This window comes from Kitasatospora sp. NBC_01266 (assembly GCF_036242395.1).
Classification (GTDB): domain Bacteria; phylum Actinomycetota; class Actinomycetes; order Streptomycetales; family Streptomycetaceae; genus Kitasatospora.
Genome location: NZ_CP108458.1, coordinates 5,775,369 through 5,833,039 on the forward strand (window position 1 = coordinate 5,775,369; position 57,671 = coordinate 5,833,039).

The 57,671-nt window shown below is 71.1% G+C and carries 44 protein-coding genes and 3 rRNA genes (1 of these 47 only partly in view); 35 read left to right on the forward strand and 12 right to left on the reverse strand.

Annotated features, from left to right (window positions below; translation table 11 throughout):
• Positions 1–954, forward strand: partial view of an RNA polymerase sigma factor gene (locus tag OG403_RS25200; RefSeq protein ID WP_329568092.1) — the 3' portion only. It extends 666 nt beyond the left edge of the window; only the last 954 of its 1,620 coding nucleotides appear in the window; its start codon lies off the left edge, out of view; its stop codon occupies positions 952–954.
• Positions 955–1,208: 254 nt separating this feature from the next.
• Positions 1,209–2,117, forward strand: coding sequence for a S1 family peptidase (locus OG403_RS25205; protein ID WP_329568094.1), 909 nt, complete (start codon positions 1,209–1,211; stop codon positions 2,115–2,117).
• Between the two features lie 108 nt (positions 2,118–2,225).
• Here the strand turns inward: OG403_RS25205 and OG403_RS25210 are convergent, their stop codons facing one another.
• Positions 2,226–2,456 (reverse strand): DUF7455 domain-containing protein, encoded by a 231-nt coding sequence (locus tag OG403_RS25210; protein WP_329568096.1) that lies wholly within the window; start codon positions 2,454–2,456, stop codon positions 2,226–2,228.
• 502 nt (positions 2,457–2,958) lie between these two features.
• Between OG403_RS25210 and OG403_RS25215 the strand changes: the two genes are divergently transcribed.
• The 6 genes from OG403_RS25215 to OG403_RS25240 all read left to right on the forward strand — a co-directional run bounded on the left by OG403_RS25215 (position 2,959) and on the right by OG403_RS25240 (position 10,085).
• Entirely contained in the window at positions 2,959–5,070 is a 2,112-nt protein-coding gene (locus tag OG403_RS25215; protein ID WP_329568097.1) for a DNA gyrase/topoisomerase IV subunit B, read from the forward strand.
• Between the two features lie 158 nt (positions 5,071–5,228).
• A complete protein-coding gene (locus OG403_RS25220) occupies positions 5,229–5,714 on the forward strand; it encodes a DUF1453 domain-containing protein (protein WP_329568099.1) in 486 nt (161 codons plus the stop codon).
• A 30-nt stretch (positions 5,715–5,744) separates the two neighbouring features.
• A complete protein-coding gene (locus tag OG403_RS25225; protein ID WP_442910979.1) occupies positions 5,745–6,911 on the forward strand; it encodes a sensor histidine kinase in 1,167 nt (388 codons plus the stop codon).
• 179 nt (positions 6,912–7,090) lie between these two features.
• A complete protein-coding gene (locus OG403_RS25230; protein ID WP_442911088.1) occupies positions 7,091–7,750 on the forward strand; it encodes a response regulator in 660 nt (219 codons plus the stop codon).
• A 182-nt stretch (positions 7,751–7,932) separates the two neighbouring features.
• On the forward strand, positions 7,933–8,433 hold the full coding sequence (locus OG403_RS25235; RefSeq protein WP_329568103.1) for a DUF485 domain-containing protein: 501 nt from the start codon (positions 7,933–7,935) through the stop codon (positions 8,431–8,433).
• On the forward strand, positions 8,430–10,085 hold the full coding sequence (locus tag OG403_RS25240) for a solute symporter family protein (protein WP_329568105.1): 1,656 nt from the start codon (positions 8,430–8,432) through the stop codon (positions 10,083–10,085). Before OG403_RS25235 ends, OG403_RS25240 begins: the two co-directional genes overlap by 4 nt.
• A 74-nt stretch (positions 10,086–10,159) precedes the next feature.
• On the opposite strand, the gene OG403_RS25245 is transcribed toward OG403_RS25240, so the two are convergent.
• The 3 genes from OG403_RS25245 to OG403_RS25255 all read right to left on the reverse strand — a co-directional run bounded on the left by OG403_RS25245 (position 10,160) and on the right by OG403_RS25255 (position 14,974).
• Positions 10,160–11,305 (reverse strand): C40 family peptidase, encoded by a 1,146-nt coding sequence (locus OG403_RS25245; RefSeq protein WP_329568107.1) that lies wholly within the window; start codon positions 11,303–11,305, stop codon positions 10,160–10,162.
• A gap of 247 nt (positions 11,306–11,552) precedes the next feature.
• Positions 11,553–12,470 carry a sucrase ferredoxin gene (locus OG403_RS25250; protein WP_329568109.1) on the reverse strand — a complete coding sequence of 306 codons (918 nt, stop codon included), beginning with the start codon at positions 12,468–12,470 and terminating at the stop codon, positions 11,553–11,555.
• 53 nt (positions 12,471–12,523) lie between these two features.
• Complete coding sequence (locus OG403_RS25255) at positions 12,524–14,974, reverse strand: DNA gyrase/topoisomerase IV subunit A (protein WP_329568111.1); 2,451 nt, start codon at positions 14,972–14,974, stop codon at positions 12,524–12,526.
• A 294-nt stretch (positions 14,975–15,268) separates the two neighbouring features.
• On the opposite strand from OG403_RS25255, the gene OG403_RS25260 reads away from it, so the two are divergent.
• The 3 genes from OG403_RS25260 to OG403_RS25270 all read left to right on the forward strand — a co-directional run bounded on the left by OG403_RS25260 (position 15,269) and on the right by OG403_RS25270 (position 19,571).
• The gene (locus OG403_RS25260) at positions 15,269–16,618 is read left to right on the forward strand and encodes a M16 family metallopeptidase (protein ID WP_329568113.1); all 1,350 of its coding nucleotides are present in this window, start codon (positions 15,269–15,271) and stop codon (positions 16,616–16,618) included.
• The gene (locus OG403_RS25265) at positions 16,615–18,003 is read left to right on the forward strand and encodes a M16 family metallopeptidase (RefSeq protein ID WP_329568115.1); all 1,389 of its coding nucleotides are present in this window, start codon (positions 16,615–16,617) and stop codon (positions 18,001–18,003) included. The genes OG403_RS25260 and OG403_RS25265 overlap by 4 nt, the downstream gene beginning before the upstream one ends.
• A 374-nt stretch (positions 18,004–18,377) precedes the next feature.
• Positions 18,378–19,571, forward strand: a complete 1,194-nt coding sequence (locus OG403_RS25270; protein WP_329568117.1) for an RtcB family protein — start codon at positions 18,378–18,380, stop codon at positions 19,569–19,571.
• A 30-nt stretch (positions 19,572–19,601) separates the two neighbouring features.
• Here the strand turns inward: OG403_RS25270 and OG403_RS25275 are convergent, their stop codons facing one another.
• On the reverse strand, positions 19,602–20,339 hold the full coding sequence (locus OG403_RS25275; protein ID WP_329568119.1) for a GNAT family N-acetyltransferase: 738 nt from the start codon (positions 20,337–20,339) through the stop codon (positions 19,602–19,604).
• Positions 20,340–20,430: 91 nt separating this feature from the next.
• On the reverse strand, positions 20,431–20,712 hold the full coding sequence (locus tag OG403_RS25280) for an HPr family phosphocarrier protein (RefSeq protein WP_329568121.1): 282 nt from the start codon (positions 20,710–20,712) through the stop codon (positions 20,431–20,433).
• Between the two features lie 153 nt (positions 20,713–20,865).
• On the opposite strand from OG403_RS25280, the gene OG403_RS25285 reads away from it, so the two are divergent.
• From OG403_RS25285 to OG403_RS25300, 4 genes are all read left to right on the forward strand, one after another.
• On the forward strand, positions 20,866–23,709 hold the full coding sequence (locus OG403_RS25285) for a bifunctional acetate--CoA ligase family protein/GNAT family N-acetyltransferase (RefSeq protein ID WP_442910980.1): 2,844 nt from the start codon (positions 20,866–20,868) through the stop codon (positions 23,707–23,709).
• Between the two features lie 105 nt (positions 23,710–23,814).
• Positions 23,815–24,402 (forward strand): DUF5998 family protein, encoded by a 588-nt coding sequence (locus OG403_RS25290; RefSeq protein ID WP_329568123.1) that lies wholly within the window; start codon positions 23,815–23,817, stop codon positions 24,400–24,402.
• Positions 24,403–24,413: 11 nt separating this feature from the next.
• Complete coding sequence (locus tag OG403_RS25295; protein WP_329568125.1) at positions 24,414–25,601, forward strand: alkaline phosphatase family protein; 1,188 nt, start codon at positions 24,414–24,416, stop codon at positions 25,599–25,601.
• A gap of 149 nt (positions 25,602–25,750) precedes the next feature.
• Positions 25,751–26,401: a thymidine kinase gene (locus OG403_RS25300; RefSeq protein ID WP_329568127.1), complete on the forward strand. Its 651-nt coding sequence runs from the start codon at positions 25,751–25,753 to the stop codon at positions 26,399–26,401.
• 20 nt (positions 26,402–26,421) lie between these two features.
• Here OG403_RS25300 and OG403_RS25305 read toward each other — a convergent pair whose 3' ends face one another.
• The gene (locus OG403_RS25305) at positions 26,422–27,198 is read right to left on the reverse strand and encodes a VOC family protein (RefSeq protein ID WP_329568129.1); all 777 of its coding nucleotides are present in this window, start codon (positions 27,196–27,198) and stop codon (positions 26,422–26,424) included.
• Positions 27,199–27,376: 178 nt separating this feature from the next.
• Here OG403_RS25305 and OG403_RS25310 point away from each other — a divergent pair, with 178 nt between their 5' ends.
• Positions 27,377–28,288: a sulfurtransferase gene (locus OG403_RS25310; RefSeq protein WP_329568131.1), complete on the forward strand. Its 912-nt coding sequence runs from the start codon at positions 27,377–27,379 to the stop codon at positions 28,286–28,288.
• 63 nt (positions 28,289–28,351) lie between these two features.
• Here the strand turns inward: OG403_RS25310 and sepH are convergent, their stop codons facing one another.
• Complete coding sequence (gene sepH, locus OG403_RS25315; protein ID WP_329568133.1) at positions 28,352–29,437, reverse strand: septation protein SepH; 1,086 nt, start codon at positions 29,435–29,437, stop codon at positions 28,352–28,354.
• 558 nt (positions 29,438–29,995) lie between these two features.
• On the opposite strand from sepH, the gene OG403_RS25320 reads away from it, so the two are divergent.
• Complete coding sequence (locus OG403_RS25320) at positions 29,996–30,835, forward strand: hypothetical protein (RefSeq protein WP_329568135.1); 840 nt, start codon at positions 29,996–29,998, stop codon at positions 30,833–30,835.
• Positions 30,836–30,848: 13 nt separating this feature from the next.
• Here the strand turns inward: OG403_RS25320 and OG403_RS25325 are convergent, their stop codons facing one another.
• Both OG403_RS25325 and OG403_RS25330 read right to left on the reverse strand, forming a co-directional pair.
• On the reverse strand, positions 30,849–32,165 hold the full coding sequence (locus tag OG403_RS25325) for a D-arabinono-1,4-lactone oxidase (protein ID WP_329568137.1): 1,317 nt from the start codon (positions 32,163–32,165) through the stop codon (positions 30,849–30,851).
• Positions 32,166–32,274: 109 nt separating this feature from the next.
• Complete coding sequence (locus OG403_RS25330; protein ID WP_329568139.1) at positions 32,275–33,516, reverse strand: MFS transporter; 1,242 nt, start codon at positions 33,514–33,516, stop codon at positions 32,275–32,277.
• Between the two features lie 183 nt (positions 33,517–33,699).
• Here OG403_RS25330 and OG403_RS25335 point away from each other — a divergent pair, with 183 nt between their 5' ends.
• Complete coding sequence (locus tag OG403_RS25335) at positions 33,700–34,848, forward strand: ferrochelatase (protein ID WP_329568141.1); 1,149 nt, start codon at positions 33,700–33,702, stop codon at positions 34,846–34,848.
• 79 nt (positions 34,849–34,927) lie between these two features.
• Complete coding sequence (locus tag OG403_RS25340; RefSeq protein WP_329568142.1) at positions 34,928–35,761, forward strand: inositol monophosphatase family protein; 834 nt, start codon at positions 34,928–34,930, stop codon at positions 35,759–35,761.
• Positions 35,762–35,948: 187 nt separating this feature from the next.
• Here OG403_RS25340 and OG403_RS25345 read toward each other — a convergent pair whose 3' ends face one another.
• Positions 35,949–36,131, reverse strand: a complete 183-nt coding sequence (locus OG403_RS25345; RefSeq protein ID WP_329568144.1) for a hypothetical protein — start codon at positions 36,129–36,131, stop codon at positions 35,949–35,951.
• 463 nt (positions 36,132–36,594) lie between these two features.
• On the opposite strand from OG403_RS25345, the gene OG403_RS25350 reads away from it, so the two are divergent.
• The 4 genes from OG403_RS25350 to OG403_RS25365 all read left to right on the forward strand — a co-directional run bounded on the left by OG403_RS25350 (position 36,595) and on the right by OG403_RS25365 (position 40,685).
• The gene (locus OG403_RS25350) at positions 36,595–37,248 is read left to right on the forward strand and encodes a response regulator transcription factor (protein WP_266293287.1); all 654 of its coding nucleotides are present in this window, start codon (positions 36,595–36,597) and stop codon (positions 37,246–37,248) included.
• A 38-nt stretch (positions 37,249–37,286) separates the two neighbouring features.
• Complete coding sequence (locus OG403_RS25355; protein ID WP_329568146.1) at positions 37,287–38,591, forward strand: sensor histidine kinase; 1,305 nt, start codon at positions 37,287–37,289, stop codon at positions 38,589–38,591.
• Between the two features lie 190 nt (positions 38,592–38,781).
• Positions 38,782–39,762, forward strand: coding sequence for an acyl-ACP desaturase (locus OG403_RS25360; protein ID WP_329568148.1), 981 nt, complete (start codon positions 38,782–38,784; stop codon positions 39,760–39,762).
• Positions 39,763–40,388: 626 nt separating this feature from the next.
• Positions 40,389–40,685, forward strand: coding sequence for a DUF4193 domain-containing protein (locus OG403_RS25365; RefSeq protein ID WP_329568151.1), 297 nt, complete (start codon positions 40,389–40,391; stop codon positions 40,683–40,685).
• Between the two features lie 228 nt (positions 40,686–40,913).
• Here the strand turns inward: OG403_RS25365 and OG403_RS25370 are convergent, their stop codons facing one another.
• Positions 40,914–41,351 carry a DUF3093 domain-containing protein gene (locus OG403_RS25370; protein WP_442910981.1) on the reverse strand — a complete coding sequence of 146 codons (438 nt, stop codon included), beginning with the start codon at positions 41,349–41,351 and terminating at the stop codon, positions 40,914–40,916.
• Between the two features lie 177 nt (positions 41,352–41,528).
• Here OG403_RS25370 and OG403_RS25375 point away from each other — a divergent pair, with 177 nt between their 5' ends.
• From OG403_RS25375 to OG403_RS25430, 12 genes are all read left to right on the forward strand, one after another.
• A complete protein-coding gene (locus OG403_RS25375; protein WP_329572551.1) occupies positions 41,529–42,101 on the forward strand; it encodes a PaaI family thioesterase in 573 nt (190 codons plus the stop codon).
• Positions 42,098–42,565 (forward strand): dUTP diphosphatase, encoded by a 468-nt coding sequence (gene dut, locus OG403_RS25380; protein ID WP_329568155.1) that lies wholly within the window; start codon positions 42,098–42,100, stop codon positions 42,563–42,565. The genes OG403_RS25375 and dut overlap by 4 nt, the downstream gene beginning before the upstream one ends.
• A gap of 90 nt (positions 42,566–42,655) precedes the next feature.
• On the forward strand, positions 42,656–43,486 hold the full coding sequence (locus OG403_RS25385) for a DUF3710 domain-containing protein (RefSeq protein ID WP_329568157.1): 831 nt from the start codon (positions 42,656–42,658) through the stop codon (positions 43,484–43,486).
• A 580-nt stretch (positions 43,487–44,066) separates the two neighbouring features.
• Positions 44,067–45,588, forward strand: a 16S ribosomal RNA gene (locus tag OG403_RS25390).
• A gap of 272 nt (positions 45,589–45,860) precedes the next feature.
• A 23S ribosomal RNA gene (locus OG403_RS25395) occupies positions 45,861–48,980 on the forward strand.
• Positions 48,981–49,063: 83 nt separating this feature from the next.
• A 5S ribosomal RNA gene (gene rrf / locus OG403_RS25400) occupies positions 49,064–49,180 on the forward strand.
• The 16S, 23S and 5S rRNA genes sit together here, the layout of an rRNA operon.
• 169 nt (positions 49,181–49,349) lie before the next feature.
• The gene (locus OG403_RS25405; protein ID WP_329568159.1) at positions 49,350–50,954 is read left to right on the forward strand and encodes a DUF2637 domain-containing protein; all 1,605 of its coding nucleotides are present in this window, start codon (positions 49,350–49,352) and stop codon (positions 50,952–50,954) included.
• A 92-nt stretch (positions 50,955–51,046) separates the two neighbouring features.
• Positions 51,047–52,351 carry a DUF6986 family protein gene (locus tag OG403_RS25410; RefSeq protein ID WP_329568161.1) on the forward strand — a complete coding sequence of 435 codons (1,305 nt, stop codon included), beginning with the start codon at positions 51,047–51,049 and terminating at the stop codon, positions 52,349–52,351.
• A 105-nt stretch (positions 52,352–52,456) separates the two neighbouring features.
• Positions 52,457–53,116: a YigZ family protein gene (locus tag OG403_RS25415; protein WP_329568163.1), complete on the forward strand. Its 660-nt coding sequence runs from the start codon at positions 52,457–52,459 to the stop codon at positions 53,114–53,116.
• 147 nt (positions 53,117–53,263) lie between these two features.
• Positions 53,264–53,599, forward strand: a complete 336-nt coding sequence (locus OG403_RS25420; RefSeq protein ID WP_329568165.1) for a cupin domain-containing protein — start codon at positions 53,264–53,266, stop codon at positions 53,597–53,599.
• Positions 53,600–53,806: 207 nt separating this feature from the next.
• Entirely contained in the window at positions 53,807–55,630 is a 1,824-nt protein-coding gene (locus OG403_RS25425) for a hypothetical protein (RefSeq protein WP_329568167.1), read from the forward strand.
• Between the two features lie 222 nt (positions 55,631–55,852).
• A complete protein-coding gene (locus OG403_RS25430; protein WP_329568169.1) occupies positions 55,853–57,568 on the forward strand; it encodes a restriction endonuclease in 1,716 nt (571 codons plus the stop codon).
• Positions 57,569–57,671: the final 103 nt, after the last annotated feature.

Genomic DNA, 57,671 nt, shown 5'->3' on the forward strand with positions numbered 1-57,671 from the left:
GACGACGAGGACGACGCCCCGGCCCAGCAGGTCGCCGTCGCCGGTGCCACCGCCGACCCGGTCAAGGACTACCTGAAGCAGATCGGCAAGGTCCCGCTGCTCAACGCGGAGCAGGAGGTCGAGCTCGCCAAGCGGATCGAGGCCGGCCTGTTCGCCGAGGACAAGCTGAGCCAGGCCGACAAGCTGGCCCCCAAGCTCAAGCGCGAGCTGGAGATCATCGCCGAGGACGGCCGCCGGGCCAAGAACCACCTGCTGGAGGCCAACCTCCGCCTGGTGGTCTCGCTGGCGAAGCGTTACACCGGTCGCGGCATGCTCTTCCTGGACCTGATCCAGGAGGGCAACCTCGGTCTGATCCGTGCGGTCGAGAAGTTCGACTACACCAAGGGTTACAAGTTCTCGACCTACGCGACCTGGTGGATCCGCCAGGCGATCACCCGCGCGATGGCCGACCAGGCCCGCACCATCCGTATCCCGGTGCACATGGTCGAGGTCATCAACAAGCTGGCCCGCGTCCAGCGCCAGATGCTCCAGGACCTGGGCCGCGAGCCCACCCCGGAGGAGCTGGCCAAGGAACTCGACATGACCCCCGAGAAGGTCATCGAGGTCCAGAAGTACGGCCGTGAGCCGATCTCGCTGCACACCCCGCTGGGCGAGGACGGCGACAGCGAGTTCGGTGACCTGATCGAGGACTCCGAGGCGGTCGTCCCGGCCGACGCGGTCTCCTTCACCCTGCTCCAGGAGCAGCTGCACTCGGTGCTCGACACGCTGAGTGAGCGCGAGGCCGGCGTGGTCTCGATGCGCTTCGGCCTGACGGACGGCCAGCCGAAGACGCTGGACGAGATCGGCAAGGTTTACGGGGTCACCCGTGAGCGCATCCGCCAGATCGAGTCGAAGACCATGTCCAAGCTGCGCCACCCCTCGCGTTCGCAGGTGCTGCGCGACTACCTGGACTGACAGCTGGACCTGTCCGCCCGAACCTGATCGGGTGCGGCGGAGTGTCATCACCGGCGGGCCCGGGGCAGATCGACTGCCCCGGGCCCGTCGGCGTTCAGCGGCCGGGAACCCGGGGCGGGGCCAGCCGGACTGTCATCCGGCGGCCCGCCGGGTCCCCCGTCCGAGTGCTTCACCGGCCACCGATGGGCACGCAGGGTGAGATTCTGACTACGCTGTGGCGGTTGCCTGCTGTCGAGCGCCCGGAGTGCACTGTGATGTCCCTCTCGTCCCGTCCGCCCGGTCCTGATGCCCGTCGTCGTCCGGGTCCGGCGCGCGGCGCCCGTCGGCGCGCGGCGGCGCTGGTGCTGCTGGCCGCGCTGCCGAGTGCGCTGCTCTCGCTCACGGCCACGCCCGCCCAGGCCGACCGCCGGATCGTGGGCGGTTGGGCGGACAGCACGGTGCAGCGGCCCTGGATGGTCGCGGTGTCCAGTCGCGCCCAGTTCGGTGACGCGCGCTCCGGCCAGTTCTGCGGCGGCACGCTGGTCGCTCCGACCAAGGTGGTCACCGCCGCCCACTGCTTCTACGACGAGCAGCAGGGGCGGCCGACCGATCGGCCGGGCCTGACGGTGATCGTCGGGCGGACCGACCTGACCAGCTCGGACGGCGTCGAGGTGCCGGTCACCAACGTCTGGATCCACCCGCAGTACTCGTTCGACCAGAACATGCAGGATGTGGCGGTGCTCACGCTGGCCACCGCGCAGGACGGCCGGGCGGTGCTGCCGCTGGTCGGCCAGGGCGACACCGCGCCGTATGCGGCCGGCACTCGCGCCCAGGTCTACGGCTGGGGTGACACCACCGGGCACGCCACCTACGCGGACCGGCTGCACGGGGTCGATGTGCCCATGGTTGCCGACTCGGTGTGTGCGCGCGACTACCCGGGCGGTGCCGACGGGACCTTCGATGCCCGCGGCATGGTCTGCGCCGGCGAGTCGATGGGCGGCAAGGACGCATGCCAGGGCGACAGCGGTGGTCCGCTGGTGGTGAACGGCCAGCTGGTCGGGCTGGTCTCCTGGGGTGCCGGCTGCGCGGAAGCCAAGCACCCGGGCGTCTACACCCGCCTGTCGGCGGTTGCGGACGCCGTCAATGCCCAGCTGGCGGAGACCGACGCGGTGACCGCTCGGTAACCCGCCGTGGCCCCCTGAATGCGACGCTGGGCGGCAGGCTGCCAAGCCTGCCGCCCAGTGGCCGGCCCGCAAGGGCCGACCTCAGCACGTCAATGAGGTGCCGAACGCTCAGCGTTCCTCGCTGGTGGCCGAGGCCGCCGTGGTGGCGAGACGACCGCTCTCGTCCTGTATCTCCACGGCGATCTTCTTGAGCTCCGGCTCGAACTTCCGCCCGTGGTGGGCGCAGAACAGCAGCTCCCCGCCGCTTGCCAGTACGACGCGCAGGTATGCCTGGGCGCCGCATCGGTCGCAGCGGTCAGCCGCGGTGAGCGGGCTCGCAGGTGTCAGAACAGTAGTCACGTCGCCTCTTCTCTAGCTCGACGAGCTGTCGTACCAGGGTCAACATCCAACCAGGCCGAAAACGTTCCCGCTCGTGGCTTTTCTTCTCTGAGGATTCTGCTGTGTTGATGAGGACGTGCCCCGGGCGCCGGTGGTTCATGCCTGCCGGAATCCGCGACCTGTCTATCGCTCGAACGCATCTTCGAACTGTTGTCCGAGGGTGGGCGTAGCATAATCCCCTACTGGGTTGGAGCATAAGCCCCGCCCCGAGCACCGGTAGCCTGCATCGTGGCAGTTCCAGAGCCCGCGGTCGGCTCGACGGTCCGCCAGGATCCGTCGGGCGCGGGCGAGATGGCGCTCTCGCGCGGCGAACTGGGCTCGGCCCGTGTTCGCGCAGCGCGTACAAGCTGCGGAGCCGGGGCGATTCGTGCTGTGCCCGGGGTACGGGGGCGGGCGTCGCCGGGGGAGGTCCGGGGAACCGCCGTCGGATCGAGTCAGAAGTCTCTTTGGAGGAGTGCACCGCGTGAGTGCCGAAACGACCGTGCCGTCCGCCTTGCGCGCCGCGGAGGACGGATCCAACTACACCGCTCGGCATCTGCTCGTCCTGGAGGGCCTCGAAGCGGTCCGCAAGCGGCCCGGCATGTACATCGGCTCCACCGACAGCCGCGGCCTGATGCACTGCCTCTGGGAGATCATCGACAACTCGGTGGACGAGGCACTGGGCGGCTTCTGCGACCGGATCGAGGTCGTGCTGCACGAGGACGGCTCGGTCGAGGTCCGGGACGACGGCCGCGGCATCCCGGTGGACGTGGAGCCGAAGACCGGGCTGTCCGGTGTCGAGGTCGTGATGACCAAGCTGCACGCCGGCGGCAAGTTCGGCGGCGGCTCCTACGCGGCCTCCGGCGGTCTGCACGGCGTCGGCGCCTCGGTGGTCAACGCGCTCTCCGCTCGGCTGGACGTGGAGGTGGACCGCGGCGGCCACACCCACGCGATCAGCTTCCGCCGCGGGACCCCCGGGCTGTTCACCGAGCAGAGCCCGGACGCCCCGTTCGACCCGGCCAGTGGCCTGACCAGGACCCGCAAGGTGCCCAAGGCCCGAACCGGAACCCGGATCCGCTACTGGGCCGACCGGCAGATCTTCCTCAAGGAGGCCAAGCTCTCCCTGGAGCACCTGCACAACCGGGCCCGGCAGACCGCGTTCCTGGTCCCCGGGCTGACCATCATCGTGCGCGACGAACGCCTGACGGAGAGCGAGAAGGTCGAGGAGGCCACCTTCCGCTTCGACGGCGGGGTCGGCGAGTTCTGCGAGTTCCTGGCGCCCGACAAGCCGGTCTGCGACGTGCTGCGGCTGCGCGGCGAGGGCACCTTCAAGGAGACCGTCCCGGTCCTGGACGAGCTCGGCCACATGACCCCCACCGAGGTCACCCGCGAACTGGGCGTGGACATCGCGCTGCGCTGGGGTGCCGGCTACGACACCACGCTGCGCTCCTTCGTCAACATCATCGCGACCCCCAAGGGCGGCACCCACGTCACCGGCTTCGAGCGCTCGCTCGCCAAGACGGTCAACGAGGCGCTGCGCGCGGCCAAGCTGCTGCGGGTGGCCGAGGACGACATCACCAAGGACGACGCCACCGAGGGCCTGACCGCGGTGGTCACCGTCCGGCTGGCCGAGCCGCAGTTCGAGGGGCAGACCAAGGAGGTGCTCGGCACCTCGGCCGCCAACCGGATCGTCGCCGCCGTGGTGGCCCGCGAGCTCAAGGCCTTCCTGACCTCGGCCAAGAAGGACGAGAAGGTCCAGGCCCGGGCGGTGCTGGAGAAGGTGGTGGCCGCCGCCCGCACCCGGGTGGCGGCTCGCCAGCACAAGGAGGCGCAGCGCCGCAAGACCGCGCTGGAGACCTCCTCGCTGCCCGCCAAGCTGGCTGACTGCCGCAGCGACGACGTGGAGCGCAGCGAGCTCTTCATCGTCGAGGGCGACTCCGCGCTCGGCACCGCCAAGCTGGCCCGCAACTCCGAGTTCCAGGCGCTGCTGCCGATCCGCGGCAAGATTCTCAACGTCCAGAAGGCCTCGGTCTCGGACATGCTCAAGAACGCCGAGTGCGCGGCGATCATCCAGGTGATAGGGGCCGGCTCGGGCCGGACCTTCGACATCGACCAGGCCCGCTACGGCCGGGTCATCTTCATGGCCGACGCCGATGTCGACGGATCGCACATCCGCTGCCTGCTGCTGACCCTCTTCCAGCGGTACATGCGGCCGATGGTCGAGCAGGGCCGGGTCTTCGCGGCGGTCCCGCCGCTGCACCGCACCGAGCTCACCAACCCCAAGCGCGGCCAGGAGAAGTACCACTACACCTACTCGGACGCCGAACTGCGCCGGACCCTGCTGGAGTTCCAGGCCAAGGGCCTGCGCTGGAAGGAGCCGGTGCAGCGCTACAAGGGCCTCGGCGAGATGGACGCGGACCAACTGGCCGAGACCACCATGGACCCCCGGCACCGGATCCTGCGGCGGATCAACCTGGGCGACCTGGAGGCCGCCGAGCAGGTCTTCGACCTGCTGATGGGCAACGACGTGGCGCCGCGCAAGGAGTTCATCGTGGACTCGGCCGCCACCTTGGACCGCTCGCGGATCGACGCCTGAGCCAGGGCCCGTACCGGCCGTTGACGTGAGGGGCCCTCCACCCACGGGTGGAGGGCCCCTCAGTCGTGGGATCAACCCTGGAGCCGATCAGCCCGGCAGGCGGAATCCGTAGCGTCGTAGCTGTCAGAACCTCCCCAGCCGAGACGGAGCGAAGTCCGATGACCGGCATCGCCAACATCCTCGTCATCCTCGTCGTGCTCGTGTTCGTCGCCAGCCGTCAGCTCCGAACCCGCAAGATCGACACCGAGCGGCGCTTCTGGCTGCTGCCGCTGATCCTCTGCGCGCTCGGACTGGCCGACAAGCATCTGATCGACCCGGCGCACAGGGCCGAGGCGATCGGCCTGCTGGCCGCCTCGCTCGTGGTGGTCGCCGCCATGGGTTCGGTCTGGGGCTGGACCGTCCGGATGTGGCGGGCGGGCGACGGCACCGTCTGGACCAAGGGCACCGTCGCCACCCTGGCGGCCTGGGCGGGCATGATCGCGGTGCGGATCGGGCTGTACGGCCTCGGCGCGACGCTGCATGTCCACCAGGACGCGCAGGCGCTCTACCTCACCCTCGGGGTGCTGCTGCTGGTCCGCGGCGCCGTGGTGAACTGGAGGGCCCGGGGCCTGGACGCCCCGCACACGCTGAACGTGGTGGGCTGAACGATCGCCACCACCACCGGAGGAGCACCCGTGCAGCTGGAGACCTGGAGGCGCTGGCCGACGCGGGACGCGCGGGCCAGTGGCGAGCGCTCCGCGCCCGGCCGGATGCTCACCGTGGCCGGCCGGCTGGCCCTGGCCCTGACCGTGCTGCTCGGGACGGTCAGGGCCGACCGGTTCACCGGCACGGACGCGGTCGTCTCGCTGCTGGCAGTGCTGGCCGCCGGCGGGCTCTTCTACCTGTTCGTCCGCAGTACCCGGCTGCACCGGATCGGCTGGGCGCTGGCGGCGGCCGCCCAGCTGCTGATCGTCGCCGGGGTGGCGGACCAGGTGGGCGCCGTGGTGCTCGCCAATGTGATCTGGTGCGGGCTCGCCGTCATGGCGCTGCTCCGGCTGCCGCTGGCGGGCGCGCTGCCCACCTGTGCGGGAGCGCTCGTCTCCTACGCGGTGGCCACCCGGGACGGCTTCCTCGCGCTGGTCGCCACGCTGGCCGGCCTGGTCCTGCTGGGCTACCTGCTCCGACTGGACGCCGAGGCCCGCGGCACCGCCCAGCGGCTGCTGCAGCAGGAGCGGGCCGCCCGGGCGGCCGAGGCGGAGAGCGCCGCGCTGGCCGAGCGGGCCCGGATCGCCCGGGAGATCCACGACGTGCTGGCGCACAGCCTCTCCGCCCAGCTGGTCCATCTGGAGGCGGCCCGGCTGATGCTGGACAGCGGGGCACAGCGGGACCAGATCAGGGACCGGGTGGTGGCGGCCCGGCGGATGGCCCAGGAGGGGTTGACCGAGACCAAGCAGGCGCTCTCCGCGCTGCGCGGCGAGTTCACCCCGGTCGGCGAGTTCCTGGTGGAGCTGACCGGGCAGGAGCAGGCCACCCTGACGGTGACCGGTACGCCCCGGCCGCTGGGCGCCGAGGCAGGGCTGGCGGTGCGGCGCACGGCGCAGGAGGCGCTCACCAACGTCCGCAAGCACGCACCGCGGGCCGGGCGCGCGGTGGTGCTGCGCTACCTCGAGCAGGCGGTGGAGCTGGAGGTCAGGAACAGCGGCGGACCCGCCGACCCGGCCGCGGCCGAGCTGGCCGCCAGCGGCAGCGGTTACGGGCTGCTGGGGATGCGGGAGCGGGCCGAACTGCTCGGCGGCAGCCTGGCGGCCGGCCCCGACGACGACGCCGGCGGCTGGCTGGTGCGGCTGCGGCTGCCGACCTGACGCGGCCGAGGTGACCAGGACCGGGCCGACGCGGTAGAACCTGGCGTGAAGCGGGCCCACGGAGAGCGAACAGTGAGCGGAGTGGCGGGTTGAACGGGCAGAGCGGCGCCGGTGGCGCGGGGACGGACACGCGGGTCCTGGTGGCGGACGACCAGACCGTGGTGCGCGAAGGCATCGTCATGCTGCTGGGCCTGCTGCCCGGCATCGAGGTGGTGGGGGCGGCCGCGGACGGCGAGGAGGCGGTCCGCCTGGTGGCGCAGCATGCCCCGGACGTGGTCCTGATGGACCTTCGGATGCCGCGCTGCGACGGCGTCGAGGCCACCCGGCTGATCCGGGCCCAGCACCCTGGCACCGAGGTCGTGGTGCTCACCACCTACGCCGACGACGACTCGCTCTTCGCCGCGCTGCAGGCCGGTGCCCGCGGCTACCTCACCAAGGACGCCGGCGCGGAGGAGATCGCCCGGGCCATCGCCGATGTCCGGGCCGGCGCGGCGGGCCTCTCCCCGCAGGTGCAGCGGCGGCTGCTGGAGCGGCTCGCCGGCCCGCCCGCGCCCGCGGCACCGCCGGCCGCCGCAGCGCTCGACCCGGTGGCCCCGCCGCCGCAGCACCGCTCGACCCAGCAGCTACCCGACGGTCTGACGGCCCGTGAGGCGGAGGTGCTCGCGCTGATCGCCGACGGCCTCTCCAACGCCGAGATCGCCGAGGCGCTCTTCGTCAGTCCGGCCACGGTCAAGACGCACATCAACAACCTCTTCGCCAAGACCGCCGTTCGCGATCGGGCACAGGCAGTCAGTTATGCGTTCAGGCACGGGCTTTCCCGTGGTTCGCAGACCGATTGACTTCACCTCATTGAGTGAAATGCCCGGCTGAATGCCATATTTCGGATTTCGACCCGCCATGATTGGACCCGTCAGGGCGCCGTCGGTACGCCGAATGGATCTTCGGGGCGGGTCGTCCGGAGTGCCCGGTGCCGATCTCCGACGCCCACCGCTCGGTGGCGCATCCCGTACAGGGAGCAGCTTTGGCACAGCACGAAGTCACCGGATCAACCGGTTCCACGCCCCGGCAGGGCCATCGGTTCGACTGGTGGTCCACTCCCGGCAAGCCCGGCGCGGCCAAGCGGTCGGCTCGCGACCGGGTTGGCGCGGCGCGATCCGCCGTCCCAGCCCAGCGGTCCCTCCAGACGCCGCCGCAGGTGCCGGATCCGGCGATCGCCGAGGTCTACCGGGAGGTTCAGCGGAGCGACGCCTTCCAGGAGATCCGCCGGGACTACCGGAGGTTCGTCTTCCCGGCCACCGCCGTCTTCCTCGGTTGGTACCTCGGCTATGTGACCGCCCAGGCCCTGGCACCGGACCTGATGCGCACTCAGCTCATCGGCCCGTTCAGCGTGGCCTGGCTGCTGGGGCTGCTGCAGTTCGTCTCGACCTTTCTGATCACCTGGCTCTACGCCCGCAATGCCCGCACCAAGCGTGACCGAGCCGCCCTCGGCCTGCGCTGGGACACCCAGGACCAGTTGCGATGACACCTTCCACCTTCACCGCCGTGCCGATCGCCGCCAGGCCCGAGGCCGCCACCGGGGGCCAGCACCACGAACTCGCCGTGGTGCTCTTCGCCCTGGTGGTCGTGGTGACCTTGGCCATCACCCTCTGGGTCGGGCGACGCGGCCAGGCCGCCGAGGACTTCTACGCCGGCGGACGGGACTTCGGCCCGCTGCAGAACGGCATCGCGCTCTCCGGCGACTACCTCTCGGCCGCCTCCTTCCTCGGCGTGACCGGGCTGATCGCCCTGTACGGCTACGACGGCATGCTCTACAGCATCGGCTTCCTGGTCGCCTGGCTGGTCGTGCTGATGTGGGTGGCCGAACTGGTCCGCAACACCGGCCGGTACACGCTGGCCGACGTGCTGGCCACCCGGATGCGCCAGCGCCCGGTCCGCGCGGCGGCCGGCAGCGCCAGCGTGGTGGTCACCCTGCTCTACCTGATCGCCCAGATGGTCGGCGCGGGCAGCCTGGTGGGACTGCTGCTGGGTACCACCGGGGCCGCCGCGAACACCTGGACCATCCTCGCGGTCGGCGCCCTGATGATCATCTATGTCACGGTCGGCGGCATGCGGGCCACCACCTGGATCCAGATCGTCAAGGCCATGATGCTGATGACCGGGGCCGTGCTGCTCACCGTCTGCGTGCTGATCCACTTCCAGGGCGACCTCGGCGAGCTGATGCACGCCGCGGCCCGCAGCAGCGGCGCGGGCGACCGCTATCTGGAGCCGGGCCTCAAGTACGGCGGCTCGGTCACCGAGCGGCTCGACTTCGTCAGCCTGGGCCTGGCCCTGGTGCTGGGGACGGCCGGCCTGCCGCACATCCTGTCCCGCTTCTACACCGTCCCCACCGCCCGGGCCGCCCGCCGCTCGACGATCTGGGCGATCGGTCTGGTCGGCGCCTTCTACCTGATGACCGTCGTGCTCGGCCTCGGGGCCACCGCGCTGGTCGGCTCCACGGCGGTGAAGTCCGCCAACTCGGCCGGGAACACCGCCGTTCCGCTGCTCGCGCTCAACCTGGGCGGCGGCGAGGGGAGCACCGGGGGCACCCTGCTCTTCGCCGTCACCTCCGCCATCGCCTTCGCCACGATCCTCGCGGTGGTGGCCGGTCTGACCCTGGCCTCGTCGGTCTCCTTCGCGCACGACCTCTACGCCCAGGCCTTCCGTCGGCCGGGCCGCCCACCGGTGACGGACCGCCAGGAGGTGGTGGTGGCAAGGCTGGCAGCGGTGGTGATCGGCGGCCTGGCGGTGGTGCTGAGCCTCTTCGCCCAGCGGCTGAACGTCGCCTTCCTGGTCAGTCTGGCCTTCGCGGTGGCGGCCTCGGCCAACCTGCCCACCCTGCTCTACAGCCTCTTCTGGCGCCGCTTCACCACCCGCGGCGCCTGCTGGTCGACGTACGGCGGCCTGGTGCCGGCGCTGGTCCTGGTGTTCTTCTCACCGGTCGTCTCCGGCAGCAAGACCGCGATGTTCCCCGGCGTGGACTTCCACTGGTTCCCGCTGGAGAACCCGGGGTTGATCTCCATCCCGCTCGGCTTCCTGCTCGGCTGGGTCGGCACGGTCAGCGGTGAGGAACGGGCGGACCCGGACAAGTTCGCCGAGCTGGAGGTGCGTTCGCTCACCGGCGCCGGCGCGGTCTGAGCACACCGTGGCAGACGCTCGCGGGCCCCGGTCGCAGGTGGCGACCGGGGCCCGCGAGCGTGCGGCCGTGAAGGTCACGGGCGAGAGATGAAGCTCGGGAAGTAGCCGCTGTTCAGGTGCGCGATCCGGACCGTGGTGCCCGGGTGCGCGGCCTCGATGTACCGGTTGCCGCCCAGGTAGATGGCGACGTGGTGGATCCCGCCGACGCTCCCGTCGTAGGACCAGAAGAGCAGGTCGCCGCGCTGCATCCGGCTCGCGCTCACCGGCGTCGTGGCGGAGTACTGCTCGTCGGCGATCCGGGGCAGCGAGATCCCGGCGCGCCGGAAGGACTGCTGGGTCAGACCGGAGCAGTCATAACCGTCCGGGCCGTTGCCGCCCCAGACGAAGGGCTTGCCGAGCTGGTCCTGGGCGAACGCCAGGGCGGAGTCGACATCGCCGCTGGAGGCCTCCGACTGCGCGGCGCCGGCCGACTGACCGCTGTCGGTGCCGCTGCCGCTGCCGCTGCCACTGTCGCCGTCGCCGTTGGAGCCGATCCGGTTGAGGTAGATGTCGCGGTGGCTGGTGTAGCGCCATTCGCCGCTGCTGTTCTGGAACCAGTAGACCGAGCCGTCCCAGCCCTGCTGGATGTCGCCGTTGGTCGTGCTCGCGGAGCTGTCGGTGCCGCTGCTGCTGCCACTGTCGCCGTCGCCGTTGGAGCCGATGCGGCTGAGGTAGGTGTCGCGGTGGCTGGTGTAGCGCCATTCGCCGCTGCTGTTCTGGAACCAGTAGACCGAGCCGTCCCAGCCCTGCTGGATGTCGCCGCCACCGGCGGTCGTGTCCGCCGTGCTGCTGGTGCTGCTGGTGCTGCCGGAGTCGTCGGAGCTGTCGGAGCCGTCGGCCGAAGCGCCTTGGTCGTCGTCGCCGGTGGCGCCGTCGTCGCCGTTCGTCGGATCGTCGGCGCTGACCAGGCCGGGGGCGAGGGCGAGGTGCTCGGGCAGCGGCGCCGCGCTCGCCAGGTCGGCGCCGAAGCCGATCGAGCCGGCGCCCGCGACGATCGCGGCGGCCAGGCCGACCCGGTGGCGCAGGCGGGTGGCCCGGTGGTGCGAGCCGTGCTCGGCGGTCGGGGTGTCGGCAGCCGACTCGTCGCAGCCCTCGGCGGTCCCGGAGGCTTCGGGAGCCGGGGAGGGCTGGTCGGCTATCGGATCGGCAGAGGTCAGGTCCGGGTTGAGGTCCGGCTTCATGTCCGGTGCATTCCTTCCGTACGCCCGGCGGGGCCGGGGCGGCGGAACGGACCGAAACGGCCCGTTCCGCACGGCGCCGGGGGTCCGCGGCCCCCGCCGGCTCCGGGAACGGAGCGGGCGGAGAGCCTCCGCGTGGGGGAGTCCCACGGCCGCCACGCTAAGCAGCCGATGAGCCGACCCGCGTCGTGGACTGCGCCGACCGAGGGTGCACGTTCGGTGACCGGTCCCGGGGATGCACGGCAGCGGCTCAGCAGGCGGCGGCCTGGTCGGCCACCACCGACCGCACCTCCATCCGCACCGGCGTGCCCGGCGCCTTGGCGCAGCTCTCCGGGCGGGGCGGCTCGCTCAGCCCCCGCACCACCTCGACCAGCCAGCCGCGCCCGTCGGTGTGCCGCACCCGGCAGCGCCACTCGCCGGCCGCGAGCGGCTGCTGAGTCACGGTCAGCGCCTCCGCCGCGGTCTCCTCGATCAGCTTGCGCACGGCCTGCTCGGCGGCCTGGGCCGGCCGGTCCCAGCAGGAGCGTCCGCGCGACCAGCGCGGCGCCATCTGCCCGACGGCGGTGGCCGCCAGGACCTCCTTGGCCGAGGCGTCGGTCAGCCGCCCGTACGCGTAGCCGTACGGCAGCACCAGCATGGTGGGGGAGAAGCGGTGGCCGCCCAGGTGGGTGATCTCCCAGACCTCGCTGTGCCCGGCGGCGGCCAGCTCGGCGGCCAGCGGGCGGCCGAGCAGCGCGCAGCAACGGTCGCGGCGGCCGTTGGTGCACACCAGGGCCAGCGGGCCGCCGGTGTGCGGACTGCCGAAGCCGCCGTGCTCGCCCGAGCCAGCCGCGGCCAGGTCCAGCGAGAGCAGCTCCGCGACGTCCGTGACCTCGGCCCGGCGGATCCACCCCAGCCCCGGGACCGTGTGCGCGAGGATCACCTGGCGCCCGGCCGCCGGGCGGTCATCGGCGTGCCGTCCTGGGCGGCGGATCAGCGCGACCCGCACCCCGCTGCCCGCAGCGGCCGCGTCCAACGCCCGACCCAGCTGCGGGTCGAGGTGGCTCTCGGTCAGGGCCTTCGCCCCCCACGGGCCGGTCTGCTCGATCAGCAGCCAGGTGGTCGCGGTGGCCGCGGTGGCGGCCAGGGGCTCGGCCAGCTCGGTGGACAGCGTCGTACAGATGCTCACCCGGGCACCCTACCGTCGTGCGGTGGAGTGCCCGGGTGGCACCGAACGCGACGTCAGACCGGCCCGGCGACCGCCGCGATCGCCGTGGTCACCGGCGTCCCCGAGCCGTCCCGGCGCGGGTCGCGCTCCGGCAGCGCCACCGGCGAGCCGTTCGCCGCCGCCGCACGGGCCGGCGCCGGCCCCGCCCAGCCGAAGGCCAGCGAATCCTCACCGCGCAGGTAGCGCTGGCAGCGCACCCCGCCGGTGGCCCGCCCCTTGCGCGGGTAGAGCTCGAACGGCGTGACCTTCCAGCTGGTCTGCGCCTCACCCGTGAGGGTGCCCGAGGTGCCGGCCACCGAGACCACCACCGCGTCCGCCGCCGGATCCACCGCCGTGAACGAGATCACCCGCGCCCCGTCCGCCAGCTTGATCCCGGCCATACCGCCGGCCGGACGGCCCTGCGGCCGGACCTGGCTCGCCGGGTAGCGCAGCAACTGGGCGTCGCTGGTGATGAAGACCAGCTCCTCCTCGCCGGTGCGCAGCTCGACCGCGCCCACCAGCTCGTCGCCGTCCTTGAGCCCGATCACCTCGAACTCGTCCTTGTTGGCCGGCCACTCCGGGACCACCCGCTTGACCACGCCCTGCACGGTGCCGAGCGCGAGGCCGGGCGAGGACTCGTCCAGGGTGGTCAGCGCGATCAGCCGCTCGCCGGCGTCCAGCTTCAGGAACTCCGACACCTGGGCCCCGCCGGCCAGTGCCAGGCTCTGCTGCGGCGGCAGCGCGGGCAGGTCGATCACCGGCATCCGCAGCACCCGCCCGGCCGAGGTCACCGCGCCCACGTCACCGCGCGCCGTGGCCGGCACCGCGGAGACGATCGCGTCGTGCTTGGAGCGGCTCTCCGGCAGCTGGCCGGCCTCGCCGTCCGCCGTGCGGGCCAGCAGGCCGGTGGAGGAGAGCAGCACCCGGCACGGGTCGTCCGCCACCTCCAGCGGCACCGCGAGTGCTGCCGAGGGCAGCGCGCCGGCCTCCAGCAGCACGGTGCGCCGCTCGGTGCCGAACTGCTTGGCCACCGCGCCCAGCTCGCTGGAGACCACGCCGCGCAGCTTGGTGTCCGAGTCCAGGATCTCGGTCAGCTCCGCGATCTCGGTGATCAGCTTGGTCTGCTCCGCCTCCAGCTCGACCCGGTCGAACCGGGTCAGCCGGCGCAGCGGGGTGTCCAGGATGTACGCGGTCTGCGTCTCGGACAGCGAGAAGCGCTCCATCAGGCGCTCCTTGGCCTGCGTCGCGTTGTCGCTGGACCTGATCAGCGAAATGACCTCGTCGATGTCGACGAGCGCCACCAGCAGGCCCTCGACCAGGTGCAGCCGCTCCTGGCGCTTGCGGCGGCGGAACTCGCTGCGCCGGCGGACCACCTCGAAGCGGTGGTCGACGTAGACCTCCAGCAGCTCCTTCAGCCCCAGCGTGAGCGGCTGGCCGTCGACCAGTGCCACGTTGTTGATGCCGAAGTTCTCCTCCAGCGGGGTCAGCTTGTAGAGCTGCTCCAGCAGTGCTTCCGGGACGAAGCCGTTCTTGACCTCGATCACCAGCCGCAGGCCGTGCTCACGGTCGGTCAGGTCCTTGACGTCCGCCACGCCCTGCAGCTTCTTGGCGTTGACCAGGTCCTTGATCTTGGCGATCACCTTCTCCGGGCCGACCGAGAAGGGCAGCTCGGTCACCACGATGCCCTTGCGGCGGGCGGTGACGTTCTCGATCGTCGTGGTGGCTCGGATCTTGAAGGTGCCGCGACCGCTCTCATAGGCGTCCCGGATCCCCGACAGGCCCACGATCCGGCCGCCGGTCGGCAGGTCGGGACCGGGAATGAAGCGCATCAGGGTGTCGAGGTCGGCACTCGGGTGCTTGATCAGATGCCGGGCGGCGGCCACCACCTCGGCCAGGTTGTGCGGCGGCATGTTGGTCGCCATGCCGACCGCGATCCCGGTGGCACCGTTCACCAGCAGGTTCGGGAAGGCCGCCGGCAGCACCCCCGGCTCCTGCTCGCTGCCGTCGTAGTTCGGGCTGAAGTCGACGGTCTCCTCGTGGATCGACTCCACCAGCGCCATCGAGGCCGCGGTCAACCGCGACTCGGTGTACCGCATCGCGGCCGGCGGGTCGTCGTTGCCGAGCGAACCGAAGTTCCCGTGGCCGTCGATCAGCGGCACCCGCATCGAGAAGGGCTGCGCCATCCGGACGATCGAGTCGTAGATCGAGGCGTCACCGTGCGGATGCAGCCGGCCCATCACCTCGCCGACCACGCGGGCGCACTTCACATGCGCGCGCTCCGGGCGCAGGCCCATCTCGTTGGCCTGGTAGAGGATGCGCCGGTGCACCGGCTTGAGACCGTCCCGCGCGTCCGGCAGGGCGCGCGAGTAGATCACCGAGTAGGCGTACTCAAGGTAGGAAGCCTGCATCTCGTCCACGACGTCGACATCGAGGATCCGCTCCTCGAAGTCTCCGGGCGGCGGGGTCGGCGAACTGCGGCGGGCCATCGCGGCGGGGCTCCCTTGCGTCTGTCAGCTGCTTCACGTCTTCACGTGTCGTCACCGGGGGATACGGCGCCCCCCATTGTGGACCCTCGCACGGACACCCTCTGTCAAGGGCGGCTGTCCGCGGGCCCACCCCGCGCTACGTCGCGTCCCATCCGCTCATCCGACGGAAGCGGATCGGCTTCCGCCGGTGGCGAACGGGCAGTGCGCGCGGACTCATCCCGGCACCGTACGCGTTGCACCACAATGGGGGCGGTAGAGACCCCTGATCAACCTTGACGGGAAGGATCCGAGCGCATGGCCAACCCGGCCCCCGCCTCCGACAACGGAGGCATCGCCATCACCGAGCACCGCCTGGCCAACGGCCTGCGCGTGGTGCTCTCCGAGGACCACCTCACCCCGGTCGCCGCCGTCTGCCTCTGGTACGACGTGGGCTCCCGTCACGAGGTCAAGGGCCGCACCGGGCTGGCGCACCTCTTCGAGCACCTGATGTTCCAGGGCTCCGCGAACGTCTCCAACAACGGGCACTTCGAGCTGGTCCAGGGCGCCGGCGGTTCGCTCAACGGCACCACCAGCTTCGAGCGCACCAACTACTTCGAGACCATGCCAGCCCACCAGCTGGAGCTCGCCCTCTGGCTGGAGGCGGACCGGATGGGCTCGCTGCTGGCCGCCCTTGACGACGCGTCGATGGAGAACCAGCGCGACGTGGTCAAGAACGAGCGCCGCCAGCGCTACGACAACGTCCCCTACGGCACCGCCTTCGAGAAGCTCACCGCGCTCTCCTTCCCCGGCGAACACCCGTACCACCACACCCCGATCGGCTCGATGGCCGACCTGGACGCCGCCACCCTGGAGGACGCCCGGACGTTCTTCCGCACCTACTACGCACCCAACAACGCGGTGCTCTCGGTGGTCGGCGACATCGATCCCGAGCAGACCATCGCCTGGGTCGAGAAGTACTTCGGCACCATCCCCGCCCACGACGGCAAGCAGCCGCCGCGCGACGGCACGCTGCCCGAGACCATGGGCAAGGAGGTCCGCGAGCTGGTCGAGGAAGAGGTCCCGTCCCGCGCGCTGATGGCCTCCTACCGGCTGCCGCACGACGGCACCCGCGAGGCCGACGCCGCCGACCTGGCCCTGACCGTGCTCGGCTCCGGCGAGTCCAGCCGGCTCTACAACCGCCTGGTCCGCCGGGACCGCACCGCCGTCTCGGCCGGCTTCGGCCTGCTGCGACTGGCCGGCGCCCCCTCGCTCGGCTGGCTGGACGTGAAGACCTCCGGCGAGGCCACCATCGAGCAGATCGAACTCGCCGTCGACGAGGAGCTGGCCAGGTTCGCCGCCGAGGGCCCCACCACCGAGGAACTCGAGCGCGCCCAGGCCCAGATCGAGCGCGAGTGGCTGGACCGGCTCACCACCGTCGCCGGCCGGGCCGACGAACTCTGCCGGTACGCCGTCCTGTTCGGTGACCCCAAGCTGGTCAACAGCGCCCTGGACAAGGTGCTCGACGTCACCGCCGACGAGGTCAAGGCGGTGGCCGCCGCCCGACTTCGCCCCGACAACCGAGCGGTCCTGGTCTACGAGCCGCTCCCCGACACAGCCGCTGCTGGTGACGCCACCGACGGCGCTGCCGAGGAGGACGCCGCATGAGCGCCTACGTTCCCGCCATGACCTTCCACCCCCAGCCGGAGCCCGGCACGCCCACCCCCTGGGCGTTCCCCGCGCCCGAGCGGCTCGCGCTCGCCAACGGCCTGACGGTGCTGCACTGCGACCGCCCCGGCCAGCAGCTGGTCGCCGTCGAGGTGCTGCTGGACGCACCGCTCGCCGCCGAGCCCGAGGGCCTGGACGGCGTGGCCACCGTCCTCGCCCGGGCGCTCAGCGAGGGCACCGACACGCTCACCGCCGAGGAGTTCGCCGGTGAGCTGGAGCGGGCCGGCGCCACCATGGACGCGCACGCCGACCACCCCTGCATCCGGGTCGTCCTGGAGGTCCCGGCCTCCCGCCTGGAGCGCGGCCTGACCCTGCTGGCCGACGCCCTGCGGGCACCCGCGCTGCCCGCCGACGAGATCGAGCGGCTGGTCGCCAACCGGCTGGACGAGATCGTCCACGAGCAGGCCAACCCCGCCCGGCGCGGTGCCAAGGCGCTCTACGCCGAACTGTTCGACGCCGCCGACCGGCTCTCCCGGCCCCGCTCCGGCGTCGCCGAGACCGTCAAGCGGATCGACCGCGCGGCCGTCCAGGCCTTCTACGCCGCGCACGTCCGCCCCGCCACCGCCACCCTGGTGGTCGTCGGCGACCTCACCGGCATCGACCTGCCGGCCCTGCTGGAGTCCACCCTGGGCCGCTGGACCGGCGAGAAGGCCGAGCCCAGCACCGCCGCCGCGGTCACCGCCGACGACCAGGGCCGGGTGATCATCGTGGACCGTCCCGGCTCGGTGCAGACCCAGCTGCTGATCGGCCGGATCGGTCCCGACCGGCACGACCCCGGCTGGGCCGCGCAGATCCTCGGCACCTACTGCCTCGGCGGCACCCTGACCTCCCGCCTGGACAGGGTGCTGCGCGAGGAGAAGGGCTACACCTACGGTGTGCGGGCCTTCGCCCAGCCGCTGCGCTCCAACGCTGACGGCTCCGGCCGGGCACTGCTGGCGATCAGCGGCTCGGTGGACACCGCCTCCACCGCCCCCGCGCTGGCCGACACCTGGACCATCCTGCGCACCCTGGCAGCCGAGGGCCTGACCGACAGCGAGCGCGAGGAGGCCGTGCAGTTCCTGGTCGGCGTCGCCCCGCTGAAGTACGAGACGGCCGGCTCGGTCGCCGCCACCCTGGCCGACCAGGTCGAGCAGCACCTGCCCGACGACTACCAGGCCGAGGTCTACCGGCTGCTGGCCGCCCTCGACACGGACGCGGCCACCAAGGCCGTGGTCGCCGCCTTCCCGCCCGAGCACCTGGTGACGGTGCTGGTCGGCGACGCCTCGGTGATCGCGGACCAGGTCAAGGAGTTGGGCATCGGCGAGGTCACCGTGGTCGCCAACTGAGGCCGACCCACTGCTGACGCACCATCAGGAGGCCTGGCGGGCATGCCCGCCAGGCCTCCGTCGTATTTCCCTTGCGCGCTCTCAGGGCGCTGTGGGTTGATGGTCCCGAGCGCGTGAGCAGATCACGCGGACAGTCGAGCGGACGGAGAGGAGGCGGTCATCATGCGGGTCGAGCCAACCGGTAGGCGCAGCTGCGCCCAGCGCTCCCCGAGGCCGTCCTCTCCCACCGTCGCCTCGGCGCGCCGCCGCCGCGCCGCCTGAGCGCGCCGCTTCTCCACAGCTCCGCGCTTGTCCACAGTCTTCCCGAGCCACGCCGGACGCTTCGCGTGGCAGTCCTACGCTGGATCTGTCGACCTTTGGGGGTCTGTTTCACCATGTCGTACACCGAGGTACCGGGCGCGCGGGTGCCCATCCGGATGTGGGCCGACCCGGCCACCGTCGAGGGCGCCGCGATGCAGCAGCTGCGCAACATCTCCACCCTGCCCTGGCTGCACGGCCTGGCCGTGATGCCGGACGTCCACCTGGGCAAGGGCGCCACCGTCGGCTCCGTGATCGCCATGAAGGGCGCGGTCTGCCCGGCCGCCGTCGGCGTGGACATCGGCTGCGGGATGAGCGCGGTCAAGACCTCGCTCACCGCCCGCGATCTGCCGGACGACCTGAGCCGACTGCGTTCCAAGATCGAGCAGGCGATCCCGGTCGGGCGCGGGCTGCACAGTGAGCCGGTGGACCCGGGTTCGCTGCACGGCTTCCGCACGGCGGGGTGGGAGGACTTCTGGGCGCGGTTCGAGGGCGTGGCGCCGGAGGTGAAGTGGCGGCGCGAGCGGGCGATGCAGCAGATGGGGACGCTGGGAGCGGGCAACCATTTCGTCGAGGTATGTGTGGATAGTTCCGATTCGGTCTGGCTCATGCTGCACTCCGGGTCGCGCAACATCGGCAAGGAACTGGCCGAGCACCACATGACGGTGGCCCGATCGCTCCCGCACAACCAGGGCATCGTCGACCGCGACCTCGCGGTCTTCATCGCGGACACCCCGCAGATGAACGCCTACCGGCAGGACCTGTTCTGGGCGCAGGACTACGCCAAGCGGAACCGGGCGATGATGATGGCGCTCTTCCAGGACGTGCTGCGCAGCGAGTTCCGCAAGGCGAGGGTGGGCTTCGAGCCGGTGATCAGCTGCCATCACAACTACGTCGCCGAGGAGCGCTACGACGGCGTGGACCTGCTGGTCACGCGCAAGGGCGCGATCCGGGCCGGATCCGGTGACTACGGGATCATCCCCGGCTCGATGGGCACCGGTTCGTACATCGTCCGTGGTCTGGGCAGCCAGGACTCGTTCAACTCTGCCTCGCACGGCGCCGGCCGCAAGATGAGCCGGACGGCCGCCAAGAAGCGCTTCACCACGCAGGACCTGGTCGAGCAGACCAAGGGTGTGGAGTGCCGAAAGGACAGTGGCGTGGTGGACGAGATCCCGGGTGCGTACAAGTCCATCGAGAAGGTGATGGACCAGCAGCGTGACCTGGTCGAGGTGGTGGCGCACCTCAAGCAGGTGGTCTGCGTCAAGGGTTGAGGCTGCGCCGGGGCCGAGGGTGTCGGGGCGTCAGGCAGATGCCCCGGACACGCGCGCCGCGGCCACCGTGCGGCGGCGCAGGCCGATCCGTTCGTAGAGCCGCAGGGCGGAGGCATTGTCGCCGGCGACCATCAGGCCGGCCCGGCCGCAGCGGTGGAGCAGGGTCGCGAGGACCAGGCGGCAGGCGGCCTCCGCGTGGCCACGGCCGCGGCCGTGGGCGGGGTGGGCGGTGACGCCGGCCAGCAGGCCGAGGTCGGGGGCGCTCCAGGCGTCGGCGGCCAGTGCGGTGAGGCGGCCGGTCTCGTCGCGGACGCCGGCCCAGGCGCGGGCGCCGGGGCGCAGCGGGTGGGCGTGGGAGTCGGGGAAGGCGTGGTCGAGCAGGGCGGCGGCCTCCGGGAGTTCCTCGGGGGTCAGCCAGTGGGCGAGCGGTGAGGTGTCGAGGGCGGGGCCGTCGAGGTCCATCCAGTAGAAGGGCGGCGCCAGGTGCAGCCCGGGTATCCCGGCGACCAGCGTGGCGAGCAGGTCGCTCTCGCCGATCGGCCGGTAGCCGGGGCCGACCTCGCGCAGTGCGGCGCGGACCAGCCGGACGGCGGGCTCGGCGGGGCCGTGCACGGCGAGCCGGTCGCGGCCGGAGATCGCGGGGGAGGCGACCGCCACCGCGCCGTCCAGGGTGAAGGCGCGGATGCCGGGGGCGAAGCCCTGGGCGGCCCAGCGGATGATCGGGTGGGTGCCCAGCTCGTCGGCGGTGTCGATGGTCAGCTCGCGCATCCGGTGATTGTGACACTTCGGCACGGCGTGCCGAAGGGGCACCCCGCGGCGATCGGGGTGCCCCTCCGGAGTTCGGTGGCCGGGGGCGGCCTCAGGCCTCGGGCAGCTCGTCCAGGCCCTGCGCGACCATCGCGGCCAGGCGGTCCAGCGCGGCATCGGCCTCGGGGGCGTCGGAGGCCAGCACGACCTCCTCGCCGCCCTCGGCGCCGAGCGCCAGCAGGCCGAGCATCGAGGCGGCGTTGACCGGGTTGCCGCCGGCGGCCTTGGCGATGGTGACCGGCACGCCGAGGGCGGCGGCCGCTCGCACGAAGACGGAGGCGGGACGGGCGTGCAGGCCCTCGGGCCAACCGATGGTGACGCGGCGCTCAGCCATGAGACGTGCCTTTCAGGTGGTGCTGTGGCGACATGTTGTCTAGACCATTCTGGCACGCTCGGCGCGGAACTGGCGAGGCCGTGCGCGGAGCACTCCGGCCGGGCCGGCGCACGCCGGGCGCCATCCGGCCCGCCGCCGGATAGCCTGGCCGTTGTGGACGACCCCCAGGCCCCGTACCCACCGGCGACGCCGGCAGCACCAGCGGTACCACCCGCACCGGCCGCACCGGGGGATCGGCACGGCTACCCCCAGCACTGGGAGGCCGACATCCTGCTGCGCGACGGCGGCACCGCCCGGATCCGTCCCATCGTGCCGTCCGACGCCGAGCGCCTGGTGGAGTTCTACGCCCAGGTCTCCGAGCAGTCGAAGTACTTCCGCTTCTTCGCCCCCTACCCCCGGCTCTCCGACAAGGATGTCCAGCGCTTCACCCACCATGACTTCGTCGACCGGGTGGCACTGGCCGTGGTGGTCCGCGACCGCTTCATCGCCACCGTCCGCTACGACCGGATCGACGACCAGGGCCGGCCCAGCGTGCGCGGCACCGACGCCGAGGTGGCCTTCCTGGTGCAGGACGCCCACCAGGGGCGCGGAGTGGCCTCCGCACTGCTCGAGCACATCGCGGCGGTCGCCCAGGAGCGCGGAATCCGTCGCTTCGTCGCCGAGGTGCTCCCCGAGAACCGGAAGATGACCAAGGTCTTCACCGACGCCGGCTACACCCAGAAGCGCAGCTTCGCCGACGGACTGGTCCACCTGGAGTTCGAGCTGGAGCCGACCGCGGCCTCGGTCGCGGTGATGCGGGCCAGGGAGCACCGCGCCGAAGCCCGGTCGGTGCAGCGCTTGCTGACGCCCCGTTCGGTGGCGGTGATCGGGGTGTCCAGGACCGAGAACTCGGCCGGCCGGGCGCTGCTGCGGGCGCTGCGCGGCAGCTTCCACGGCCCGGTCTACGCGGTGAACCGCGCGGCCGCGCCCGGTGCCGAGCTGGAGGGCGTGCCGCTGATCCGCTCGGTGCTGGAGATCCCGGGCCCGGTGGACCTGGCGGTGCTCGCCGTCCCGGTCGAGGCGGTGCCCGCGGTGGTCGCCGACTGCGGTGCGCACGGTGTGCGCGGCCTGGTGGTGGTGACCGCGGGCTACGCCGAGACCGGTCCGGCCGGGCGCGAGCGGCAGCGCGCGCTGGTCCGCCAGGCCCGGGCGGCCGGCATGCGGGTGATCGGCCCGAACGCCTTCGGCCTGCTGAGCACCAATCCGGAGCACCCGCTCAACGCCTCGCTCGCCCCGGTGCTGCCGGCCGCCGGGCGGTTCGGGATCTTCTGCCAGTCCGGCGCGATCGGGGTGGCACTGCTGGAGGCGGCGCACCGGCGCGGGCTCGGCGTCTCCTCCTTCGCCTCGGTCGGCAACCGGGCCGACGTCTCGGGCAACGACCTGCTGCAGTACTGGGAGGAGGACGAGGGCACCGACGTGGTGCTGCTCTACCTGGAGTCCTTCGGCAACCCGCGCAAGTTCACCCGGATCGCCCGGCGGCTCGCGCTGGCCAAGCCGATCGTGGTGATCAAGGGCGCCCGGCACACCGGCAGCCTGCCGCCGGGGCACGCGGTGCCGCCCACCGCGGGCGGACTGCGCGACGCGACCGTGGACGCGCTCTTCCAGCAGGCCGGGGTGGTCCGGGTCGACACCATCACCGAACTCTTCGACACCGGCGAGCTGCTGGCCGACCAGCCGCTGCCGGCCGGCGACCGGGTCGCGGTGGTGGGCAACTCCGACTCGCTCGGCCTGCTCACCCACGACGCCTGCCTGAGCGCGGGCCTGCGGCCCGGCACTCCGGTGGACCTGACCACGGCCGCCACCGGCGACCACTTCCGGGTGGCCCTGGAGACCGCACTGAGCGACAGTGCCGTGGACGCGGTGATCGCGGTCGCCATCCCGCCCCTGACCACCCAGAGCATCGCGATCGGCGAGGAGCCGGCGCTGCCCGCCACCGACCCGGCGATCGGCGAGGGCCTGCTGGCCGCCGCGGCGATCGCCCGGCGGTTGGGCAAGCCGCTGCTGCTCACCCACCTCGCGCTCACCGACCTGCCGGCCGTGCTGAGCGCCGGCGAGCACCCGGTCCCGGCCTACCCCGCCCCCGAACGCGCCGTGCGCGCGCTGGCGCACGCCGTGCGCTACGGCGAGTGGCGGCGCACCGCCGAGAGCGCCGAGCAGACCGCCCGGGTCCCCGAACTCGACCGGGTCGACACGGCAGCCGCCCGCCGCCTGGTCGAGCGGGTGCTGGAGTCCCGTACCGCGCAGGCGGCCCGCACCCAGCCCGGCGGCGCCCGGTTCAGCCTCGGTGAGGAGCAGGCCGCCGAGCTGCTCGGGCACTACGGCATCGACGTGCAGCGCGGGCTTCCCGCACCCGACGAGGAGCGGGCGGTGGCCGCCGCCGCCCGGCTCGGCTACCCGGTCGCGCTCAAGGCCACCGCGGAGCACCTGCGCCACCGCCCCGACCTGGGCAGCGTGCGGCTGGACCTGACCGACGAGGACGGGCTGCGCCGGGCGCACCGCGAGGCGGCCGTGCTGCTCGGCGGCGCGGAGCGGGCGGAGCTGGTGGTGCAGCGGATGGCCGCGCGCGGGGTGGACACGGTGATCGGCGCGAGCGTGGACCCGGCGGCCGGCGCGATCCTCTCCTTCGGGCTGGCCGGCGCCCCCGCCGAGCTGCTCGGCGACCTGGCGCACCGGCTGATCCCGGCCACCGATCTGGAGGTGGCCGCCCTGGTCCGCGAGGTGCGGGCGGCCCCGCTGCTATTCGGCTGGCGCGGCGCGGACCCGGTGGACACCGGCGCGCTGGAGGAACTGCTGCTGCGGGTCTCCCAACTGGTCGACGACCTGCCGGAGGTGGCGGCGGTGGACCTGGAACCGGTGGTGGTGGCGCCGCACGGGCTGGCGGTGCTGGCCGCCCAGGTACGGATCGCGCCGCTGCCGGTCCGCAGCGATCTGGGCCCGCGTGCCATGAGCACCCTGTAGCCTTCCCGGGTTACGCCCGTGCGCCCGCCCCGCCTTCGGCCGGTTCGCGCGGACGGACGGCGCAGTCCAGCCCGCCGCGTCGGCGGGACATGCCAGGATGGAGTTATGGCGAAGACCGGTACCACCACCACGCAGGATCTGCGCTCGGCGATCGAGCGCAGCGGCTACTACCCCGCGCTGGTGTCCGAAGCCGTGGAGTCCGCGGTGGGCCCCGAGCCGATCACCTCCTACCTGGTTCACCAGGAGACGACCTTCGACGCCAACGAGGTCCGTCGGCATGTCACCGTGCTGGTGCTGACGGCCACCCGGTTCGTGGTCAGCCACACCGACGAGCAGGCCGCCGACGCGACCAGCCCGGTGCCGTACGCGACCACGTCCACCGAGAGCGTGCGGCTGGACCGGATCGGCTCGGTGGTGCTGAGCCGGATGGTCGCCAACCCGGAGACGTACACCCCGGGCCAGCTGCCGCGCGAGGTGGTGCTGACCATCGGCTGGGGCGCGGTGCAGCGGATCGACCTGGAGCCGGCCGGCTGCTCGGACCCGAACTGTGAGGCGGACCACGGCTACACCGGTTCGGCCACCGCCGACGACCTGTCGCTGCGGGTGAGCGAGGCCGGCGACGGCCCCGAGACGGTGGCCCAGGCGCTGCTCTTCGCCCGGGCGCTGTCCGAGGCCACCATCAGCGGGGCCTGAGAGCCCTGACCATGTCGCACCTCGCATCGCACGGCCACGACGACTTCCAGCTGCTCGACCCGGCCCAGGCACCCGCCCCCGGGTACGGCAGCGGCTCGCTCTGCGACCTGCTGCCCTCGGTGGCGGCGGGGATGGGCGTGCCCGGCTTCACCAGCACGCTGCCGATCGCCCCGGCCGACCGGGTCTGCGTCTTCCTGGTGGACGGCCTGGGCTGGGAGCTGATCCGCCGTCACCCCGAGTACGCCCCGTTCCTGAACTCGCTGCTGGCCGGCTCGCTCGGCGGCAGCGGGCGCCCGCTGACGGCTGGCTTCCCGGCCACCACCGCGACCTCGCTGGCCTCGGTCGGCACCGGACTGCCGCCCGGCCTGCACGGCCTGGCCGGCTACTCGGTGGCGATCCCCGGGCGCAACCAGCTGATGAACCAGCTGCGCTGGCAGCCGCCGATCGACCCGCACAGCTGGCAGCCGTACCCGACCGTCTTCGAGCGGGTGCACGCCGCGGGCGTGGCGGCCAGCCAGGTCTCCTCGCCGCTCTTCGCGCAGACCCCGCTGACCCGGGTGGCGCTCTCCGGCGGCGAGTTCCTCGGCCGCAGCACCGGCGAGGAGCGGATGGACCTGGCGGCCCGTCAGCTCGCCGCCGCCGACCGCGCGCTGGTCTACACCTACGTCAGCGAGCTGGACGGGATGGGCCACCGCTACGGGGTCGACTCGGAGGAGTGGCGGATGATGCTGCACACCGTCGACCGGCTCGCCCGGCGGCTGGCCGAGCAGTTGCCGCCGCGCTCGGCGCTGTACGTCACGGCCGACCACGGCATGATCGACATCGCGCCCGAGGACCGGATCGACTTCGACGACGACTGGGAGCTGAGCGCGGGCGTGGCTCTGCTCGGCGGCGAGGGCCGGGCCCGGCACGTCTACGCGGTGCCCGGCGCGGCGGCCGACGTGCACACGGTGTGGAGCGAGGTGCTCGGCGACCGGATGTGGGTGGCCACCAGGGACCAGGCGATCGAGGCCGGCTGGTTCGGCCCGGACGTCGACGACCGGGTCTACCACCGGATCGGCGACGTGGTCGCCGCCGCCCGGGACGACATCGCGGTGATCGCCTCGCGCACCGAGCCGGGCGAGTCCGCGATGATCGGGTTGCACGGCTCGATGACCCCGGTCGAACAGCTCGTCCCGCTGCTCGAGGTCCGCACCTGACCGTCGCGCACCACGACCACGCACCCGGCGACAGGCACCCGACGACACGCACCCGAGGACCGCGCGACCGACGACCGCGCGCCCGACGACCGCTGGGCTGACCATCGCTCGGCTGACCGCTCAGCTCACGAAAGGCCCACGCTTCACCCATGGCTGACCTGGTGTTCTTCTCCGGCACGATGGACTGCGGCAAGTCCACCCTGGCGTTGCAGATGAACCACAACCACGCCGCCCGCGGCAGGCAGGGGATCATCTTCGCCCGGCACGACCGGGCCGGCGCCTCCACCATCTCCAGCCGACTGGGCCTGCGCGCCGAGGCGGTCGAGGTGACCGAGGGCTTCGACTTCCAGCACTACGTGGTGCAACTGCTCTCGGCCGGCGGCAAGGTCGACTACCTGATCTGCGACGAGGCCAACTTCTACGCCGCCGAGCAGGTCGACCAGCTGGCCCGGGTGGTGGACGAACTGGGCATCGACGTCTTCACCTTCGGCATCACCACCGACTTCCGCACCCGGCTCTTCCCCGGCTCGCAGCGGCTGATCGAGCTGGCCGACCGGGTGGAGATCCTCCAGGTCGAGGCGCTCTGCTGGTGCGGGGCCAGGGCCACCCACAACGCGCGCACGGTCGGCGGGGTGATGGTGGTCGAGGGGCCGCAGGTGGTGGTCGGCGACGTCACGGTCAGCCAGGACGAGGTCGGCTACGAGGTGCTCTGCCGCCGCCACCACCGCCGCCGCCTCACCGCGGCGACGGCTCGGGCGGCCACGTTGTCGCCCGACGTGCTGCCCTTCGAGCGGCAGTAGGCCGCCCGCTCGCGGCCGGGCTACGGCAGCTCGACCACCGAGAACCGGCCGCCCTCCGGGTCGGCCAGCCGGGCCACCCGTCCGTACGGCGTGTCGTGCGCCTCGACCAGCAGCGCGCCGCCCAGCTCCAGGCACTGGCGCACCGTCAGGTCCACCTCGGTGACGGCGAAGTAGATCCGCCAGCGCGGCGGGCCGTCCCGCAGGTCGGTGGTCTGCTTGAGCCCGGCCACCCGGTGGCCCTCCACCCGCAGGGTGGCGTCCTCCTCGCCGCGGGCCACCGCCGAGGGCTCCGCCTCGACCACCGTGCGGCCCAGCACCGAGCCGTAGAAGGCGGCGGCCAGCGGCTCGTCGTTGGTCACCAGCTCGCTCCAGACCGGCGCGCCCGGCTCCCCGACCACCTCCCAGCCGAGGTGCTCCTGGCCCTCCCAGAGGCCGAAGAAGGCGCCGGACAGGTCGGCCGCCACCGCCAGCCGCCCGGCTCCCTCGGACTGCAGCGGGCCCACCGCCACCGTGCCGCCGCACTCGCGCACCCGGGCCGAGACCTCGTCGGCGTTGTCCACGGCGAAGTAGGTGGTCCACTCGGTCGGCAGCGCCGGCTGCCGGGGCGCCAGCCCGATCCCGGCCACCTTGGCCCCGCGCAGGCTGGCCCGCACGTAGGCGCCCAGCTCGGTGGGGCCCGGGGTGAAGCTCCACCCCAGGAGCGGACCGTAGAACGCCTCGGCCCGCTCCAGATCGTGGACCAGCAGACTCACCCAGCAGGGCGTGCCCTGGGCCACCTTGACCTTCACCGCCGTCATCCCAGACCTCCTCGCGCGGGCGCCCGGCCCGGCGGCTCGGGCCCCAGCCAGATGGTGCCACCTGGGCGGGCGGCAGATCGGGCGCCCGCGCGGAAATCATGGCAAAGAGCACACAAAGGACCACGGAGCGCCACTTGAGGACCGCCATTGGAGTGAGTGAGGCAGCACAATGGCGTCCATGGACGATCTGGAGAACACCTCTGAGTTGGATCCCGCCACGGCCTCGCCGCTGATCACCGTCGAGGAGTTGGCGAAGGCCCTGGCCGGGGAGCAGCCGCCGGTGCTGCTGGACATCCGCTGGCAGCTGTCGGCTCCCACCGCGGGTCAGGGTGGCGCGGGTGGCTCCTTCGGCGCCGCGGAGTACGCGCGGGGCCACCTGCCCGGCGCGGTCTTCGTCGACCTGGACCGCGAGCTGGCCGCCCCGCCGGCCGGCGCCCAGGGCGGTCGTCATCCGCTGCCCGACCCCGGGCAGCTCGGTGTCGCGCTGCGCCGGGCCGGGGTGCGCGGTGACCGCGCGGTGGTGGTCTACGACGGCGGACCGGCCACCTCGGCCGCCCGCGCCTGGTGGGTGCTGCGCTGGGCTGGCCACCCGGACGTGCGGGTGCTGGACGGCGGCATCGCCGCCTGGCGCGCGGCCGGAGCACCGGAGACCACCGAGGTGCCCGCCCCGGCCGAGGGCGACTTCACCCCGGTTCCCGGTGGTCTGCCGACGCTGGACGGCGACCAGGCCGCCGAACTGGCCCGCACCGGTGTGCTGCTGGACGCCCGCGCGGCGGAGCGCTACCGCGGTGAGGTCGAGCCGCTGGACCCGAAGGCCGGCCACATCCCCGGCGCTCTGAGCGCGCCCACCTTCGAGAACAACGCCGAGGACGGGCGCTTCAAGCCCGTCGCGGAGCTGGTGGAGCGGTTCCGCGCGCTGGGCGTCGGGGGAGAGCCGGTCGGCGTCTACTGCGGCTCGGGCGTGACGGCGGCTCACCAGGCGCTGGCGCTCGCGGTGGCGGGGCAGCCGGCGGCGCTCTACCCGGGCTCGTGGAGCGAGTGGTCCAATGATCCGCGCCGTCCGGTGGCGACCGGCGCCGAGCGGGGCTGAGCAGGCGTCGGACGAGGGCCGGTCACCCCGCTCCGGGGTGACCGGCCCTCGTCCGACGATCCGTCATTCCTGCTTCTTGCGGCGGCTGCCGAAGACGATCTCGTCCCAGCTGGGCACGGTGGCCCGGCGCCCGGGCCGCACGCCGTCCGCCTCCGCCTGCCGGTCGGTGGTGCCGACCAGCCGCTCCCGGTGCGGGGCGACCGCGCGCGGCATCAGGATGTCCGCGTACGCCGAACCGGCGCCGACGGCCGGGGCGGCGGCAGCTGCCGCCGGCTCCTCGACCTCCTGGCCCTCCTCCACCGGGGTGGCCTCGATCGTCGAGGGACCCACCGCCAGGTCGCCGCGGAAGGCCGGGACCACGTCCAGCAGGCTGGTCAGCGAATCCCGGGCCTCGGCGGCCGCGATCGCCTCCCTGGCCGGCAGCCGATCGGGCGGCGACATGATCCGGTCGGCCGAGGGCCGCTCGATCATCGGGCGCAGCGGGCGGTCCTGGGGCAGCCGGGCGATCCGCGGGATGAACGGGAAGACCGACTCCTCCTCGCGCTCGACGCTCTCGCCGATCAGCGCGCGGGCCTCGTCGTCGTTCGGCTGGACCAGGCGGCGGGGCGGGTCGTAGGTCCAGCTCGCGGTGCGGCCCTCGCCGTCCGAGCGGTAGGAGAGGGCCACTTCCCAGGTGCCGTCGTCGCGCCGCCAGGAGTCCCAGCGCTCGGTGTCCTTCTCGGCGGCGCGCAGCACCAGGCGCTCGGCGACGGCCTCACCCAGCTGCGGGCCGGTGGACTCGCCGGGGCGGCGGATCGGGGTCTTGCGGGCGCGCTCGGCCATGAAGGCGCGCTCGGCCAGCACCGGGCCCTCGAAGCGGCGAACCCGGTCCACCGAGATGCCGGCGGCCTGGGCGACCTCCTCAGCGGAGGCACCGGCTCGTATCCGCGCCTGGATGTCCCGGGGGCGCAGGTGGCTCTCGACCTCGATCTCGATCTGGCCGAGGCGCGGGCGGTCACCGCGGATGGCGGCGCGCAGCCGCTCATCGATGGGAAGGGTGTACTCCGTGCTGTCGGCAGCCTTGAGCACCAGCCGTGTGCCGTCGTTGCTGACGGCCACAACCCGCAGTTCGGGCACGGTTACCTCCCGGGTGGTGCCTGCCGACGTCACCTGCGTCGCTGCTCCCGTACTGAGTGTGGCCTGCCCACTGGCGACTTGCCACAACCTTGCAGAGTTCTCCGGTGTGTCGGACTTTCGTCCGATCACACCGCTGTGGCACGGTGGCCTGTTCGCCGCGTCGCTCTCCGTGACACCGCGTCAGACATTCCCGGCCGTTCCCCGCACGTGGATGTGGAGCGACGGTTCGGGTCGAGCGCCGCCGTGCGTGCCTGGGCCGAGGCTGTCGTTCCGACCGCCGCTGGTGGGGCAGTCGAGAGGATGACCGAAGGCTCAGGCTTCACGAACAGTACTCCATTCGTGGCATCCACAGGGGCGGCTCGCCGCTCAAGTCTCCCGCGATTCACGGGAATCTCAAGAGTGACGACTCCGTCGGCGGACAGCCGATCAGCTGACGGTGATCATCTTCACATATATCGACTGGAAGAAACCGGATTTTCGACCCTTGTGTCCTTCTTTGTGCACAATGAGCGGGCTTATCGGACAGCGCGACGAGTCCGCTGAGCCGACCTGACGAAATACCGACCGCCTACGACCCAGTGAGGAGAGCCGATGTCGGAGGAGAAACAGCCGGCCGTCCGGCGGATCGACCTGAGCCTGGCCCAGGTCGCCGCCAGCGCGCTCGCCGCCGTGGTCGGCGCGGTGCTCGCCTCCGAACTCGGGGTGTACGGGACGATCATCGGCGCGGCCGTGGTCAGCATCGGCGCCACCACCGGCGGCGCGGTCTTCCAGCACCTGTTCCGGCGCACCGGCCAGCAGTTGCGGGAGGCCACCGAGCGCGGGCCCGGCAACGCCGTCAACGAGCTGCGGCAGGTCCCGCTCACCGACACCGCCCCGCTGCCGACCGCCTGGCACGCCGAGGCCGACCGGGCCGGCCGGGCCGACTGGAACGACTCCGGGGTGTTCCGGGCCCGGCGGCGCTGGACCTGGCGGACCTACGCGGCGGTCTCCGCGCTGGTCTTCGCGCTCGCCATGGCGCCGATCCTGATCGTCGAGCTGGCCACCGGTCAGACCGTGCACTCGATGACCACCGGTCAGGACGGCGGCGGCACCTCGATCTTCCCCAGCGGCGGCGGCAAGCGCGTCGAGCCGTCGCCCGGCAGGCCGGCCGGTGCCGATCCGGCGGCGCCGCCGAGCCCGAGCGGCACCGGTACCCCGAGCCGGCCGGCCGGCTCGCCGTCGGGCTCGCCATCGAGCTCCGCCTCGCCGTCCGACGGCGCCAGGACACCCAGTCCGTCGCCGACCCCCAGCGCTTCGGCCGGCTCGCCCACCCCGACGCCCACGCCCACGCCCACCCCGAGCGCCTCGTCGTCCTCGACCCGGGGGACGGACGTGGGCGCGGACGCGGCCACCGGTGCGGCCACCCCGGCGAACCCGCCCGCCTCGCCCTGAGTCCGGGCGGGCGTCAGGCCCCCAGCACCCGGCGCAGGTAGGCGTTGGCGAACCGCCGCTCGGGGTCGACCCGGTCGCGCAGCCCGGTGAAGTCCTTGAAGTGCGGGTAGACGCCGGCCAGGTACTCGGCGTCCCGGCTGTGCAGCTTGCCCCAGTGCGGGCGGCCCTGGTGGGCGGTCATCAGCTGCTCGACGGCCGTGAAGTAGCCCTGCTCGGCGGAGCCCCGGTAGAGGTGCACCGCGATGTAGACGGTGTCGCGACCGCTCGCGGTGGAGAGCCACAGGTCGTCGGCCGGGGCGCAGCGCACCTCCACCGGGAAGCTGATCTGCCAGTCGTTCCGTTCCACCAGCGCCTTCAGCTCGCGCAGCACCTCGGTGGCCGCCGCCCGTGGCACCGCGTACTCCATCTCGATGAAGCGCACCTTGCGCGGGCTGGTGAAGACCTTGTACGCGGTGTCGGTGTAGCTCCGCTCGGACCAGGCCCGGCTGGCCACGGCCGCGATCGCCGGGATGCTCCTGGGGAAGGCGCGGCCGACCCGGCAGGCGCCCTCCCAGACCGTGTTGGAGAGGAAGTCGTCCTCCAGCCAGGCCTTGAAACCGGGCAGCGGTGCGGCCGGCCCCTGGCTGCGGTTGTTGCGCTTGGTGCTGCACCGGTCGGTGTGCGGGAACCAGTAGAACTCGAAGTGCTCGTTGACCGAGGTCAGCTCCTCGAAGGAGCCGATCACCTCGGCGAAACGCATCGGCTGCTCGCGGGCCGTCAGCAGGAAGGCCGGCTCCACCCCGAAGGTGATCGCGCTGAGTATCCCGAGCGCGCCCAGTCCCAGCCTGGCCCCCGCGAACAGCTCGGGGTCCTCGGTCGGGGAGCAGCGCCGCACGCTGCCGTCGGCGAGCACGATCTCCACAGCCTTGATCTGCGCGGCCAGCGAGGCCGAGTCCCGCCCGGTGCCGTGGGTGCCGGTGCTGGTCGCGCCCGCCACGGTCTGCACGTCGATGTCGCCCATGTTGGTCAGCGACAGGCCGGCCGCCGCCAGCAGCCGGTTCAGCCTGGCCAGTGGCAGTCCGGCCTCGACGGTCACCGTGCCGGCCGTGCGGTCCAGCTCGCGCACGGCGGTCAGCCCCTGGGGCCGGACCAGCACGCCGTCGTCGGCCGAGGCGATCGCGGTGAAGGAGTGGCCCGAGCCGACCGCCTTGACCGTGCGCCCCTGCTCGGCGGCCTGCCGCAGCACCTCGGCCAGCTCCTCGGCGGAGCCGGGAGTGACCACCTGCCGGGGTTCGGCACTCTGGTTGCCCGCCCAGTTGGTCCAGCGGCCGGTGGTGACGGTGGCGGGCATGCGGCGGTCTCCCTGCGACGGGTGCGTTACCAGTGGGTAGGGAGCCTAGCCACCGGCGTGTCCATGGTCTACGGTCCCGCGCGTTCGTCCCAACGGGTGATTCAGGGGGTCAGTGCCCGACCGGGACCGCCTGCGGCGTGTCGGCAGCGGCCGCCGGGCGCAGCCGGCGCCCGCCGGCCAGCGCGACCAGCAGTGCGAAGACGGCCGCCGTCAGCGGCACCCGGTACCCGGCCGCGGCGCCGGCCGCGTCCACCACCCAGCCGGCCAGCGAGGAGCCGCCGGCCACCCCGAGCGCCAGCCCGGTGGTGGTCCAGCTCATCCCCTCGGTCAGCTGTGCGGCGGGGACCAGCCGCTGGACCAGTCCCATCGCGGTGATCATGGTCGGGGCTATCGAGAGGCCGGAGAGGAAGAGCGCGCCGCCGACCGCCAGCAGTCCGACCAGGCCGGTGCACCAGAGCGCCACCAGGGTCAGCGGCACCATGCTCACCGCCATCACCCCCACGCCGAGCTGGAACCGCCGCTCGGCCGTGCGACGCGGGCGCAGCGCGCCGAAGACCGTGCCGGCCAGCGCCGAGCCGAGCGCGTAGACGGCCAGCACCAGACTGGAGGCGGCCTTGTGCCCCTGCGCCTGGGCGAAGGCCACGGTGACCACCTCGACCGCGCCGAAGATCGCTCCGGTGGCCACGAAGGTCAGCATCAGCACCTGCAGACCGGGGGAGCGGATCGCCGAGCCGCTCTCCTGGTGCGCCTCATGGTGCACCGGCGGCTCGGTGCCGCGCTGCGCGGTGAAGAGCAGCACCCCGAGCGCCAGGAAGATGCCGGCGAGCAGCACTCCGGCCTCCGGGAAGAGCGAGGTGGCCAGCCCGATCGAGAGGATCGGTCCGACGATGAAGATGAGCTCGTCCACCACCGACTCCAGCGCGTAGGCGGTGTGCAGCTTGGCCGCGTCCGAGCGGTAGAGGTGTGCCCAGCGGGCCCGGACCAGCGCGCCGGTGCTGACCATCGTGCCCATGCCGATCGCGCAGAGGAAGAGCGTCCAGTCCGGGGCGCCGGACCGGGCGCAGAGCAGCAGAGCGGCGGTGGACACCGTGGTCACCGCGGTGGCGGGCAGGGCGACCCGGCGCTGCCCGTGCCGGTCCACCAACCGGGAGACCTGAGGCCCGATGGCCGCCGCCGACAGTGCCATCACCGCCGAGACCGCGCCCGCCACGCCGTAGGAACCGCGCAGCTGGGAGAGCATGGTGACGATTCCGATGCCGGTCATCGAGATCGGCAGGCGGGAGACGAAGCCGGTGGTCGAGAAGGCGAGGCTGCCGGGGGCGGCGAAGATCTGGCGATAGCTGGACAGCACGGTGTCTCCGGGGTGGGGAGTTCCGGTTCCGGGGCCGAGCCCGGGAACTTCCGGCAACGACCCTGTCAGTAAGGAACATGGCTACCCTGACAGCTTACGAAGCCTGGCAAACGGAATAAACCGTGCCGCCCGGTCCGGCCCTGCCCGTGGGGCCCACCGGGGTGCAGTGGCAGGATCGGTGCCATGCCCGACGACACCCGCACGGAGCCCGGCCCGGCCTCCGCAGCCCCTTACGACGCCCTGCTGCTGCTCTCCTTCGGCGGCCCCGAGGGGCCCGAGGACGTGGTCCCGTTCCTGGAGAACGTCACCCGGGGCCGCGGCATCCCCAAGGAGCGCCTGGTCGAGGTCGGCCGGCACTACTTCGGCTTCGGCGGGGTCAGTCCGATCAACGCGCAGAACCGCGAGCTGCTCGCCGCGCTGCGCGCCGACTTCGCCGCGCACGGCCTGGACCTGCCGGTCTACTGGGGCAACCGGAACTGGGCCCCCTACCTGGTGGACACCCTGCGGGAGCTGGCCGAGGACGGTCACCGCCGGATCGCGGTGCTCGCCACCAGCGCCTACGCGGGGTACTCGGGCTGCCGCCAGTACCGGGAGAACCTGGCGGACGCGCTCGCCACCCTGGCCGAGGAGGGGCGCCCCGCGCTCACGGTGGACAAGCTGCGGCACTTCTACAACCACCCCGGCTTCGTCGAGCCGATGATCGAGGCCACCCTGGACGCGCTGGCCGAGCTGCCCGCCGAACTGCGTGACGGTGCCGAGCTGGCCTTCACCACCCACTCCATCCCGACCGCGATGGCGGCGAGCTCCGGGGCCCCCGACGACCCGGCCCGCGGCACTCCCGGGGGTGCGTACGTAGCCCAGCACCTGGACGTGGCCGAGCTGATCGTCACCGCCGTCGCCAAGGCCACCGGCGTGGCGGACCGCCGCTGGCAGCTGGTCTACCAGTCGCGCAGCGGTGCCCCGCACATCCCGTGGCTGGAGCCGGACATCTGCGACCACCTGACCGAACGCCGGGAGCACGGCGCGGCGGCCGTCGTGATGGTCCCGATCGGCTTCGTCTCGGACCACATGGAGGTCAAGTACGACCTCGACACCGAGGCGGTGGCCAAGGCCGCCGAGCTGAACCTGCCGGTGGCCCGCGCCGCCACGGTCGGCGCCGACCCGCGCTTCACCGCCGCCGTGCGCGAGCTGCTGCTCGAGCGGGCGGCCACCGAGCGCGGGCTCACGCCCCGGCGCTGCGCCCTGGGTGCGCTGGGCGCCGGCCACGACGTGTGCGCCGTTGACTGCTGCCCGAACCCCCGCGCGCCCCGCCCGGCCGCGGCCCAGGCTTGAGCGGAGCTCCACCGGGAGTCGACCGCCTTTCCTGCCAGCCCGATCTGCCGACCAGCCCGCCCTGCCGACGAGGAGCACCGTGTCCGACCAGACCCAGCCCGACGCCGCCCTGCTCGACGAACCGCTGCTCGACGAACTCCTCGCCCTCGCGCTGGAGGCCGCGCAGCAGGCCGGCGCCCTGCTGCGGGACGGCCGCCCGGCCGACCTCGGCGTGGCGGCCACCAAGAGCAGCCCGGTCGATGTGGTCACCGAGATGGACCTGGCCTCCGAGAAGCTGATCGTGGAGCTGATCACCGGGCGCCGCCCGCAGGACGGCTACCTCGGTGAGGAGGGCACCGAGCGATCCGGTGACAGTGGTGTGCGCTGGGTCGTCGACCCGCTCGACGGGACCGTCAACTACCTCTACGGGCTGCCGAACTGGGCGGTCAGCGTGGCCGCCGAGTACGCCGGCGAGGTGGTCGTCGGAGTGGTCTTCGCGCCGGTCCGGGGCGAACTCTTCCAGGCCGTGCTGGGCCGCGGCGCGCAGTGCGACGGCCGCCCGCTGGCCGGCCGCCCGGCGCCGCCCTGGAGCCAGGCGCTGGTCGCCACCGGCTTCAACTACGTGCAGCCGGTCCGGGTGCACCAGGCCGAGGTGCTGCACCGCCTGATGCCCGAGGTGCGGGACATCCGGCGGGCCGGTGCGGCCGCGCTCGACCTCTGCGACCTGGCGGCCGGCCGCCTGGACGGCTACTACGAGCGCGGCCTGTCCCCGTGGGACCTGGCGGCCGGCGGTCTGATCGCCCGCGAGGCCGGCCTGCTGACCGGCGGCCGGGTGGGCCGACCGGCCTCCGGCGAGCTGGTGGTGGCCGCGGCACCCGGTGTCTTCGAGCCGTTGCAGGCCCGGCTGGAGGAACTGGGCGCCTGGCACGACTGATCCCGGATCGGCCGCGCCGCGCCGCGCCGTGACGGGTGACGGCTTCGGTGGGACCGACCGATCGCAGACCGAGAGCCCCGGCGCAGCAGGCTGCGCCGGGGCTCTCGGTAGGTCGGGGATCGGAGGATCAGCTGTCAGGGGCCGGTCGGCCGGCCGGGGAGTGGCTTACGCGGCGGCTGGCGCCGGATCAGGCGCTGCGGGGCAGCGCCAGGACCGGATCGATGCCGTGGTCGGTGGCGATCCGGCGCAGGTCGTCCAGTTCGGACTGTTCGACCTCGGCCAGGAACTCGTCCCCGGACTCGAGTGCGCGGTGCAGATCCTGCTCGGTGTTCCTTATACGCTGCAGGATTCCGGCGGTGAAGGCGTCCATGCGGCAGACCCCCTTACGGTGTCGGATGTGCGCGGTCGAGCGTTCCCCGGTCGGGAGGGTGCGGTGATCCAGCGGGTGCGCCGTACCGGCTCACTGGCTCCGGTGGTGACGCCGATACGGCCTTGAGGCCGCTCCGTGGGACCTGCGATCCCCCAGCCGGTGCGGATGAACGCGCGGCGGGTGGGTGCGATCGCCTGACGGCGTGATCGCGGGTGTGCATTCGTCCTCCCCAGCCACGCGGCGGGGAAACCTCGGGCCACCAGAAACGCGGAGAAAGTTGCCGCCGTCACATTCGCCTCTCGTACCCGGGTTCGGGCCGGGGCCGGGCGCAGGGGCCGCGGCGGGCCGCCTTATCGGTGCTTTACCCGGGCAGGGGGCAGGATGGAGGGACCGTCGGAGTCGCAGGCCCGCGTACGGGACGCTCCGATCCCGCTGCGCGTGCCCCAGAGAAGGGACAACCGCTGTGCGGGTACTTGTCGTCGAGGACGAGCAGTTGCTCGCCGAAGCCGTGGCCACCGGCCTGCGCCGGGAGGCGATGGCCGTCGACGTGGTGTACGACGGCGAGGCCGCGCTGCAGCGGATCGCGGTCAACGACTACGACGTCGTGGTGCTCGACCGGGACCTGCCGCTGGTGCACGGCGACGACGTCTGCCGCAGCGTGGTCGAGCAGGGCCTGGCCACCCGGGTGATCATGCTGACCGCCTCCGGCGACATCAGCGACCGGGTCGAGGGCCTGGAGATCGGGGCGGACGACTACCTGCCCAAGCCGTTCGCTTTCAGCGAACTCGTCGCCCGGGTGCGCGCGCTGGGCCGGCGCGCCACCGTCCCGCTGCCGCCGGTCCTCGAGCGTGCCGGGATCACCCTCGACCCGGGCCGCCGCGAGGTGCTGCGGGACGGCCGCTCGATCCAGCTGGCCCCCAAGGAGTTCGCCGTCCTGGAGGTCCTGATGCGGGCCGGCGGGGCCGTGGTCTCCGCCGAGCAGCTGCTGGAGAAGGCCTGGGACGAGCACACCGACCCGTTCACCAACGTGGTCCGGGTCACCGTGATGACGCTGCGGCGCAAGCTCGGCGACCCGGCCGTCATCGTCACCGTGCCCGGCTCCGGCTACCGGATCTGACCCCCACCCACCCCGCCACCTCCAAGGGGACGACACTCATGACCACCCCGCCCACGATCGGCGGGCCCTCCGGCAGTTCCCATACGGTGCCGCCGCGCCCGGACCATCCGCCACGTTCCGAGCAGTCGCCACGCCCGGCCGTCGAGCGGCAGCCCGACCCGCACCTGCCCGGCGACGGGCTGAGCTGGCTGCCGTTCCGCCCGACCATCCGGATCCGCCTCACCCTGCTGTACGGCGGGATGTTCCTGATGGCCGGCGTGGTGCTGCTGATGCTCATGTATTTCGTGGTGCGCCAAGCCTTCGAGAACACCACGCTGCCGCAGATCTACATCGACCCCGGGGTCACCGCCCGGATCGGCGGGCAGCCGGTCAGCGGCGACACGTTCAACCAGTACATGAAGACCGCGCTGACCGCCGGGCAGCACAGCGAACTCGACTCCCTGCTGCGCCAGGCGCTCACGGTGCTGGTGGTGCTCGCCCTGATCGCCTTCGCGGCCGGCTACGCGATGGCGGGGCGGGTGCTGCGCCCGCTCGGCCGGATCACCCGGACCGCCCGCGAGGTGGCCAGCTCCGACCTGCACCGGCGGATCGAGATGGAGGGCCCGGACGACGAGCTCAAGGAGCTCGCCGACACCTTCGACGACATGCTCGACCGGCTGGACCGCTCCTTCGACTCCCAGCGCCGTTTCGTCGCCAACGCCTCGCACGAGCTGCGCACCCCGCTGGCGATCAACCGCACCCTGCTGGAGGTGCAGCTGTCCGACCCGGCCACCTCGCCGGACCTGCAGCAGCTCGGCAAGACCCTGCTGGCCACCAACGAGCGCAGCGAGCAGCTGGTCGAGGGCCTGCTGCTGCTGGCCCACAGCGACAACGAGCTGACCGACCGGCGCCCGGTGGAGCTGTCCGAGGTGGCCTCCCGGGCGATCGAGCAGAGCCGCTCGGAGGCGGGCAGCCGGGAGGTGGAGATCCGCGCCGAGCTCAACCCGGTGGCCGTCTCCGGCAACGGCGTGCTGCTGGAGCGGATCGCGCTCAACCTGCTGCAGAACGCCGTCCGGTACAACCTGCCGGACGGCTGGGTGGAGATCACCACCTCGCCCGGGCCCGGTGGTCTGGGTGAACTGGTGGTCAGCAACACCGGTCCGGTGGTCCCCGGCTACGAGCTGGAACACATCTTCGAGCCGTTCCGGCGGGTCAAGGGTGCGGACCGGACCCGCAGTGACAAGGGGGTCGGACTGGGCCTGTCGATCGTCCGCTCGGTGGTCCGCGCGCACGGCGGATCCATCGAAGCGGTGCCCCGCCCCGGCGGTGGACTGACCATGCGGGTACGAATCCCCGGAGCCTGACCCGCTCCCCGGAACCCGATCCACCGACCATCGCGGCGCTGGCCGCCCCGAGCGCCCTGGTACGCCCTTCACCTGCACGAAGGAGCGGACCAGGGCGCTTGTCATATCCGGCGCTAACAACTTACGGTGTCGTAAGTTACGCTTGCGTAAGTGACGCGTCCGTAAGTCCCATCCCTCAGGAGCTCCCGTCGTGACCATCGCCCCCGCCCAGCGCACCGGCTCGACCGCCTGGACCGATGCCCGGCTGATCCTCGCCCTGGAAGAGGTCGTCGAGACCGAGCTCAACCGCCACCTGACGGTGGCCAAGGAGTGGATGCCGCACGAGTACATCCCGTGGAGCCAGGGGCGGGACTTCGACGGTGTGCTCGACGGCGAGGCCTGGGAGCTCGGCCAGTCGCGGGTCACCCCGCTCGGCCGGATCTCGCTGGTGGTCAACCTGCTGACCGAGGACAACCTCCCCAGCTACCACCACGAGATCGCCACCATGTTCGGGCGCGAGGGCGCCTGGGGGACCTGGGTGCACCGCTGGACGGCCGAGGAGGGCCGGCACGGCATAGCGCTGCGCGACTACCTGCTGACCACCCGCGCGGTCGACCCGGTGGCCCTGGAGCGGGCCCGGATGGACCACATGTCGGCCGGCTTCGAGTCCGACAACGCGCACAGCATGCTGCACTCGGTCGCCTATGTGGCCTTCCAGGAGCTCGCCACCCGCATCTCGCACCGCAACACCGGCCACTTCGCGGGCGACCCGCTCTGCGAGCAGCTGCTGGCGAAGATCGCCAACGACGAGAACCTGCACATGGTCTTCTACCGGAACCTGCTGAGGGCCGCGCTGGAGCTCGCGCCGGACCTCGCGATGCAGGCCATCCGCGACGTAGTTACCGACTTCCGGATGCCCGGCCACGGGATGCCCGGCTTCGAGCGGGCGGCGGCGCAGATCGCCATCGGCGGCATCTACAACCTGCGGATCCACCACGACGATGTGCTCCAGCCGGTGCTGCGCCACCTCAAGGTGATGGAGATCGGCGGGCTGGGCCCGGCCGGGCTGCAGGCCCAGCAGGAGCTCGGGCTCTTCCTGGACGGCCTGGACACCCAGGCCACCCGGTTCGACGAGCGCCAGGCCGCGCTGCTCGCCCGCCGGGCCGCCAACGCCGCGCGCAAGGCCGGCTGAACCCGCCGTACGGCGCGGAGTCGCCGGGGCCCGGCCGCCGGAGCAGCGGGGCCCAGCGCAGGGAAGTGGTGAGCGGTCGGCGCGGGGGCGCGTCGGGCGGGTGGTGCGCCATCGGCGGAGCCCGTCCGGAAAGCCCCACAGCCGCCACTTGAGCCCTACCACAACTCGAGTCGATGGGGTGGTTCCTGCGGTTTCGTCCGAAAAATGATTCACCGTGACCAAGGTCACATCGGTGGACCGCACTCGTTCGGATGATCTCGCAGAGTGATCGGCTGACCGCCGCCGATCATTGCGCACAGTAGCCGGATCCGGTGGCCGCGCTTCCGCTGTGGTTGACGGCCAAGCCCGCCGTGAACTGCGCCGAGGCGCGATGGCGCACGTGTCTGACGGGGCGTACCATCACCATCCGTATTCGACAGCGGGTGGCTGGTGGCCACCGGCGGCCACTGTCCGCAAGCCCATCGAAGACGGCCTCGATCACCTGGTCGGGCCCGCCGCTGAGTGTCGATTGAGTAACAGGGCTTGAAGTAAGGCACAATCTCGGCCTCGGGTCGGGCACAAGACCGGCCCCTCATGCGTTACGTGCGCTGGAGATACCGCACACACCCAGAGGGGGAGAGCGAAACATGGCAACGGACTACGACACCCCGCGCAAGACAGACGACGACATCAACGAGGACAGCATCGAGGAGCTCAAGGCTCGTCGAAACGAGAAGTCGGCACCCTCGGTCGATGTTGACTTCGACGACTCCGGCGAGAGCCTCGAACTTCCCGGCGCAGACCTCTCCAACGAGGAGCTGTCCGTCCGGGTGCTGCCCCGTCAGGCCGACGAGTTCACCTGCATGACCTGCTTCCTGGTGCACCACCGCAGCCAGCTCGCCGGTGAGAAGAACGGCCATCCGTTCTGCCGGGACTGCGCCTGAACATCGGGCGGCCAGGGGCTGAGTCCGGCGCCTGCCCCAGGGCAGGTCGGCGCCGGCCCGGCGCACCGCCCCGCCGGAGCGGGACACCGCCCCGGCGGCTGATCGGGCCACCGATTCGGTGGTCGCACGCGAATGGCGAAGGGACGGTCCGTCGTGACGGACCGTCCCTTCGCCATTCGCGTGCCACGCCGACCCCGGTGCCGGACGTTCTCCGGAACCGGGCCTTCGTCAGGACTGCGCCGCACCGATCGCGGCGGCCAGGGCCTGCGGGTCGCGGGTGGAGAGATAGAGGTAGGGCGTGGGGTCATCCGGATCGGTGACCTCCACCCGCAGCGCGGTCGGGACGTAGCTGCGCAGCAGCATGAAGGCGCGCGGGTCGGCCTTCACCGAGCGCCAGGCGACCGCCTCCTTGGCGTCCAGCGGCCGGGCCTCACCCAGCGCGGTCAGGGGGATCCGGGCCTGCCCCGCCACCAGGGACCCCTGGACCACCCGGATCCGCGCCGAGCCGTACGAGCTCAGCCCGAGCGTTCCGATCACCAGGCCGACGACCAGGCCGATGAGGCCCGGCATCGACCCGAACTTCAGCAGGATCAGGCCGATCGACAGGCCGGCCGCGATCGGCAGCAGCCACCAGGAGCGGGGCGCGGTGAGGCGTTCGTCGTACATGTCCCCCATTGTGGGTGCCGATTCCTACGGCCCGGCACCAGCCCCCGGTTCAGGGGTGAAATCGACTGGTGCGCCGGTAACTACTGGCGGGTAGGGTCGGGCGCTGTGACTGGATCCACCGCCCCAAGACCGGCCCCGCAGGGCTCTGCCGGCCCGGCCGAGCAGCCGCGTCAGCCGCTGACACCGACCACCCCACCGGTCGACGCCGTCCTGCCGGTGCGCCACCCCGAGGCGCCCGTCCCCGGGACCCTGCTCGGCTCGCACTACGCGCACTGCTTCGGTTGCGGCCCGCAGCACAGCAGTGGTCTGCAACTGGACGTGCGGGCCGGCGAAGGGCTCGACGTCACCGCCGAGTTCACCGTCAGGCCGGTACACCAGGGCGCGCCAGGGCTGGCCCATGGCGGCCTGCTGACCACAGCGATGGACGAGACCCTCGGCTCGCTCAGCTGGCTGCTGCACCTGGCCTCGGTCACCGGCCGCCTCGAAGCCGACTTCGTCCGACCGGTCCCGGTCGACTCGCTGCTGCACATCCGGGCCTGGGTGACCGGCGTGCACGGCCGCAAGCTCTACAGCGCGGGTGAGGGGCGGATCGGCGGTCCCGACGGGCCGGTGGCGATCCGGGCGGCCGCCCTCTTCGTTCAGGTGAAACTGGAACACTTCACCACGCACGGTCGTCCTGAGGACATCAAGGCTGCCCTGGACGACCCTGACCAGTTCAAGCGCGCCAGAGCCTTCGAGGTGAATCCGTGAGTTCCTCCACCCGTCCGCCGGTCGACATCCTGATCCGACGCCTGGACCCCGAGTTGCCGCTGCCCGGCTACGCCCAGCCCGGCGACGCCGGCGCCGACCTGTGTGCTGCCGTCGACGCAGAGCTGGAACCGGGCGAGCGCACCGTGATCCCGACCGGTATCGCCATCGCGTTGCCGGACGGCTACGCCGCGTTCGTGCACCCGCGCTCGGGCCTGGCAGCTCGTTGCGGAGTTGCGCTCGTGAACGCCCCAGGGACGGTCGATGCCGGGTACCGTGGTGAGATCAAGGTGATCGTCGTCAACCTGGACCCGCGCGAGCGGGTCAGCTTCCGACGTGGGGACCGGATCGCCCAGCTGGTGATCCAGCAGGTCGAGAAGGCCCGCTTCCACGAGGTGGCCGAACTGCCCGGGTCCGCACGCGCCGAGGGTGGGTTCGGGTCGACCGGTGGCCACGCGGCGGTTTAGCATGCCGCGGCCCGCCGGCTCGGGCCGAGCAGGTCGCCGAAGGTACGAGCAGGAATTCGCATCGGTCTTGGACCGGGAAGGACAGTGACCGTGTTCCGTCGTCGCCAGAAGAGCGAGGACGCTGTCGAGCAGCTCGCCGAGGACGCCATCAGCGCCGACGAGACGGCCGATGACGTCGAAGGTTCCGCCGACTCCGAGAGCGAGACACTGACCGACGTCGACGATGTCGACGAGGCTGTGGAGGAGGACCCGGCGGATCGGGTCGGCCTGCCTCCGGCTCCGCGCCCCGATGGTCCCTGGGACTTCTCCGAGCTGGAGAGCCCCGCCGAGGGCCGGGTCGACCTGGGTGGCCTGCTGGTCCCCGGGGTGGAGGGAATGGAGCTGCGGGTCGAGGTGGCAGGCGACGCGATCGTGGCCGCCACCCTGGTCCTCGGCAACAGCGCCATCCAGCTCCAGGCCTTTGCCGCGCCCAAGTCCGAGGGCATCTGGGGTGAGGTCCGCGACGAGATCGCGGACGGCATCCGCACCCAGGGCGGCCTGGTCGAGGTCGAGGAGGGCAACCTCGGCTGGCACCTGCGCGCACAGGTTCCGGTGCAGTTGCCGGACGGTACGCAGGGTGTGCAGCTGGTCCGCTTCGTCGGCTGCGACGGCCCGCGCTGGTTCCTGCGCGGCGTGATCTCCGGGCAGGCCGCCGTGCAGCCCGAGACCGCGGATGTCCTGGAGCAGGTGTTCCGGCAGACCGTCGTCGTCCGCGGCGAGGTCCCGATGGCGCCGCGCGACCCGATCGTGCTCAAGCTCCCCGAGGACGCCCAGATGGTCGCCGACGGCGGCGTCGGCGCCCCCGAGGCGGAGACCTCGCGGTTCGGGGACGCGACGCTCAGCCCGTTCGCGCGCGGCCCGGAGATCACCGAGGTCCGCTGACGGCACCGTCGCGCCGGCAACGAGCCGCGACAGCCCGCCTGACCTGGGCTTCCGAAGGCCTCATCGAGGGCCTGGAAGCCGTGCCGGCCCCGGACAGCACTGCTGTCCGGGGCCGGTTTGACTCCGGGTTGGTCGATGCGTACTGTTCTCCGAGTTGCCCGGACCACGTTATGTGGCGGCGAGTAAATCTGATGAGCGTGAAAATCGCGAGACAGAAGCTCTGCTAGAGTCTGGGACAGCGGAAAGCCGAAAGGCCGGAAGCGAAATGCGGAAAGCGAAGCGGAAAAGGCACTGAGCCGGATCTGATAAGCTGGAAACACGAAAGAACGAAGCGCCCGGAGAGCTTGCGAGAGCGGCTTGAAGGAAGCGTCCGTCCCTTGAGAACTCAACAGCGTGCCAAAAGTCAACGCCAGATATGTTGACATCCCCGGCCTCGATCGCTTGATCGGGGTTGGAGATTCCTTTTGAAGTAAAACACTAGCGAGGACGCAGTGCACGAGGCCGCCCTATTCCGGTGGTTGTCGTGCCGCTCAACGCGGGTGGCCGCTCGCGCTTTTAATTAAGCACTGTCGAGCAGACATTCACGGAGAGTTTGATCCTGGCTCAGGACGAACGCTGGCGGCGTGCTTAACACATGCAAGTCGAACGGTGAAGCCCTTCGGGGTGGATCAGTGGCGAACGGGTGAGTAACACGTGGGCAATCTGCCCTGCACTCTGGGACAAGCCCTGGAAACGGGGTCTAATACCGGATATGACCTTCCTCCGCATGGGGGTTGGTGTAAAGCTCCGGCGGTGCAGGATGAGCCCGCGGCCTATCAGCTTGTTGGTGGGGTAATGGCCTACCAAGGCGACGACGGGTAGCCGGCCTGAGAGGGCGACCGGCCACACTGGGACTGAGACACGGCCCAGACTCCTACGGGAGGCAGCAGTGGGGAATATTGCACAATGGGCGAAAGCCTGATGCAGCGACGCCGCGTGAGGGATGACGGCCTTCGGGTTGTAAACCTCTTTCAGCAGGGAAGAAGCGCAAGTGACGGTACCTGCAGAAGAAGCACCGGCTAACTACGTGCCAGCAGCCGCGGTAATACGTAGGGTGCGAGCGTTGTCCGGAATTATTGGGCGTAAAGAGCTCGTAGGCGGCCTGTCGCGTCGGATGTGAAAGCCCGGGGCTTAACCCCGGGTCTGCATTCGATACGGGCAGGCTAGAGTGTGGTAGGGGAGATCGGAATTCCTGGTGTAGCGGTGAAATGCGCAGATATCAGGAGGAACACCGGTGGCGAAGGCGGATCTCTGGGCCATTACTGACGCTGAGGAGCGAAAGCGTGGGGAGCGAACAGGATTAGATACCCTGGTAGTCCACGCCGTAAACGTTGGGAACTAGGTGTTGGCGACATTCCACGTCGTCGGTGCCGCAGCTAACGCATTAAGTTCCCCGCCTGGGGAGTACGGCCGCAAGGCTAAAACTCAAAGGAATTGACGGGGGCCCGCACAAGCAGCGGAGCATGTGGCTTAATTCGACGCAACGCGAAGAACCTTACCAAGGCTTGACATATACCGGAAACGTTCAGAGATGGGCGCCCCCTTGTGGTCGGTATACAGGTGGTGCATGGTTGTCGTCAGCTCGTGTCGTGAGATGTTGGGTTAAGTCCCGCAACGAGCGCAACCCTTGTTCTGTGTTGCCAGCATGCCTTTCGGGGTGATGGGGACTCACAGGAGACTGCCGGGGTCAACTCGGAGGAAGGTGGGGACGACGTCAAATCATCATGCCCCTTATGTCTTGGGCTGCACACGTGCTACAATGGTCGGTACAAAGGGCTGCGATACCGTGAGGTGGAGCGAATCCCAAAAAGCCGGCCTCAGTTCGGATTGGGGTCTGCAACTCGACCCCATGAAGTTGGAGTTGCTAGTAATCGCAGATCAGCATGCTGCGGTGAATACGTTCCCGGGCCTTGTACACACCGCCCGTCACGTCACGAAAGTCGGTAACACCCGAAGCCGGTGGCCTAACCCTTGGGAGGGAGCCGTCGAAGGTGGGACCAGCGATTGGGACGAAGTCGTAACAAGGTAGCCGTACCGGAAGGTGCGGCTGGATCACCTCCTTTCTAAGGAGCACATGGCCGGTTGCGAGCGAATGTCTCGCACGGTTGCTCATGGGTGGAACGTTGACTATTCGGCACACAGGGTTGGTTGTCTCCTAGTACTGCTTCGGCGTGGAACGGTTTCGGTTGATCTGGTGTGTCGGGCACGTTGTTGGGTCCTGAGGGAACGAGTAATCGTTGTCTCAGTGCCGGTCCCATGCGAGGCATCCTTCGGGGTGTTGAGGGTGGGTGTCTGGTCGTTGTTTGAGAACTGCACAGTGGACGCGAGCATCTGTGGCCAAGTTTTTAAGGGCGCACGGTGGATGCCTTGGCACCAGGAACCGATGAAGGACGTGGGAGGCCGCGATAGGCCCCGGGGAGCTGTCAACCGAGCTTTGATCCGGGGGTGTCCGAATGGGGAAACCCGGCAGTCGTCATGGGCTGTCACCCATACCTGAACACATAGGGTATGTGGAGGGAACGCGGGGAAGTGAAACATCTCAGTACCCGCAGGAAGAGAAAACAACCGTGATTCCGGGAGTAGTGGCGAGCGAAACCGGATGAGGCTAAACCGGAGTGGTGTGAGACCCGGCAGGGGTTGCCATTTCGGGGTCGTGGGAAAGTTCTTCAGTCGTCTGCCGGCGGCTGGGTGAGTCAGAAACCGTTGGTGTAGTCGAAGGACATGCGAAAGGTCCGGCGTAGAGGGTAAGACCCCCGTAGACGAAACATCAGCGGCTCACTTGAGCTTCTCCCAAGTAGCACGGAGCCCGAGAAATTCCGTGTGAATCTGGCGGGACCACCCGCTAAGCCTAAATATTCCCTGGTGACCGATAGCGGATAGTACCGTGAGGGAATGGTGAAAAGTACCGCGGGAGCGGAGTGAAATAGTACCTGAAACCGTGTGCCTACAAGCCGTGGGAGCGTCGTTCGTCAGTTTACTGGCGGGCCGTGACTGCGTGCCTTTTGAAGAATGAGCCTGCGAGTTTGCGGTGTGTAGCGAGGTTAACCCGTGTGGGGTAGCCGTAGCGAAAGCGAGTCCGAATAGGGCGTTTGAGTTGCATGCCCAAGACCCGAAGCGGAGTGATCTAGCCATGGGCAGGTTGAAGCGCGGGTAAGACCGCGTGGAGGACCGAACCCACCAGGGTTGAAAACCTGGGGGATGACCTGTGGTTAGGGGTGAAAGGCCAATCAAACTCCGTGATAGCTGGTTCTCCCCGAAATGCATTTAGGTGCAGCGTCACGTGTTTCTTGCCGGAGGTAGAGCACTGGATAGGCGATGGGCCTCACCGGGTTACTGACCTTAGCCAAACTCCGAATGCCGGTAAGTGAGAGCGTGGCAGTGAGACTGTGGGGGATAAGCTCCATGGTCGAGAGGGAAACAGCCCAGAACACCGACTAAGGTCCCTAAGCGTGTGCTAAGTGGGAAAGGATGTGGAGTCGCAGAGACAACCAGGAGGTTGGCTTAGAAGCAGCCACCCTTGAAAGAGTGCGTAATAGCTCACTGGTCAAGTGATTCCGCGCCGACAATGTAGCGGGGCTCAAGCACACCACCGAAGTCGTGTCATTCACAGAATACGTCCAACGACGCTGTGGATGGGTAGGGGAGCGTCGTGTTCCGGGTGAAGCGGCCGAGGAATCGAGTCGTGGACGGGATACGAGTGAGAATGCAGGCATGAGTAGCGATACAAGAGTGGGAAACTCTTGCGCCGATTGACCAAGGGTTCCTGGGTCAAGCTGATCTGCCCAGGGTAAGTCGGGACCTAAGGCGAGGCCGACAGGCGTAGTCGATGGACAACGGGTTGATATTCCCGTACCCGCTTTGAAGCGCCAACGTCGAACCTCTGGATGCTAAAGCCGTGAAGCCGGCCCGGAGTCTTCGGACAAAGGGACGTGGTGGAGCCGCTGATCCAACAGGGTAGTAGGTGAGCGATGGGGTGACGCAGGAAGGTAGTCCAGCCCGGGCGGTGGTAGTCCCGGGGTAAGGGTGTAGGCCGAGTGATAGGCAAATCCGTCACTCATTAAGGCTGAGACCTGATGCCGAGCCGATTGTGGTGAAGTGGATGATCCTATGCTGTCGAGAAAAGCCTCTAGCGAGTTTCATGGCGGCCCGTACCCCAAACCGACTCAGGTGGTCAGGTAGAGAATACCGAGGCGTTCGGGTGAACTATGGTTAAGGAACTCGGCAAAATGCCCCCGTAACTTCGGGAGAAGGGGGGCCATTCCTGGTGATGAGACTTGCTCTCTGAGCTGGGGGTGGCCGCAGAGACCAGCGAGAAGCGACTGTTTACTAAAAACACAGGTCCGTGCGAAGCCGTAAGGCGATGTATACGGACTGACGCCTGCCCGGTGCTGGAACGTTAAGGGGACCGGTTAGCTTAGTTTCGACTAGGCGAAGCTGAGAACTTAAGCGCCAGTAAACGGCGGTGGTAACTATAACCATCCTAAGGTAGCGAAATTCCTTGTCGGGTAAGTTCCGACCTGCACGAATGGCGTAACGACTTCTCGACTGTCTCAACCATAGGCCCGGTGAAATTGCATTACGAGTAAAGATGCTCGTTTCGCGCAGCAGGACGGAAAGACCCCGGGACCTTTACTATAGCTTGATATTGGTGTTCGGTTCGGCTTGTGTAGGATAGGTGGGAGACTTTGAAGCAGCAACGCCAGTTGTTGTGGAGTCGTCGTTGAAATACCACTCTGGTCGTGCTGGATGTCTAACCTGGGTCCGTGATCCGGATCAGGGACAGTGTCTGGTGGGTAGTTTAACTGGGGCGGTTGCCTCCTAAAGAGTAACGGAGGCGCCCAAAGGTTCCCTCAGCCTGGTTGGCAATCAGGTGTTGAGTGTAAGTGCACAAGGGAGCTTGACTGTGAGACCGACGGGTCGAGCAGGTGCGAAAGCAGGGACTAGTGATCCGGCGGTGGCTTGTGGAAGCGCCGTCGCTCAACGGATAAAAGGTACCCCGGGGATAACAGGCTGATCTTCCCCAAGAGTCCATATCGACGGGATGGTTTGGCACCTCGATGTCGGCTCGTCGCATCCTGGGGCTGGAGTAGGTCCCAAGGGTTGGGCTGTTCGCCCATTAAAGCGGTACGCGAGCTGGGTTTAGAACGTCGTGAGACAGTTCGGTCCCTATCCGCTGTGCGCGTAGGAGTGTTGAGAAGGGCTGTCCCTAGTACGAGAGGACCGGGACGGACGAACCTCTGGTGTGCCAGTTGTCCTGCCAAGGGCATGGCTGGTTGGCTACGTTCGGGAGGGATAACCGCTGAAAGCATCTAAGCGGGAAGCCTGCTTCGAGATGAGCACTCCCACCTCCTTGAGAGGGTAAGGCTCCCAGTAGACGACTGGGTTGATAGGCCGGATGTGGAAGCCTCGTAAGGGGTGGAGCTGACCGGTACTAATAGGCCGAGGGCTTGTCCTCAGTTGCTCGCGTCCACTGTGTTGTTCTGAAACAACGACCCCACGCCAGGTCACGGTGTGGTGCGGTTGACAGTTTCATAGTGTTTCGGTGGTCATAGCGTGAGGGAAACGCCCGGTTACATTCCGAACCCGGAAGCTAAGCCTCATAGCGCCGATGGTACTGCAGGGGGGACCCTGTGGGAGAGTAGGACGCCGCCGAACAATTCTTCTGAAGAAGCCCCCAGCCACTCGGCTGGGGGCTTCTTCGCGTTCATGACCAGTTTGCCGCCGGGGTTGACGGCGGGGGAGCGGGGCGGGGGGCGCGCGGGACTGAATAGGTGTCCGAGTAGGATCCGATGACCCGAGTCCTGACCCAGGGGTTGATCAACGAATGGCACGTCCATCCCTTACCCGTGCACACCGCGTGTTGCTTGGTCTAGTGGCGGTCGGCGCTTGCCTGATCTCCGGGATCGGTTTTGCGGGATCGTACTCGGCAGTGCGCGAGTTGGCGTTGCACAAGGGCTTCGGCAACTTCGCCTACGCGTTTCCGATCGGCGTGGACGCCGGCATCGTGGTGCTGCTCGCACTGGACCTGGTGCTGACCTGGCTCCGGATACCGTTCCCGTTGCTCCGTCAGACGGCCTGGCTGCTCACAGTCGCCACCATCGCCTTCAACGCCGCCGCCTCCTGGGGTGATCCCCTGGGCATGGGTATGCACGCGGTGATCCCCGTCCTCTTCGTTGTCGTGGTCGAGGCTTCACGGCACGCGGTCGGGCGGATCGCGGCGATCTCGGCGGATCGCCACATGGAGTCCGTCCGGTTGATGCGGTGGCTGCTGTCGCCGGTACCGACCTTCCGGCTGTGGCGGCGGATGAAGCTCTGGGAGCTGCGGTCCTACGACGAGGTGGTGCGGCTGGAGCAGAACCGCCTGGTCTACCGGGCGCAGCTGCGCTTCCGGTACGGGCGCGGCTGGCGGCGTTCCGCACCGATCCAGGCGCTGCTCCCGCTCAAGCTGGCCAAGTACGGGGTTCCGCTGGACGTGAACCTGCTGGACCGGATCGATCCTCCGGCGGTACCGGAGGCGGCGGCGGTGGAGCGCGAGGTGGCAGAGATACCGACGGTGTCGGCGGCGGTGGCCGTCCCGGCGCTTGCCAAGCTGGCCGCCGCGCGCTGGCGGGACGGTCTGGGGAGTCAGGAGCAGCAGGAGGTGCCGGTGCGAGCGGCGCGTCCGGTCACCGCGTTGCGTGACATCCGGGCGGAGACGGGGCACCCGGCCGGGGCGCCGGGCGTTTCCCAGCAGCAGCAGCAGCAGCAGCCCGCGCCCGCGCAGCTTCCGGTCCAGGCCCAGGTCAACGCTGAGGCCGAGATCGAGCTTGAGACCGAAGCGGACACGGCACGCCCCGTTGGTCAGCTGTCGCCGTGGTTCAAGGCACCCCGGCCGACCACTGCCCAGCCGCCGTCGTCGCCGATGCCGCCTGCACGGCAGCGAGTTGAGGCCGCGTCCGATGCCCCGCTCAACGCGGCGCCGGCCCCGGCACCCGCCCCCGCACCGCAGCCCGTGCTCGCGGAGTCCCCGGTAGAGGAGATTCCCGCTCCGGTGCCCACGCCGCAGCAGCCTCCGATGGACGTCTTCGCGCCGAAGGCCAGGGCGTCGCGGGCATCGGGCGGGCCGGCTCCCGCGCCGGTTCTGCCTCAGGGCCAGACCCAGGGTCAGACCCAGACCGTGAGCCCGGTTCAGGTGCCGGTCCAGGAAGGGGCCGCCGAGCAGCAGGAGCTGTTCGAGGCCCGTCCGCTGACGGTGGATCTGGCCGTCGAGGCGCTCGTCGCCTACCAGGATGCCCAGGGGCACGACCCTGACGAGGAGGCCCTGGCCGATTTCCTCTTCACCCAGTTCGGCGTGAGCGGCAAGCAGCCGGGTGTGCCGGCCAGCCAGAGCGAGATCCGTCGGATCTGGCCGAAGCTGCGGGACCGCTACGCGACCCTCGGGCGCGAGTAGTCCGGGTGCTGAGCGGCCATTGACGCCCGACTGCGGCACGGTTACCTTCACATCAACAAATTGTTGAATGGCTTCAGTGTGGAGGAACCCGCATGTCGCAGGTCGAGGTGGGTGGCGGCGCCGCAGCCGAGGCAGCTCCGGGGAGCCTGACGTTCTCCGTGTCCGCGCGCGCGGCGGTGGACGCGCTCCTCGGTCCGGTCGATGCCGAGCTGGCCCGCCGCTACCCCGGGGACTCCGGCAGCCGGCAGCCGGTCCACACGGTCTACGTCCCGGCTGACGCCTTCGCCGCGGACACCGTGGCGGACTGGGGCCGCCAGGCGTTGGAGGCGCTGGACACCCACGCCGGGACGCCGGCCGAGCTGGCCGAGGCGCTCGGTCTGCCCGCCGACGAGCTGCTCACCGAGGTGCACGCCCGGGTCCGCGCCAAGCTCCAGCGCGAGCCGATCGAGGACCTGCGGATCGACTTCGAGGACGGCTACGGGCCGCGTCCGGATGCCGAGGAGGACGCGGCGGCGGTTCGTGCGGCCCGCCTGGTCGCCACGACGGTCGCCGACGGCACCGCCCCGCCGTACCTCGGCATCCGGATCAAGTGCATGGAGGCGGCGGTCCGGGACCGCGGCATCCGCACGCTGGAGCTGTTCCTCGCCACCCTGCTGGAGGACGGCCGCGAGCTGCCCGCCGGTCTGGTGCTGACGCTGCCCAAGGTCACCTACGCCGCGCAGGTCACCGCGCTGGTCCGGCTGCTGGAGGACTTCGAGCAGCGGGCCGGGCTGCCGGCCGGGCGGCTCGGCTTCGAGATCCAGATCGAGACCACGCAGGCGATCCTGGGCGCCGACGGCCGGGCCACCGTGGCGCTGATGATCGAGGCGGCCGAGGGCCGTGCCACCGGTCTGCACTACGGCACCTTCGACTACAGCGCCTCCTGCGGGGTCGGCGCCGCCTACCAGAGCATGGACCACCCGGTGGCCGACCATGCAAAGGCCGTGATGCAGGTGGCCGCCGCCGGCACCGGGGTACGGCTCTCGGACGGGTCGACCAACGTCGTTCCGACCGGTCCGCGCGAGCAGGTCTTCGCCGCCTGGAACCTGCACCACGGACTGGTCCGGCGCTCGCTGGCCCGCGCCTACTACCAGGGGTGGGACATGCACCCGGCACACCTGCCCACCCGGTACGCGGCGGTCTATGCCTTCTACCGCGAGGGCCTGGCCACGGCCGCGGCCCGGCTGGCGGCCTACGTGGCCAAGGCCGGGGGCGATGTCATGGACGAGCCGGCCACGGCCAAGGCGCTCAGCGGTTACCTGCTGCGCGGGCTGGACTGCGGAGCGGTCGATCCGGCCGAGGTCACCGAGCTGACCGGGCTGGACCGCGGGCAGCTGGACGCGCTCAGCGGTCGATGACCGGTCGGCTCCGCGTGGTCGCTGGATAGGCTGGCCGGACCGCCCGCCCGTCGACCGCCCGTCGACGCCCGCCCGCCGACCGAACAATCGGAGACCTGCCGCGTCATGTCGAAACCCGTCGCCAAGCCGTACCTGACCATTCGTGCGGACGGCAGCCACGAGACCGAGGTGAAGCGTTCGCGGTTCATCTGCCACCTCGCCCGGGTCGGTGACGAGGAGGCGGCGCAGGAGTTCATCGCGCGGATCAGGAAGCAGTACTGGGACGCCCGGCACAACTGCACGGCCTTCGTGGTCGGCGCGGAGCAGCGCCGCGAGCGTTCCAACGACGACGGTGAGCCGGGGGGCACGGCGGGCGTGCCGATGCTGGAGGTGCTGCGTCGGCGCGGCGTCACCGACACGGTCGCCGTGGTGACGCGGTACTTCGGCGGTGTGCTGCTGGGGGCGGGTGGCCTGGTCCGCGCGTACGGGGGCGCGGTGTCGGCGGCGTTGGACGAGGTCGGCCTGGTCGAGCGTCGCCGGGTCGCGCTGCTGGTGGTGGCCGCGGATCACACCCGGGCCGGTCGCCTGGAGAACGACCTGCGCGCGGCCGGCCACGCGGTGCGCGAGCTGCACTACGAAGCGGCCGGGGTGCGGATCGAGGTGGGGGTGCCCGAGGCGGAGCTGGCATCCTTCGACACCTGGCTGGCCGAGGCCAGTGGTGGCAGTGCGACGGCGGTGCGGGCGGGCCACTTCCATGTCGAGATCCCCTGGTCGGACGTGTCCTGAGCGGACCACAGGGCACGGCGTGATCCGCAGATCGGACAACCGGCGCAGTCGTATGTTCTTTCGGCCAAAGCCCAGGGAATCGCCCACCCGCGCGGCTGACGGTCAGTAGCCTGAGATGACCGTCGAGTCACAGGAGCAGATTCCGAGATGGCCGTGATCCGTACCATCAGCATCGCGCCGGGCGCGAACACCGGCTGGCACTACCATCCGGCGCCCGTGCAGGCTGTCCTGCTCTCCGGAGAGCTGACCCGGGTGCTGGAGGACGGCCGGGTCGAGATCACCCGACCGGGGCAGTTCCTGATCGAGCTGCCGCAGCAGGTCCACATCGGCTACAACCACGGCACCGAGCCGGTCGTGATCCTGGCCAACTACCAGGTGCCGGAGGGCAGCCCGCTGGCCATCGAGGCCCCGGCCCCGGCGCTGCCGTGCGTCGCCGCGCCGGCGCAGCGACGCGGCCTGGCGGAGCGGCTCAGCAACGCCTGAGGGCGTATACACCAGACTTCGCCCGATTCGTCAAGCAACGGGTAATCGACACTCGAACGAATTAACGCGGCCCGGAACTGGAACTCCAGCTCCGGGCCGTCGCGTTCTCCCAGCAAGGACTTGGTCGGCCACGGCCGACCGGAGCCAGATATCACCCCATCGATGGAGGACCGTCAGACCCCACCTCGCACCACGGAGGCACCACCCATGAGTATCGACCGCACCGGGTCACCTGCGGACGCCCCAGCCGACCCCCGCTCGGGCTCACCTCAGCCGGGCCATGCCACCCCCTACCGGATGACGGTGACCACCCGTCAGTCCCATGCCGACGCGGTGGCGTTGGCAGACCAGTGCCTGGGGGACTGGCTCAAGGACGAGGGGCATGCCGAGCCGCCGCCGCCCGCGCCCGAGCCGCCGCCGCCCGACGGCGGGTTCACCACCCCGCCCGCGCCGCTCGTCGCCCGGCCTCCCGAGGCCGCCCCTACCGCAGTCCGGCACCGCCTCGGTGACCGGGTCCTGCTCGACCGGGATGCCGGTCCGCTGCTCGCCCGGTCCCCGGGAGCCCCGCCCGGTCACTACACCCGCCGCCGGCTGCGCACCCCGGCCCCGCACGGGACCCGGCAGCTGACGCTCACCGTGGCCACCGAGCGCGGTGGCCCCACCTGGATCCGTCTGGAGGCCGAGCATCTGGCCGCCACCCCGGGCCTGCACACTCCCAGCGTCCCGGTCCCCGAGCTGGTCCACCATCTACTCCCGCTGGTCGACGCGCTGGACGGGTCGGCCGAGGTCCGCCCGCAGCCCCGGGTCATCACCGCCGCCGAGGTCGACGACGTCATCGACGAGCTCTGCGATCCGGCCCGCCGACTGCCCATCGTGATCGCCAGTGTGCCCGCCGACCTCGACCCGCGTGCCTGGGCGGCCGAGCCGGTGGCCCCGCTGCTGCACAAGGTGGCCGGTCTGGCCGTCAGCTATGTGCTCGACCCCGGTGCCCGAGTCGCCTTCAACACCGCTCTGGAGTTCCACACCGTCTACGGCGGTGCCGTGCGCACCTACCTGCCCGATGTGGACCCGGCCTCCAGGCGTGACGCGCAGCGGCACCTGGTGCTGCCCCGGCACCGGATCGAGAGTGAGCCGCGGCGGGCCGCCGCGTTGCTGGCCCGCGAGCCGCGCCGGTTGGCCGACCTCGCGCCGCTGCCCGAGGTGCTGGCCCGGGTACCCGTGCTGCGGGTGCGACCGGCCGAGCCGGCGACGCCCGACCGCACCGCCCTCGCCGCCCCGGCGGCGGAGCCGTCCGACCGGACCGGGCTGACCGAGTTGGTCGGCGAGCTGGCGGATGCCCAGCAGCTCGGGGCGGACGAGCTGCAGCGGGTCCGGCGCAGTCTGCACCGCTCGCACCGGCGTGAGCTGCATCTGCGCGCCGAGAACGAGCTGCAGGGCACCGCGCTGCGCCGGGTCAGCGCCCAGCTCCGCGTGCTGAACAGTCGGCTCTGCCCGCCGGGAGAGAGCGCGCCCGATCCGGCCGCACTGCTCGACCAGGCCCGTCAGGGCCCCGACAGCTTCACCGAACTGCTGGCGAGAATCGGTGAGTTCCCCCTGGTGAGCTTCACCGGTGACGAGAAGGAGACCCTCGCGCTGGATGCGCACACGGTCGGCGGCAACTGGGTGCGGCTCACCTGGGACGGCCTGACGGCCCTGCAGGAGTACGCCACGGTCGCCGTGCACGGTGCGGCCGGCGGGGACTTCAAGCAGTGGTGTGAGCACGCACCGCTCGGCGGCGGTCAGTTCCCACCACGCAAGGCGGTGCGCGGCGAATCCCGGACGGTCTGCAGCCACGGCAAGATGCGCCGGGAGCGGATGTTCGCCGTACCGTCCTCGGTGGACCCGAGCGGGCGGGCGTTCATGGGCGCCCACCTGCGGATCGGCGGCGGTCGGACCGCGCCTCGGCTGCACTACCTGGACGACTGCTCGGGCAGCGGGCGGATCTACGTGGGATACATCGGCATGCACCTCACCAACACCATGACCAACTGACCCGGCCTGCCGCACCGGCCGCCCGACCCGTCGCACCCGACCGGCTGACCAGGTGTCAACTGGGCTCCACCTGACCGATACCGACCGAGAACAAGTCGACCGCCCGGCCGCCATACGGTGGAGAATGTTCGCGGGGGGTATACCGCCATCGCGCGCATGCCCGGCCAGCGCAGTTGCCCGGCCACCGAAGAAGCGCCGGACGAGCATGGGGGCGGACCGCCGATGCAGGATTCGACCAAGCGCCAGTCGGCAGTCGAAGGCGTCTTCGGCCGCCGCGCGGGTTTCCTGGCCTCGGTGTTCGGTGGTGCGACCGGTGGACCCGACCAGCTGGCCTCGACCGAGTTCCAGTCCGGTGGCGGGAGCCGGTCCGACAGCGCGCGCCTCGCCGGACCCTCCGACGAGCCGGGCGCAGGCGTCGGCAGCGCCGGCGCCGCTGCCGACGGCAACGGCGGCGGCGGGGACGGGCCGGAGCCCGATGGGCACGACCCCGCGGTGGCGGCGCTCGGCCGTGCCGCGGAGCTGACACACCACCGGACGGCCACGGTGCGGGCCGAGCAGCAGCGCCTGGCCGCGCTGCTCGCCAGGCTCGCGCTGCCGGTGAGCGCGATGGACTTCGAGAGCCAGCGGCGCAGCTATGAGCCCCGCCCCTACCCCGACGGCCCGTCAGCGGCGCCGGGTGTCCGCGAGCCGAGCTGGTCGGACTTCGCCCCTTCGGAGCCGCTCGCCGACGATCCGGAGGCGACCGGGACCAGCCGCCTGCTGGACTCCGGCTACCAGCGTGAGCTGGCCCAGGCCCGGCTGGCCTACCAGCGCGCGCGGCGGCAGTGGCGCTCCGAGCAGGCGACCGCGACCGACCCGGCCGAGGCCGCCGCCCGCGTCGCCCACGAGGAGGGCGAGCAGGCCAGGGCGCGTGCGGTGCGGGAGTACAACGACAGCCTGGAGGAGTGCCGCCGGGCCTACCTGGAGGCCGAGCCCGCCGCCGTCGAGTCGCTGCTGGAACGCGCGCTGGCCGCCGCCGAGGCGGCCACCCCCGAACTGCCCGCCGCCTGCCGGGCGGTGTTCCGCCCGCTCACCCGGACCGCGGTGCTCGATCTCGACCTGCCCCCGCTCGACCTGGTGCCCTCGCTGGACGGTTACCGGCTGACCGACGAGGGCGAGATCAGTCCGGTGCCCCGCCCGCCCGCCGACCGTGAGGCGGACTACCTGCGGGTGGTCGCCCGACTGGCACTGCGCGCGCTGCAGGCGGCCGACGCGGTGGACACCGACGGCGTGCTGGCCGGTGTGGTGCTCAACGGCTGGCTGCGGGAGTCCGGCGCGGGCTGCCTGCTCACGGTGGACGCCGATCGCGACGCGCTGGCCCGCACCCGGCTGGTGGCGGCGGCCGAGCCCGCCGAGGACGAGTCCGAACCCGGTGTGTACGCCGCCGCCGAGCAGGACGAGGCGCTGGTGCGGCTGCGTGAACTGGGCGCCGCGATCAGCCCGGACCCGTATGCCGGGGTCGCGGTGCGGCCGTGCGCCACCGCCGGTGCGGCCGTCCCGGCGGTGGCCGACCTGTCGCCCGGGGAGTTCGCCGCGCTGGTCCGCGAGGTGCTCACCCGGGGTGGGCTGCGGGACTGGAGCGTGCGGCTGCGCGGCCACTCCGGCCTGGTCGCCACCGGCACCGGCGCCCCGGGCAGCGCGCTGCCCGGGCGCTGGGTGATCTGTGCCTCCCGGCGTCCGGGCCAGGTGGGCGCCGCGGAGGTGCGCACCCTGGCGGAGGCCGTCGCCGAGGAGTCGGCCGGCCACGGACTCTGGCTGAGCACCGGCGGCTTCACCGAGGAGGCGCTCGACCTGATCGACACCGCCGAGTTCCGCCGGATCCATCTCGCCGACGGCGCCGGCTTCCGCGCGCTCGCCGAGACCCATCTGGGGCTTCCGCTGGCGACCGGAACGCGCTGACGCCATCCCGACCAGCGGCACGGTCGGCACGGTGGTCGCGATCGCGGCGGTGGCGCACGACTTCGCGGATGGCTTCCTGCGGCTGTGATCGGCTTGGCCGGCT

Excerpts from the sequence above, each read along its gene's own strand:
- OG403_RS25405 (WP_329568159.1), top strand. The coding sequence starts at position 49,350 with ATGGCACGTCCATCCCTTACCCGTGCACACCGCGTGTTGCTTGGTCTA.
- OG403_RS25335 (WP_329568141.1), top strand. The coding sequence starts at position 33,700 with ATGCCCGACGACACCCGCACGGAGCCCGGCCCGGCCTCCGCAGCCCCT.
- OG403_RS25295 (WP_329568125.1), top strand. The coding sequence starts at position 24,414 with ATGTCGCACCTCGCATCGCACGGCCACGACGACTTCCAGCTGCTCGAC.
- OG403_RS25305 (WP_329568129.1), bottom strand. The coding sequence starts at position 27,198 with ATGACGGCGGTGAAGGTCAAGGTGGCCCAGGGCACGCCCTGCTGGGTG.
- OG403_RS25320 (WP_329568135.1), top strand. The coding sequence starts at position 29,996 with ATGTCGGAGGAGAAACAGCCGGCCGTCCGGCGGATCGACCTGAGCCTG.
- OG403_RS25430 (WP_329568169.1), top strand. The coding sequence starts at position 55,853 with ATGCAGGATTCGACCAAGCGCCAGTCGGCAGTCGAAGGCGTCTTCGGC.
- OG403_RS25220 (WP_329568099.1), top strand. The coding sequence starts at position 5,229 with ATGACCGGCATCGCCAACATCCTCGTCATCCTCGTCGTGCTCGTGTTC.
- OG403_RS25265 (WP_329568115.1), top strand. The coding sequence starts at position 16,615 with ATGAGCGCCTACGTTCCCGCCATGACCTTCCACCCCCAGCCGGAGCCC.
- OG403_RS25325 (WP_329568137.1), bottom strand. The coding sequence starts at position 32,165 with ATGCCCGCCACCGTCACCACCGGCCGCTGGACCAACTGGGCGGGCAAC.
- OG403_RS25205 (WP_329568094.1), top strand. The coding sequence starts at position 1,209 with ATGTCCCTCTCGTCCCGTCCGCCCGGTCCTGATGCCCGTCGTCGTCCG.
- OG403_RS25300 (WP_329568127.1), top strand. The coding sequence starts at position 25,751 with ATGGCTGACCTGGTGTTCTTCTCCGGCACGATGGACTGCGGCAAGTCC.
- OG403_RS25370 (WP_442910981.1), bottom strand. The coding sequence starts at position 41,351 with ATGTACGACGAACGCCTCACCGCGCCCCGCTCCTGGTGGCTGCTGCCG.
- OG403_RS25240 (WP_329568105.1), top strand. The coding sequence starts at position 8,430 with ATGACACCTTCCACCTTCACCGCCGTGCCGATCGCCGCCAGGCCCGAG.
- OG403_RS25280 (WP_329568121.1), bottom strand. The coding sequence starts at position 20,712 with ATGGCTGAGCGCCGCGTCACCATCGGTTGGCCCGAGGGCCTGCACGCC.
- OG403_RS25255 (WP_329568111.1), bottom strand. The coding sequence starts at position 14,974 with ATGGCCCGCCGCAGTTCGCCGACCCCGCCGCCCGGAGACTTCGAGGAG.
- OG403_RS25355 (WP_329568146.1), top strand. The coding sequence starts at position 37,287 with ATGACCACCCCGCCCACGATCGGCGGGCCCTCCGGCAGTTCCCATACG.
- OG403_RS25415 (WP_329568163.1), top strand. The coding sequence starts at position 52,457 with ATGTCGAAACCCGTCGCCAAGCCGTACCTGACCATTCGTGCGGACGGC.
- OG403_RS25230 (WP_442911088.1), top strand. The coding sequence starts at position 7,091 with ATGCTGCTGGGCCTGCTGCCCGGCATCGAGGTGGTGGGGGCGGCCGCG.
- OG403_RS25425 (WP_329568167.1), top strand. The coding sequence starts at position 53,807 with ATGAGTATCGACCGCACCGGGTCACCTGCGGACGCCCCAGCCGACCCC.
- OG403_RS25345 (WP_329568144.1), bottom strand. The coding sequence starts at position 36,131 with ATGGACGCCTTCACCGCCGGAATCCTGCAGCGTATAAGGAACACCGAG.
- OG403_RS25410 (WP_329568161.1), top strand. The coding sequence starts at position 51,047 with ATGTCGCAGGTCGAGGTGGGTGGCGGCGCCGCAGCCGAGGCAGCTCCG.
- OG403_RS25420 (WP_329568165.1), top strand. The coding sequence starts at position 53,264 with ATGGCCGTGATCCGTACCATCAGCATCGCGCCGGGCGCGAACACCGGC.
- OG403_RS25290 (WP_329568123.1), top strand. The coding sequence starts at position 23,815 with ATGGCGAAGACCGGTACCACCACCACGCAGGATCTGCGCTCGGCGATC.
- OG403_RS25365 (WP_329568151.1), top strand. The coding sequence starts at position 40,389 with ATGGCAACGGACTACGACACCCCGCGCAAGACAGACGACGACATCAAC.
- OG403_RS25270 (WP_329568117.1), top strand. The coding sequence starts at position 18,378 with ATGTCGTACACCGAGGTACCGGGCGCGCGGGTGCCCATCCGGATGTGG.
- OG403_RS25275 (WP_329568119.1), bottom strand. The coding sequence starts at position 20,339 with ATGCGCGAGCTGACCATCGACACCGCCGACGAGCTGGGCACCCACCCG.
- OG403_RS25310 (WP_329568131.1), top strand. The coding sequence starts at position 27,377 with ATGGACGATCTGGAGAACACCTCTGAGTTGGATCCCGCCACGGCCTCG.
- OG403_RS25245 (WP_329568107.1), bottom strand. The coding sequence starts at position 11,305 with ATGAAGCCGGACCTCAACCCGGACCTGACCTCTGCCGATCCGATAGCC.
- OG403_RS25260 (WP_329568113.1), top strand. The coding sequence starts at position 15,269 with ATGGCCAACCCGGCCCCCGCCTCCGACAACGGAGGCATCGCCATCACC.